Origin of the sequence: Kitasatospora sp. NPDC057692 (assembly GCF_042799475.1) — a bacterium.
Taxonomy (GTDB): Bacteria; Actinomycetota; Actinomycetes; order Streptomycetales; family Streptomycetaceae; genus Kitasatospora.
This window is the reverse complement of record NZ_JBHVIV010000011.1, coordinates 1-44,869: the sequence shown is the minus strand read 5'-3', so window position 1 is coordinate 44,869 and position 44,869 is coordinate 1. Positions and strand designations below refer to the sequence as shown.

General features: G+C 74.5%; 42 protein-coding genes, 1 pseudogene and 1 riboswitch. Of the genes and pseudogenes, 15 read left to right on the top strand and 28 right to left on the bottom strand.

Annotated elements, in window-relative coordinates:
* Window positions 1-91 precede the first annotated feature (91 nt).
* The 4 genes and pseudogenes from ACFVFS_RS09390 to ACFVFS_RS09375 all read right to left on the bottom strand — a co-directional run.
* Window positions 92-334 (bottom strand): annotated as a pseudogene (locus tag ACFVFS_RS09390) (protein kinase family protein); the annotation flags it as partial.
* Between the two features lie 102 nt (window positions 335-436).
* Window positions 437-1,186 (bottom strand): NUDIX hydrolase, encoded by a 750-nt coding sequence (locus ACFVFS_RS09385; protein WP_380621884.1) that lies wholly within the window; start codon window positions 1,184-1,186, stop codon window positions 437-439.
* 33 nt (window positions 1,187-1,219) lie between these two features.
* A complete protein-coding gene (locus ACFVFS_RS09380) occupies window positions 1,220-1,807 on the bottom strand; it encodes a hypothetical protein (protein ID WP_380621882.1) in 588 nt (195 codons plus the stop codon).
* 77 nt (window positions 1,808-1,884) lie between these two features.
* Complete coding sequence (locus tag ACFVFS_RS09375; RefSeq protein WP_380621880.1) at window positions 1,885-2,079, bottom strand: DUF397 domain-containing protein; 195 nt, start codon at window positions 2,077-2,079, stop codon at window positions 1,885-1,887.
* A gap of 91 nt (window positions 2,080-2,170) precedes the next feature.
* Here ACFVFS_RS09375 and ACFVFS_RS09370 point away from each other — a divergent pair, with 91 nt between their 5' ends.
* Window positions 2,171-2,851: a hypothetical protein gene (locus tag ACFVFS_RS09370; protein WP_380621878.1), complete on the top strand. Its 681-nt coding sequence runs from the start codon at window positions 2,171-2,173 to the stop codon at window positions 2,849-2,851.
* Window positions 2,852-3,035: 184 nt separating this feature from the next.
* Here the strand turns inward: ACFVFS_RS09370 and ACFVFS_RS09365 are convergent, their stop codons facing one another.
* The 4 genes from ACFVFS_RS09365 to ACFVFS_RS09350 all read right to left on the bottom strand — a co-directional run bounded on the left by ACFVFS_RS09365 (window position 3,036) and on the right by ACFVFS_RS09350 (window position 8,629).
* Complete coding sequence (locus ACFVFS_RS09365) at window positions 3,036-5,474, bottom strand: FtsX-like permease family protein (protein ID WP_380621876.1); 2,439 nt, start codon at window positions 5,472-5,474, stop codon at window positions 3,036-3,038.
* Window positions 5,475-5,539: 65 nt separating this feature from the next.
* Window positions 5,540-6,238 (bottom strand): ABC transporter ATP-binding protein, encoded by a 699-nt coding sequence (locus tag ACFVFS_RS09360; protein ID WP_380621874.1) that lies wholly within the window; start codon window positions 6,236-6,238, stop codon window positions 5,540-5,542.
* A 78-nt stretch (window positions 6,239-6,316) separates the two neighbouring features.
* Window positions 6,317-6,694 carry a peptidase inhibitor family I36 protein gene (locus ACFVFS_RS09355; protein WP_380621872.1) on the bottom strand — a complete coding sequence of 126 codons (378 nt, stop codon included), beginning with the start codon at window positions 6,692-6,694 and terminating at the stop codon, window positions 6,317-6,319.
* A 927-nt stretch (window positions 6,695-7,621) separates the two neighbouring features.
* Window positions 7,622-8,629: a S41 family peptidase gene (locus ACFVFS_RS09350; RefSeq protein WP_380621870.1), complete on the bottom strand. Its 1,008-nt coding sequence runs from the start codon at window positions 8,627-8,629 to the stop codon at window positions 7,622-7,624.
* Between the two features lie 91 nt (window positions 8,630-8,720).
* Here ACFVFS_RS09350 and ACFVFS_RS09345 point away from each other — a divergent pair, with 91 nt between their 5' ends.
* A complete protein-coding gene (locus tag ACFVFS_RS09345) occupies window positions 8,721-9,239 on the top strand; it encodes an ArsR/SmtB family transcription factor (RefSeq protein ID WP_380621868.1) in 519 nt (172 codons plus the stop codon).
* A 22-nt stretch (window positions 9,240-9,261) separates the two neighbouring features.
* Here the strand turns inward: ACFVFS_RS09345 and ACFVFS_RS09340 are convergent, their stop codons facing one another.
* Together ACFVFS_RS09340 and sigJ are read right to left on the bottom strand one after the other, a co-directional pair.
* The gene (locus ACFVFS_RS09340; protein WP_380621866.1) at window positions 9,262-10,401 is read right to left on the bottom strand and encodes a serine hydrolase domain-containing protein; all 1,140 of its coding nucleotides are present in this window, start codon (window positions 10,399-10,401) and stop codon (window positions 9,262-9,264) included.
* A gap of 88 nt (window positions 10,402-10,489) precedes the next feature.
* Window positions 10,490-11,458: an RNA polymerase sigma factor SigJ gene (sigJ, locus tag ACFVFS_RS09335; protein WP_380621864.1), complete on the bottom strand. Its 969-nt coding sequence runs from the start codon at window positions 11,456-11,458 to the stop codon at window positions 10,490-10,492.
* Between the two features lie 111 nt (window positions 11,459-11,569).
* Here sigJ and ACFVFS_RS09330 point away from each other — a divergent pair, with 111 nt between their 5' ends.
* Window positions 11,570-11,962, top strand: a complete 393-nt coding sequence (locus ACFVFS_RS09330; protein WP_380621862.1) for a hypothetical protein — start codon at window positions 11,570-11,572, stop codon at window positions 11,960-11,962.
* A gap of 56 nt (window positions 11,963-12,018) precedes the next feature.
* Here the strand turns inward: ACFVFS_RS09330 and ACFVFS_RS09325 are convergent, their stop codons facing one another.
* A complete protein-coding gene (locus ACFVFS_RS09325; RefSeq protein WP_380621860.1) occupies window positions 12,019-12,846 on the bottom strand; it encodes an SDR family oxidoreductase in 828 nt (275 codons plus the stop codon).
* Between the two features lie 142 nt (window positions 12,847-12,988).
* Between ACFVFS_RS09325 and ACFVFS_RS09320 the strand changes: the two genes are divergently transcribed.
* Both ACFVFS_RS09320 and ACFVFS_RS09315 read left to right on the top strand, forming a co-directional pair.
* A complete protein-coding gene (locus ACFVFS_RS09320) occupies window positions 12,989-13,672 on the top strand; it encodes a TetR/AcrR family transcriptional regulator (protein ID WP_380621858.1) in 684 nt (227 codons plus the stop codon).
* Window positions 13,673-13,751: 79 nt separating this feature from the next.
* Window positions 13,752-15,338, top strand: a complete 1,587-nt coding sequence (locus ACFVFS_RS09315) for a serine protease (protein WP_380621856.1) — start codon at window positions 13,752-13,754, stop codon at window positions 15,336-15,338.
* An 18-nt stretch (window positions 15,339-15,356) separates the two neighbouring features.
* On the opposite strand, the gene ACFVFS_RS09310 is transcribed toward ACFVFS_RS09315, so the two are convergent.
* Together ACFVFS_RS09310 and ACFVFS_RS09305 are read right to left on the bottom strand one after the other, a co-directional pair.
* Window positions 15,357-16,169 (bottom strand): arylamine N-acetyltransferase, encoded by an 813-nt coding sequence (locus ACFVFS_RS09310; RefSeq protein WP_380621855.1) that lies wholly within the window; start codon window positions 16,167-16,169, stop codon window positions 15,357-15,359.
* A 70-nt stretch (window positions 16,170-16,239) separates the two neighbouring features.
* Window positions 16,240-16,884: a TetR/AcrR family transcriptional regulator gene (locus tag ACFVFS_RS09305; protein WP_380621853.1), complete on the bottom strand. Its 645-nt coding sequence runs from the start codon at window positions 16,882-16,884 to the stop codon at window positions 16,240-16,242.
* Window positions 16,885-16,969: 85 nt separating this feature from the next.
* On the opposite strand from ACFVFS_RS09305, the gene ACFVFS_RS09300 reads away from it, so the two are divergent.
* The 6 genes from ACFVFS_RS09300 (at window position 16,970) to ACFVFS_RS09275 (ending at window position 21,989) form a co-directional block, all read left to right on the top strand.
* Window positions 16,970-17,512 carry a DUF1453 domain-containing protein gene (locus tag ACFVFS_RS09300; RefSeq protein WP_380621851.1) on the top strand — a complete coding sequence of 181 codons (543 nt, stop codon included), beginning with the start codon at window positions 16,970-16,972 and terminating at the stop codon, window positions 17,510-17,512.
* Between the two features lie 182 nt (window positions 17,513-17,694).
* A complete protein-coding gene (locus ACFVFS_RS09295) occupies window positions 17,695-18,189 on the top strand; it encodes a hypothetical protein (RefSeq protein WP_380621849.1) in 495 nt (164 codons plus the stop codon).
* A complete protein-coding gene (locus ACFVFS_RS09290) occupies window positions 18,176-18,937 on the top strand; it encodes a class F sortase (protein ID WP_380621847.1) in 762 nt (253 codons plus the stop codon). Before ACFVFS_RS09295 ends, ACFVFS_RS09290 begins: the two co-directional genes overlap by 14 nt.
* A gap of 153 nt (window positions 18,938-19,090) precedes the next feature.
* The gene (locus tag ACFVFS_RS09285; protein WP_380621845.1) at window positions 19,091-19,951 is read left to right on the top strand and encodes a hypothetical protein; all 861 of its coding nucleotides are present in this window, start codon (window positions 19,091-19,093) and stop codon (window positions 19,949-19,951) included.
* Window positions 19,948-20,736 (top strand): response regulator, encoded by a 789-nt coding sequence (locus ACFVFS_RS09280; RefSeq protein ID WP_380621843.1) that lies wholly within the window; start codon window positions 19,948-19,950, stop codon window positions 20,734-20,736. Before ACFVFS_RS09285 ends, ACFVFS_RS09280 begins: the two co-directional genes overlap by 4 nt.
* Window positions 20,733-21,989, top strand: a complete 1,257-nt coding sequence (locus ACFVFS_RS09275; RefSeq protein WP_380621841.1) for a sensor histidine kinase — start codon at window positions 20,733-20,735, stop codon at window positions 21,987-21,989. Before ACFVFS_RS09280 ends, ACFVFS_RS09275 begins: the two co-directional genes overlap by 4 nt.
* 25 nt (window positions 21,990-22,014) lie before the next feature.
* Here ACFVFS_RS09275 and ACFVFS_RS09270 read toward each other — a convergent pair whose 3' ends face one another.
* The gene (locus ACFVFS_RS09270; protein ID WP_380621839.1) at window positions 22,015-23,226 is read right to left on the bottom strand and encodes an FAD-dependent oxidoreductase; all 1,212 of its coding nucleotides are present in this window, start codon (window positions 23,224-23,226) and stop codon (window positions 22,015-22,017) included.
* 116 nt (window positions 23,227-23,342) lie between these two features.
* On the opposite strand from ACFVFS_RS09270, the gene ACFVFS_RS09265 reads away from it, so the two are divergent.
* Window positions 23,343-23,942, top strand: coding sequence for a TetR/AcrR family transcriptional regulator (locus ACFVFS_RS09265; protein ID WP_380621837.1), 600 nt, complete (start codon window positions 23,343-23,345; stop codon window positions 23,940-23,942).
* A 10-nt stretch (window positions 23,943-23,952) separates the two neighbouring features.
* On the opposite strand, the gene ACFVFS_RS09260 is transcribed toward ACFVFS_RS09265, so the two are convergent.
* Window positions 23,953-24,597 carry a TetR family transcriptional regulator gene (locus tag ACFVFS_RS09260; protein WP_380621835.1) on the bottom strand — a complete coding sequence of 215 codons (645 nt, stop codon included), beginning with the start codon at window positions 24,595-24,597 and terminating at the stop codon, window positions 23,953-23,955.
* 47 nt (window positions 24,598-24,644) lie between these two features.
* Between ACFVFS_RS09260 and ACFVFS_RS09255 the strand changes: the two genes are divergently transcribed.
* On the top strand, window positions 24,645-25,583 hold the full coding sequence (locus ACFVFS_RS09255; protein ID WP_380621834.1) for an oxidoreductase: 939 nt from the start codon (window positions 24,645-24,647) through the stop codon (window positions 25,581-25,583).
* Window positions 25,584-25,903: 320 nt separating this feature from the next.
* Here the strand turns inward: ACFVFS_RS09255 and ACFVFS_RS09250 are convergent, their stop codons facing one another.
* From ACFVFS_RS09250 to ACFVFS_RS09225, 6 genes are all read right to left on the bottom strand, one after another.
* Window positions 25,904-27,379: a M6 family metalloprotease domain-containing protein gene (locus tag ACFVFS_RS09250; protein WP_380621832.1), complete on the bottom strand. Its 1,476-nt coding sequence runs from the start codon at window positions 27,377-27,379 to the stop codon at window positions 25,904-25,906.
* Window positions 27,380-27,615: 236 nt separating this feature from the next.
* Window positions 27,616-29,031, bottom strand: coding sequence for a cobyrinate a,c-diamide synthase (locus ACFVFS_RS09245; protein ID WP_380621830.1), 1,416 nt, complete (start codon window positions 29,029-29,031; stop codon window positions 27,616-27,618).
* 27 nt (window positions 29,032-29,058) lie between these two features.
* Window positions 29,059-29,664, bottom strand: a complete 606-nt coding sequence (cobO, locus tag ACFVFS_RS09240) for a cob(I)yrinic acid a,c-diamide adenosyltransferase (RefSeq protein WP_380621828.1) — start codon at window positions 29,662-29,664, stop codon at window positions 29,059-29,061.
* A gap of 6 nt (window positions 29,665-29,670) precedes the next feature.
* Window positions 29,671-31,881 carry a putative cobaltochelatase gene (locus tag ACFVFS_RS09235; RefSeq protein ID WP_380621826.1) on the bottom strand — a complete coding sequence of 737 codons (2,211 nt, stop codon included), beginning with the start codon at window positions 31,879-31,881 and terminating at the stop codon, window positions 29,671-29,673.
* Window positions 31,878-33,392, bottom strand: coding sequence for a cobyric acid synthase (locus tag ACFVFS_RS09230; RefSeq protein ID WP_380621824.1), 1,515 nt, complete (start codon window positions 33,390-33,392; stop codon window positions 31,878-31,880). Before ACFVFS_RS09230 ends, ACFVFS_RS09235 begins: the two co-directional genes overlap by 4 nt.
* Window positions 33,389-34,375: a cobalamin biosynthesis protein gene (locus tag ACFVFS_RS09225; protein ID WP_380621822.1), complete on the bottom strand. Its 987-nt coding sequence runs from the start codon at window positions 34,373-34,375 to the stop codon at window positions 33,389-33,391. Before ACFVFS_RS09225 ends, ACFVFS_RS09230 begins: the two co-directional genes overlap by 4 nt.
* Window positions 34,376-34,427: 52 nt before the next feature.
* Window positions 34,428-34,588, bottom strand: a riboswitch (cobalamin riboswitch).
* 219 nt (window positions 34,589-34,807) lie between these two features.
* On the opposite strand from ACFVFS_RS09225, the gene ACFVFS_RS09220 reads away from it, so the two are divergent.
* Complete coding sequence (locus ACFVFS_RS09220; protein ID WP_380621820.1) at window positions 34,808-35,923, top strand: alpha/beta hydrolase family protein; 1,116 nt, start codon at window positions 34,808-34,810, stop codon at window positions 35,921-35,923.
* A 368-nt stretch (window positions 35,924-36,291) separates the two neighbouring features.
* On the top strand, window positions 36,292-37,617 hold the full coding sequence (locus ACFVFS_RS09215; RefSeq protein ID WP_380621818.1) for a hypothetical protein: 1,326 nt from the start codon (window positions 36,292-36,294) through the stop codon (window positions 37,615-37,617).
* 76 nt (window positions 37,618-37,693) lie between these two features.
* Here the strand turns inward: ACFVFS_RS09215 and ACFVFS_RS09210 are convergent, their stop codons facing one another.
* The 7 genes from ACFVFS_RS09210 to ACFVFS_RS09180 form a co-directional block, all read right to left on the bottom strand.
* Entirely contained in the window at window positions 37,694-38,572 is an 879-nt protein-coding gene (locus ACFVFS_RS09210) for a CDP-alcohol phosphatidyltransferase family protein (RefSeq protein WP_380621816.1), read from the bottom strand.
* Entirely contained in the window at window positions 38,559-39,251 is a 693-nt protein-coding gene (locus ACFVFS_RS09205; RefSeq protein ID WP_030398303.1) for a phosphatidylserine decarboxylase, read from the bottom strand. The genes ACFVFS_RS09210 and ACFVFS_RS09205 overlap by 14 nt, the downstream gene beginning before the upstream one ends.
* 458 nt (window positions 39,252-39,709) lie before the next feature.
* Window positions 39,710-40,912: an acyl-CoA dehydrogenase family protein gene (locus ACFVFS_RS09200; protein ID WP_380621814.1), complete on the bottom strand. Its 1,203-nt coding sequence runs from the start codon at window positions 40,910-40,912 to the stop codon at window positions 39,710-39,712.
* A gap of 153 nt (window positions 40,913-41,065) precedes the next feature.
* Entirely contained in the window at window positions 41,066-41,569 is a 504-nt protein-coding gene (locus tag ACFVFS_RS09195; RefSeq protein ID WP_380621812.1) for a MaoC family dehydratase, read from the bottom strand.
* A 3-nt stretch (window positions 41,570-41,572) separates the two neighbouring features.
* Window positions 41,573-42,553, bottom strand: a complete 981-nt coding sequence (locus ACFVFS_RS09190) for an HpcH/HpaI aldolase/citrate lyase family protein (protein WP_380621810.1) — start codon at window positions 42,551-42,553, stop codon at window positions 41,573-41,575.
* Between the two features lie 17 nt (window positions 42,554-42,570).
* Window positions 42,571-44,595, bottom strand: a complete 2,025-nt coding sequence (locus ACFVFS_RS09185; protein WP_380621808.1) for a protein meaA — start codon at window positions 44,593-44,595, stop codon at window positions 42,571-42,573.
* A 10-nt stretch (window positions 44,596-44,605) separates the two neighbouring features.
* Window positions 44,606-44,869, bottom strand: a 264-nt coding sequence (locus ACFVFS_RS09180) for a zinc-binding dehydrogenase (protein WP_380621806.1), incomplete at its 5' end; no start/stop codon positions are given.

Below are 44,869 nucleotides of genomic sequence, written 5' to 3'. Positions count from 1 at the left end.
GCGTTGGGGGTGGTGGTTCGGGTCACCCCCCCCCCCATTAACCCCACACCGACACCTCCGTCTACTCCACGTCCGCCGTGCCCGCCGCCACCAGGTTCGCCGTGCGGCGGACGTTCTCCGGCCGGGTCTCCGGCTCGGTCAGCGGCACCCGCTTGACGAACACCCGCGTCCCGCCGACCTCCAGGGCCGCCGACCTGCCCCCGGTCCCGGACCCGAGCGGAGCGGCGGACGCCACGACCTCCCCGAGCCGCCGGTCGCTCAGCGGCGACAGCCGGGCCGCCACCGCCCGGTGGGCGGCGAGCCGCGCCGGGTCCGGCCCTTCGCTACGACGCATGGACGAATCCTCCCCCGCTGGTCCCTTGACCCCCTGGCCTCCCACGGTAGGCGGCGCCACCCACCCGGAGGGCGGCCGGGGCCCACGGGATCGGTAGCCGCCTCAGCCCTGCGGCCGTCCCTGCTGCCGGGTGAAGCGGTGGAGGACGGGGGCGAGGTAGTCGGCGTGCGGGCCGGGCAGGCCCGGCAGGTCGGTGGGGGAGCGGACGAAGGCCAGCTCGACGAGTTCCCGCTCGGGCGGCGCGACGGCGCCGAAGCGCTCGCGCAGCACCGGCTCGGGCAGCGGCGGGGCGAGGAAGAGCACGCCGATGCTGCCGTACCGGCCGCGGGTGACCGCCCAGAGCGCCAACTCGCCCGGGCCGGCGCTCACTCCGGTCTCCTCGGACAGCTCCCGGACGGCGTTGCGGCGCAGGGCGGCGAGGTCCAGGCGGTCGCCGTCGGGCGGGGGTTCGACGGAGCCGCCGGGGGGCTGCCAGCGTCCGGGGGCGGCCGTGGCGGGGGACATCCGGCCGATGAGCAGGCGCCCGTCGTCGGTCGGTTGCAGGACGCTGACGGCGAGCGAGGCGGTGGGGGCGGTGGACGACATCACCTGGCGGAGCGCGTAGTGCCGGTAGGTGACGCGCGACCAGAAGACGTGGAGTTCACCGGGTCTGGGCCACGAGGTGCCCGCGCACGCCACCACCGGGCCGTCGAAGAGGGTGGGATTGGCGAGGACCATGGTCGCCCAGGTGCGGTCCCGCTCCCGCCGCTCCTCGGCGGTGAGGCGGGGCGCGGGCACTTCGACGAGCCGGATGCGGCGGACGCCGAGGACCTCGGCGGGCGGCGGGAGGAGCGGCGAGGGTGTCTCGGGCATCCGCCCATGGAAGCAGGAAACAGGCCCCGAGGGTCAGTTCGGCGCGACGGGAGGCGTCGGGAAGCCGTAGGTCCGGTCGGACGCGGTCACCACCCAGAGCGGGAACTGGTCGAGCGGGATCGGCGGGGAGGCGGCGACGTCGGGGCGCAGCGCGGCCGCGGGGAAGAAGGCGACCCGGCAGCGGCGGCAGAGCCAGGCGGACTGCCAGACGAAGTGGTGGCGCTGCCACAGTGCTTGCTGCGCGGGGAGCGTCTCGGCGAGGCGGCGGTGTTGGCCCTTGCGCGAGACGGCGTGCAGGACCACCGCGATCAGGAGGAACAGGAGGGGGAAGAGGAACGGGCCGATGAGGTAGCCGGCCACGTAGGCGGGTTCGGCGCCGTCGAGGTCGGCGTCGTGGTTGCCGAACAGGGAGAGGACCGCGAGCAGGGTGAGGACGCCGGTGAGCGCGTAGAAGGTGATCGTGCCGCCGTTCAGCCGGAGCCGGCCCGGCTGCGGCGCGGGCGGCGGGACGAGCTGGGCACGGGCCGCCTCGTCCAGCGGTGGCTGGGCGGTGGGCGCGAGGGCGTGCGGGACGGCGACGGACTGGTCCGGGGCGGAGCACTGCGGACAGGTGGCGCTCATCGGGCGGTCGGGCTCCTGGGACGCGGGCGAACGGTGTGTGCGAAGTACAGCACAGGAGCCGTGCGGACCGCTCGCGATCAGAGCAGGTCGAACTCGTCGGCCTTGACGGCGGTGATGAAGGCGCGCCAGGCGTGCGCGGGGAAGACCAGGGCGGGGCCGGCGGGGTCCTTGGAGTCGCGGACGGGGACGACGCCGGGGTGGCCGTCGGCGACTTCGAGGCACGCGCCGCCGTTGTTGCTGTAGCTGCTCCTGCGCCAGTGGGTGCCGGACATCGTCGGGGACTCCTTCCGTGGGCTCCGCATCCACGGTAGGCGGTCGGAAACGCGGGGGACAGGGTGCGTACGGATGGGATACGACTGTCCGGTGAAGTTGAGCACGACGGTCCACCGGGTCCGGCACGGCGGCGAGGAGTACCGGGTGGTGAAGGCGGGGCCCCGGTCGGGGCGCGCCGTGCTGTACGACCACGGCTGGTCGCTGGACATGTACGTGGACCGGACGGCGGCGGCGAGCCTGACGGCGGCGGTGGGACTGGCCGCGCGGTCGCGGCGGTCGCTGGTGTACCTGCCGCTGAAGGCGGGACGCGAGGGGCCGAAGGGGATCGGCGAGTGGCGGCGGTCGACGGTGGTGTTGGACCTGGTGCTGGTGCAGCACAGTCTGGGGTTCCCGCCGTCGCGGTGGAAGGCGCTGCGAGGGCGGTTGGGGGCGGGGAGGCCGCACACCGCGGAGATCCCGGAGACCGATTTTCGGAAGTACGAGGAACTCGACCACGAGCCGAGCCACCACGCGGGCCGGCACGACGAGCTGCGGTTCGGATTCGCGGCGGACACGCTCTTCCTGACCGGCAGCGCTCCGGCGTTCCGGACCACCGGCTCGCTGGTCCACTCCCTGGTGACGGACGGCCCGGTCCGCGCCCTGGAGTACCCGGGCTCGCACGACTGCGTGACGCTGGAGGACGACGGCCTCAGGATCGGACGGCCGCAGCGGAGGCGGATCGGTCCGGGCACGCTGCACATCGCGTACGCCCACGGCTGGAAGGCAGAGTGAGGGCCCTGACCGGCACGGCGGTCAGGGCCCCGCAGCTCGGGCTCGACTCGGCCCACGTTGCGCCGGCCTGTTGCGGAGGATGAGTCGTGATCGGAGTTCCTCCGAACAGCGCAGATCCTTTCGAGCGAGGCCACATCCGAACCGGCGCCCACCTGAAGCCGACCGAGGAACCGCCGGACTTCGATCAGCTCGCCTCACGCAGAGTCTTCGCCCTCGGAGCCAGGAGTGCTCCCAGGAACGCGCTGAGCACGACGATGGCCGCGATCGCACCGAAAAGGGTGGCCCAGTTCACGGTGAGCTCGGCATCGAATGCCCATACCCGCGCGGCCGCGAGGACCAGGCCGGCGGCAGCACCGGCAGTGGTGGCAAGTCCGGCAACGACAACGGACTGGTAAGCCAGGATGCGGCGTTGGATACCGCGGTGGAATCCCATGTCGTGCAGGCGCCGCAGATCGGGGCGGAGCTCCTGGGCGGAGGCGGACAGTGCCAAGGCCATCGACGCGACCACTGCCACTCCGGCCATGGAGAGCAGGATGTACCAGAGCACCGGCTTGGGCGCTGACGGCCCGCGCTCGATGCGGACATCGGTGATCGGGATGTCGAGTGGTTCCAGAGCACGGGCAAGCTGCGTCTCGACCGCCTCGGACGGGGCTTCGCCGTCCGAGGCGGTGGCTACCAGCGTCTGCGTCTGGACCGTAGCGCCGAGTTGCCGAGCAGCACTGCTGGTGAGGACCGCTCCCGCGCGAATGAGGGTGGTCTCGTCCACCGGGTCCGCGACGGTGACAGCGGGAATCTTGACGGGCTTGGGTTCACCGGACACCGGGTCGGGTTCCAGTAGCAGGCCCGTCCCGCGGTCGGAGAACACGGCCGACATCACCAGCAGCTGACCGCCCTCCAGGGCCTGCCACTCCCGGGTGGTGGCCGCGCGTCCCGTGAGCGCTCGGAACTCCGCCTGGGAATCGACGACCTGGACAGCCTTCCGAAGGGTGTTGGGCGCTCGATCGGCCGCGACCGGGGCCACGTAGAACTGGGGAGCCGAGAGCCGGGCCGAGCGGCCGGCCCCGGTTGGTGCCGGCAGGACCACCGCCTTGTTCAAGGTGATCTCGGAGCCTTCCAGGGTCCTGCCGATCGCGTCGGTGATCTGCGGGGTGGCGTCGGTGTGCCGGAGCACGACTTCGACCTGCCCGAGGTGGCGGGATCCGACGTAGGTGGACCGCTCGTTGGCGGCTGCGCTGTTGAGCATGGCGAGCGCTGCGGTGGCCACGCTGACCGCGAAGAACCCGATCGAGACGGCGGCCACCGGCCGCCGCGGCTCGCGGGCCATGCTGCGCAGCGCTACGCGGGCGGCTACTGAGGCGTCCCTGGTGACGCGGGCAAGCAGGCGGAGCATGCCCGGAAGAAGGAGGAGCACCGCGATGCACAGCCCTGCACAGCCGATCAGGCCGCTCATGGAGGCAGCGGACCGGGAGGAGACGACCATGGCTGCGGACACGCCGGCAGCGCCGACCGCGGTGAAGGCGATGCGTGCCCGTGCCATTCGCGCCGCGCGCCGCTCAGGTGTGGCGCCCAGGCGGCGGCTGACCGGTGTGTTGAGGGCCGTACGGGCCGGCCACCACACCGACAGAGTGCCGGCCGCCATGGTCAACAGGATCAGAACCGGGCCACTCAGCCAGGGCACGGCCAGTGGGGAGAGGTCGTGCTGGACCGCTTCGCGCAGCCACGGCCGTACCAGAACGCTCAGCAGGGTGCCCACGGAAAGGCCGATGATCGCGCCGCAGGCGGATGCGAGGGATCCGGCGAGGCGGCAGGTCCGCAGGATCCACCGTGCGTCCAGGCCGACCGCCGACAGCAGCGAGAACTCCCGCCGCAGTTGTCGGACACGCACTCCGAAAGCGGCGGCAGCTCCGACACAGACGAGGAGCAGCCCGGGGAAGAGGACGAGACCGGGCTCCTTCTCGATGAGGGACACGCCGTCGAGCACGTCCTCGCGGCTCTTGGCGGTGAACCCGGCTCCGGACACGGCTTCCTTGGCCCGGGCCACGGCCATGGGCGGGGCTTTCAGGAGCCGGCTCCGCGTGGCATGGGTCTCGCCGTCGTGCACGCCGTCGAGCCAACGGCCGAGTTGCCCCGAAGGGGCCAGAACGAGTCCGCTGCGGTAGGCGGCCGGGTCCTCGAAGATTCCGGTGATGACGGACGGGTCCTTGGCCCAGCGGTATCCCAGGGAGTCACCGACACGGAGATCGAACTGCTTGGCGATCTCCGTGCTGACCGCGATCTCGCCGACGGCCGCCGGAAGCCTGCCGGCCCGGGGGCGGACCCAGCCGCGGGTGGCGTCGGCGGACCAGTCGGTCTCCCGGTAGGACACCGAAGTGGTCACTCCTCCGAGCAGCACCGGGAAGTCGAGGGAGTACTCGACGTCCACGAGTGTCGCCCCGGGGGCGGCGGACTCCAGCAACTGGTTCAGTCGCTCGGAATCGGGGGACGAACCCGTCTGCGTGATCAGCAAGTCGGCCGCGGCCATCTGGCTGACGCCTCGCTGGTCCGCGGAGAGGGCTACCGCCCGGATGATGCCGGCGGCGGAGGCCGCAAGCAGAACGGGTGTGACGAAGAGCGCGAGCAGCATGGCCCGGCGCCGCCCTCGCCCCAGGACCACCCTCCAGGCCACGAGGAGTTGGGTCCGCCATCCATTCAGCATGCGGCACCGTCAGGGGCCGTGGCGGGCGAGAGGCGGCGGCCGTCCCGCAGTTCGATGACCTGGTCGCCGAACTCCATGTTCGCCGGATTGTGCGTGCTGAGCACGATGGTCACACCGTCCCGCTGGAGCCCGCTGAGGAGTTCCATGATCTCCCTGCCGGTGGCGGAATCGAGGGCACCGGTGGGTTCGTCCGCGAGAATCAGTTCTCGTTCCCCGACCACTGCCCGCGCGATGGCTGCGCGCTGCTGCTGCCCGCCGGACACCTCTACGGGAAATCGGTCGTCCAGCCCTTTCAGACCCACTCGGGCCAGCGCTGACCTGGCCGTTTCGCGGGCCTTTTTGCGTGGGACACCCGCACCCTCCAAAGGCAAGGACACATTCTCGGCGAGGGTGAGATCCTTGACCAGGTTGAAGTCCTGGAATACGAATCCCACCCGGGTCAGGCGCATACGTGCCAAGGCAGCCTCGGAAGCTTTCCTCATATCGGTGTCCAGGACCGTGAGGGAGCCGCCGTCCACACGTTCCAGGCCGCCGATCAGATTGAGCAGAGTGCTCTTGCCCGAACCGCTGGCCCCGACCAGGACCACCAGCTCGCCGGAACCGATCTCCAGGGAGACGTTGTCGACGGCGCGGACCGTCTCACTGCCGATGGAGAACTTCTTGCCGACTCGATCGGCGCGGACGATGACCACGTGGCTCCTTGGAACGGTGAAAGAGCTCCGGGGGAGACTCCCCCGGAGCTCCACTTCACCTGGTGAGGTGATGTACCGTCAGCAGGCGTACTGATAGGTGTAGATGGCGAGCGAGCTGGCCTCATCATAGTCAGCGATGCTCAGGCTGTGGTTGCTCGAGTTGTTGTTCATGCAGCGCGAGGTGCCCTTGAGGTTGGCGTCGTAGAACCACTTCGCGTCGACCGAGGAGTTGTTGTACCAGGAGTTGGTCTGGTCGTTGAAGCCCTGGTCGCTGAGGTTCCACGAACCGCCCTGCTGGTTCTGGAAGTAGCCGCCACCCTTGTAGTCGTCGTCGCGGTACAGGCAGACCCAGCCGCCGTTGCAGCCTGCCGGGGCGGCGATCGCCGCGACCGGCGCGCCGACCGAGCCGAAGATGACGCCCGCCGCCGCGCCGACAAAGAGACGCTTACCCAACATGATCGAATCCTCCTTCGGGCACGCCAAGGGCGCCGCAGTGAGTGAATTCGGGGGGCAAGCAGCGATACGGAGGCCGATGCCAGCTCCGGACCCACCGATGTGTTGGTGCGCGGATGAACCTACGCAACGAAGATCGGCCGCCGCAAGGGAAGTTTTACGCACACGAACAGTGAAGCGCGCCAGTGGCGGGCGGTGTTTCACCCGTGCCGGTCAGTTCTAGGCGAAAACTTTCCATCGCTTTTGCCGTGGGCTCGCATGCGATAGATCGTCGACAGTCGTGACCGATAGGGGTGGGTTTGTCGGGGCTTTACTGCCGGACTGCGCGCCGATGGAACCTGCAGTCACGTTTCATCCGGTCCTCGACCGCCGCTTCTCGGTCGTGCGCGGAGGGGTGCCGGCGCTTCCTGCTCCAACTCGGCCAGTCCGCGCCCAGGTGCGTCCCGCCGCCACTCCAAGGGGCGGCACTCTGTGCTTCGGCGGTTCGGGCCGGCGGTCGGCAGGGCTGAACCCGGTGCGGTTCGAGATGGCCCTGAGGGGGTGAACACAGGGCCGACCGTGTGATGTCCGACGGCCCGGGGCCCGGAACCGAGCGGTTCCGGGCCCCGGGGGCGTGCTGCGGGCGTCAGTTGGTCTGGTAGCGCGCGGCGGTGAAGTCGAAGCCCGGGGTGAGGTCGGGCTTGGTCACGGTGGCGGCGCCGCCGGTGACCAGGCGGTTGCTGGAGTCGAGGGCGACGCCGCGGGCCGAGGCGCCGCCGAGGCCGAACGAGGTGGTGACGACGCCCGAGGTGCCCCAGCTGGTGTCCAGGAGACCGTGGAGGTGTAGCGCAGCACGGTCTGCAGGCCGGTGTTGGGGTCCAGCGGGAACGGGGAGATCTCGCCGCTCTCACCGGCGGCGTCACCGGATCTACGCTGAAACGGCGGCGCGCCTCAGAGCCGGGCGTCCGCCCCCGTCGGGCCGTCCTCCGCCGTGCCGCGCAGCACCCGGCGGGCCTCCTCGGCGGAGGCGGACGGGGTGTCGCCGGCGCGGCGGGCGACCTCGGCGAGGGCCGCGCGGTGGGCCGCCTCGTGGGCGTCGGCCGGGTCCGTCGCGGTGTCCGGGATCACGCCGGTGCCCTCCCAGTTGGCGCCCGACACCGGGTTGATCGAGCGGGCGGTCGGGATGGTCGCCTCCAGGTGCGGGTGCAGGGTGAAGCCCCGGCGCGGGTTGGCGCCGCCGCCGGACGCTTCGCCGACCACCACGGCGCGGCCGTGTTGCTGGAGGTCGTAGGCGAGCGCCTCGCCGCCGGAGAAGGTGGCCTTGCTGATCAGCACGTAGAGCGGCTTGCTGCCGCCGAACCGCGGGCCGGGCGCCATCGCGGGGCTCCAGAACTGCTGCTCGGCGTCCGTCTCGCGGTCGTAGAGGGAGCTGAGGTGCGTCGGCTCGTCGAAGAGGTGGCCGCAGATGTGGGCGGTCGTGTACGGGTGGCCGCCGACGCACTCGCGCAGGTCCAGGATCAGCGCCTCGGCGGGCGCGACCAGGGTGAGCGCGGCGTTCAGCGAGTCGCCGGTCATGTCGAGCGGGAAGAGGATCGGCGCGAGCTTCAGCAGGGCGACGCCGCCCGCCAGGCGCTCGATCCGGGGGACGCCGCCGAGCGAGAGGTCGGCGGACCGGGTCAGCTCGGCGAGGAGGGCGCCGTCCTCCTGCTCCGCCGGGATCGCGGTCGGGTGGAACTTCAGCCGCAGGTGGCGGTCGCCGTTGACGGACTGGAGGTCCTCGGTGACCAGCCGGCCGAGCGTCTCGGCGTCCCCGGCCCGTGCGTAGCGGCCCTCGGCGAGCGCCTCGGCGAGGCGGGCGGCGATCCGTGCGCCGATCTCGGGGAAGACGTAGAGCTCGGCCGCGAGCCGGCCGGCCTCGGCGACGATCCCGGTGATCTCGGCCGACTGGAGCTGCGTCATGTGCCGTCCCCTGCTGCTGGTGATCGATCAGGTAGGGCATCAGTGGAGCACGCGGCTTGCGAAAGCGTCAAGAAAGTTGGACGCTTTACCCATGGAGGACAGGACCCGGGACCAGGCCGAGGAACTCACCGTCGAGAGCCCGCAGCAGTTCAAGGCGCTCTCCCACCCGCTGCGCCAGCGGCTGCTGCTGGCGCTCGGCGGGCGGCCCGCCACCGTCGGCGAACTCGCGGCGGCGCTGGACAGCCGCAAGAGCACGGTGGCCCACCACCTCAAGGTGCTGCAGGAGGCCGGTGTGGTGCGCATCGTGGAGACCCGGAAGGTGCGCGGCGGCAGTGAGCACCTCTACCGGCGCACCGCCCGGCGGATCACCGTGGCCGGGCGCGACGCCGGCCCGACCACCGCCCTGCTCGGGGCGGTGGCCGAGGCGTGCGTCAAGGCTCCGCAGGACCCCCTGCTGGTGCTGCGGCACCTCCGGCTGACCGCCGACCAGGCCGCCCGCCTCGGCGCCGCCCTCCAGGCCCTGGTGGACGAGGCCGCCGAGGCCCCGGAGGGCGAGCCGGTGCACGGGGTACTGGTGGCGCTCTACGAGCAGGCGGCCGGCCAGGACTGAGCACCCGGGTGGACGGACCGGCTCAGCGGCAGAACTCGGCCTCCGCGAGCCCGCGTTCGCCCTCGACCCAGTCGGCGTTGGTGTTGAACGCGGCCGCGTGCCGCCCGTCGCGGGTGGTCAGCGCCACCGTCGACGACCCGTGGATGGTGCCCGTGTGGCCCCAGAGGGTGACCCCGCAGGAGAGCTTCACGCTCCCGATGCCCAGCCCGGGGCCGCCGCCGGCCGGGAGCATCTCGTCCAACTCGGCCTGCGGCAGCAGTCGTCCGCGCACCAGGGCGGAGTAGAAGCGGGTCAGGTCGTCGGTCGTGGAGATCATCTCCCCGGCCGCACCGCCCCACGAGGGGTTGAGCTCGGTGGTCTCCAGCGGCGTCGGCGAGCCGCCGAACAGCGTGGAGTAGCCGAGCGCGTGCGGCCGGGGCAGCCCGGCGGCGGTGCCGGGCAGGGTGGTGGCGGAGAGGCCCAGCGGCCGGATGATCCGCCGCTCGATCTCCTCGCCGTACGGGCGGCCGGTCGCCTTGCCGATGATCATCCCGGCCAGCACGAAGTTGGTGTTGGAGTACGAGCGGGACGCCCCCGGTGCGAACAGCGGCGGATGGGAGACCGCCGTGCGGACCAGGTCCTCGGGCCGGTACGTGTCGTAGCGGTGGAGCAGGAAGTCCGGGCCGGCCAGCCGCTGGATCATCGCCGGGTCCTCGTCGTAGGAGAACAGCCCGCTGGTGTGGCCCAGCAGGTGGCGGATCGTGATCGCCGACCCGTCGTTCCCGTTCCCCCGCACCACGCCGGGCAGCCACCTCTCCACCGGGTCGTCCAGGGAGAGCCCTCCCTCGGCCCGGAGTTGGAGCACCACCGTCGCGGTGAAGGTCTTCGTCAGGCTCCCGATCCGGAACCGCTCCCGGGGCGACCGGGGCTGCCCGGTCGCGGTGTCGGCCGCCCCGACGGCCGCCGACCAGCCTCCGCCGCCCTCCCGGACGCCGGCGATCGTGCCGGGCAGGCCCTCCGCCCGGACGAGCTCCGCCATCGCCGCCCTGGTCGCGCCGTGGACGCCGTCGCCGTGCCGCCCCCGGTCGTCGGCCGCCACCGCCGACGTCACCGTGCCCGCCGTCACCGCGGCGGCCACCGCCACCGCACCGAAACCGCGCCGAAGCGCCCCCTGCCGAGCCATACCGACCTCCGAGGTCCGAATCGCCCGCCCCCCGCTGATCGGACCAACGGCCGGTCCGCGCGGGGTGGTTCCCCGCGCGGCCGGGACGTCAGGCCGGGCCGCCGCCCGCCGTCCAGCGGGTCAGCTTCTCGGGGTTGCGGACGGCCCAGATGCGGATGATCCGGCCCTCGCCGGAGAGGTCGAGGGCGGCCACCGTCGCGGTGGCGCCGTCGCGTTGGGCGACCAGGCCGGGGCGGCCGTTGACGGTGCGCTCCAGGAGGACGAGCCCCGGGGCCTTCTCGGCCATGAGCACGAGGTACCGGGCGATGCGCGCGCCGCCCTCGACCGGGCGGGTCGCGGCGCCGACCAGGCCGCCGCCGTCGGCGACCATCGTGGCGGCGGGGTCGAGCAGGCCGACCAGCGCCTCGATGTCCACGGCCTCCCACGCCCGTCTGAACCGCCGTACCACCTCGGCCTGTTCGGCCGCCGCGGCCTGCCGGTCCCGCCCGGCCGCGGGGAGCCGGTCGGCGCCGACCCGGGCGCCGTCGACCCGGCGCCGGCCGGAGGAGGCCAGTTGGCGGCAGGCGGCGGGGGTCCGGCCGACGATCGCGGCGATCTCGGGGAACGGGTACCGGAAGACGTCGTGCAGGACGAACACCACGCGCTCGGCGGGCGTCATCGACTCCAGGACGACGAGGAAGGCCATGCTGACCGACTCGTCCAGGGTGATCCGGTCGGCGGGGTCGGCCGGCCCGCCGCCGGTGCCGCCGAGCCACTCGGCGGCGTCGGGCAGCGGTTCGGGCAGCCACTCGCCGACGTAGCGCTCGCGCCGGACCCGCGCCGAGCCGAGCACGTCCAGGCAGATCCGGCTGACCACCGTCGTCAGCCAGGCGCCGGGCGCCTCGACCGCCCGCCGCCGGGCCGGCGCCATCGTGTACCAGCGGGTGTACGCCTCCTGCACGGCGTCCTCGGCCTCGGCCGGTGAACCGAGCATCCGGTAGGCGAGGTTGATCAGATGGCGCCGCTCGCCGACGGCCTCGTCCGCGGGCCGTTCGGAACGCCCGTCCTCGGTCCCCATGCCGGCCGCCCCCTGTTCGTGCCCACCCGCCTCACACTCCACGGGCCTGCGTCGTCGAATCAGCGGGACACTACCGATCCACCGCCGCGAGGCAGGAAGAGGGACCGCACCATGGCCATCCCGAGCAACGCCGTCGAGCGCCGCAGCCTCACGTTCCCGCAGGTCGCGCTCGCCCTGCAGACGCTGGCGATCTTCTTCCAGGCGACCACCGCGGGCCTGCTGCTCTCCACCGACTACGGCGGGACGCTGCACGGCGTCGGCGCCCGGGTGATGTACGGGGCCTCGATGCTCTACCTGCTGGCAGCGATCCTGGCCTGGCGGCCCGGCGGCGGTCCGGCCCGGCCGGTCCTGTACGCCACCGGCTTCCTGGCGCTCGCCTCGGTGCAGGTGGTGCTGGGCGTCGCCCACGAGCCGGCACTGCACGTGCCGCTGGGCGTGCTGATGTTCGGCCTGAGCCTGCTCGACCTCGGCCGGGGCCTGGGCCTGGGCCGCGCCGTCCGGTAGTGCCGCGCCCGGCCGGGCCGGGAGCGCTCCCGGCCCGGCGCGGGCCCGCCGTCCGCTCAGAAGGTCAGCGCGGTGGGCTGGGCGTCCGCGCGCATCGCGGCGTCGGTGCCGCCGTCGACGAACAGGGTGGCCCCGGTGGTGAAACGGGCCTCCGGGCGCAGGAACTGGTGCACCCAGAAGGCGATGTCCTCGGGCCGGCCGAAGACCCCCAGCGGCATGGGGGTGGGGAAGGAGTCGGCGTCCGGCTCCTCGCCCACGCCGGTGGACCCGAGCATCAGCGGGGTGACCACCGCGCCGGGGGCGATGACGTTGAGCAGCACGCCCTCGCGGGCCCACTCCGGCGTGACCGCCGTCCGGCGCACCCAGCGGGCCAGGGCGAACTTGGAGCTCGCGTAGGCGGAGATGCTCGGCGCGGTCCGCGCCACCTCGGCGGGGATCCCCGCCTGGGCCGCCCGGGCGTGCTCGCGCGCGGCCTCCTCGTCACCCGCGAGGAGCAGGCCGACCAGCGTGTCGTCGATCATCGGGACGGTGGTCGAGGAGTTGGAGCCGATCACGACGGCGCGGCCCGCGGAGGAACGGGCGAGCGCCGGGCGCAGCCCCTCCAGCAGGGCGACCGGGCCGAAGTAGTTGATGGAGGCGACCGCGGCGGCGTCCTTCATCGCGGGGCCCACGCCGGCCACCGCGGCCACGCCGTCCAGGAGCCCGCCGGAGGCGTCCAGGATCCCCTGGACGGCCGCCCGGCGGCCCTCGGCGGTGCCCAGGTCGGCGGTGATGTCGGCGTCGTGGAGGTCGATGCCGATGACGGTGTGCCCGGCCTCCCGGAGGACGGCGGCGCTGGCGGCGCCCATGCCCGAAGCGGAGCCGGTGACGGCGTAGGTACCCATGGTGTGAGCCTCTCGATCACGTGCGCGCCGGCGCACGGGACTGGCGGGACGCCCGGTCCGGACAGCCCGGTCCGAGCATCTGCCAATCGCGATTCAATCACTGATTGGATGGTAACCCGGGTTCCTGTGGTGCAATGGCGACATGCCGGATGGAACCGCCCAGAACCCCGCCCCGCCGCAGCGCCCCACCCCGTCCCCTTCCGCGTCTCCGTCCCCGGATCCCGCCCCGACCCGGGAGCGGCTGCTCGCGGCCGCCGAGCGGCTCTTCCTCCAGCGCGGCGTGGGCCAGGTCTCGGTGCGGGCGATCAACGCGGAGGCCGGCCTCAACCCCGGCGCGGTGCACTACCACTTCGGCTCCCGGGAGGGCCTGGTCGCGGCGCTGCTCGGGCGTGAGCTGCTCCCGCTCTGGCAGGACCGGCTGGAGACGGCCACCCTCCACCCGACGGCCACCGGTCCGGCGCAGGTGCGGGCGCTGGTCGCGGCCGTCGCCTCGCCCTTCGACGAACTGGTGCGCACCGAGCGCGGCCGGATGCTCTGCCGCCTGCTCGCCCAGACCATGCTCACCGCCGACCGGCCGCTCAGCGGCTCCCCCTGGGCGGGCACCGCCCCGTTCGAGGTCGTCCTCGGCCGGGCGCTGCCCGAGCTGACCGTCCACGAGATCACCGACCGCTGGCGGCTGGCGTTCACCACACTGCTGGAGGCCTACGGCCGACCGCTCGCCGCCGACGCGGACTCCGCCGTCGATCCGTCGTTCCCGGAGCTGGCCACCGTGGTCGCGTTCCTCACCGCCGGGCTGACCGCTCCCCGGGCGGACGCCGCCGCGTAGCGGGCCGTCCGCGCCGCCCGGACGCCCGGACGTGGTCCGGATCACAGGAACTCCGGCGTCCGAACGGGCAGGTCAGGGCATGACCGCTACTTCCGTACCCCGCCGGAACGTCCTCCGGGCCCTCGCCGTCGCCGTCGCCCTGGTGGGCGCGTCGACCCCCGCCTGGGGCGGCGCGGCCGCCGCCGCCGAGCCGGAGACGTACACCCTCACCATCCGGCACCTGGACCGCTCCGGCCAGGCCCCGGCGAAGTACCGGACCTCCGTCGTCGGGATCTCCGGCCCCGGCGCCGACCGGTCGGAGTCCGCGTACGACCCCTCCGGCGTCATCACCCTGCGGCTGCCCAAGGGCCGGTACCTGCTGGAGAGCGACCTCTACACGGAGCGGGCGTCGGACGGCGACGACTGGATCGTCCAGCCCCGCCTGGACCTCGACCGCGACACCACCGTCACCGTCGACGCGCGGACCACCGCCCCGGTCGACCTCCGCCCCGCGGACGGCTCCGCGCGCTACCTGAACGCCGGGATGTTCCTGGAGGTCACGCACGGGGGCGTCACCCGGATGGCCAGCATCGTCAAGGCGACACCGACCCTGCGGGTGGCCCACCTCGGGCCCGACGCCGAACCCGGGTCGGTGCGGCAGTGGTACGACGCGTACTGGGCGACCGACACCGGCGGCTACGCGCTCGGCCGCACCTTCTCCGGCACCCGCGCGCTGACCGGGCTCACCCACCACTACACCGTGCAGGAGCTGGCCGCCCTGCGGATCCGCGGCGGCGCCCGGCCGGGCGCCGGAGGGGTGGGGGTCCTCGACCTCGGACCGACCCCCGGCCAGGCCGCCGGACCGACCGTCGGCGCCCCGCAGCCGATGACGGTCCCCGGCACCGCCACCTACTACGTCACCCCCGAGCGCGGCACCTGGGACGTCACCCTCGCGGCCCCCGCCGCCGCCGGCGCGCGGATCAACCGCTACTCCGCCAACGGCATCGCCGTCCGCGCCGGGACCACGACCACCCTCACCTTCGACAACCCGGTCTTCGGCCCCGCGCTCACCGCCGGCGCCGGCGTCGAGCGCGACGGCGACACGATCACCGCGAACCTGCCGCTGCTCGCCGACGGCGACGGCCACGCACCGTCGGCGCCGTCCTTCGACACGGCCTACACCGCGCTCTACCGCGACGGTGCGCTGGTCGGCACCCGCTCCGGCGCGGACAGCGCGGCCGGCCGTGCGGCGTTCACCGTGCCTGCGGCGAAGGCCTCGTACCGGCTGGCCGCCACGGTCACCCGCAGGTCCGCGACCGGGGCGACCACCCGGGTGAACGCGTCCTGGACCTTCGCCTCGGCCGCGGCGGACGGGCCCGCGGCGGTGCCGGTGAGCGTCGTGCGGTTCTCGCCCGAGCTGAGCCCGGCGGGCACGGCGGTGGCCGGGAGCGCGCTCCGGGTGCCGGTCACCGTGCAGGGCGCCGCCGCGGACGGCCGGGTCCGCACGCTGACGGTCTCGGCGTCCACCGACGGCGGTGGCTCGTGGACCGCGCTCCCGGTCGACGCCGGCGCCGTCACCGTCCCGAACCCGCCGGCGGGCACCGGCGTCTCGCTGCGCGCGGAGCTGACCGACACCGACGGCAACACGCTCGACCAGACCGTCGTCGACGCCTACCGCACCGAGTGAGTGCCGCGCGGACGGACCCTAGCGCTGCGGCCGGACGCCGGGCGGCGGGGTGATGCCGAACTCCGCCTCCAGGACCTCCCGGAGGCGGAGTTCGCCGTCGAGCTCCTCCACCGTCAGGGTGCCGTCCGCCGCGGTGCGGGTGAGCGTGCCGCCGTCCAGGGACAGGTGGCCGTGGGCGAGGGTCCGCTGCACGAAGAGGCGGCGGAACGGCGAGCGCGGGTGGGTGGCCACGTACCAGTTGGCGATGTTGATGTCGGGCGCCGGCGCCGGGTCCAGGGTGAACGACAGCAGCTCCCGCCACGCGTCGTCCGCCCGGATCTGGAGCACCCACACCGGCACCGGGCCGTCCGCCTCCTCCAGGACCAGCCGGTGCCGGCGGCCCCGGCCCTCGCGGACCAGACCGGGGATCAGCGGCAGCGGCTCCAGCAGTGCGTCGCGCGAGCCGAACCCGACGTCGGCGAGGTGGCGCGCCCCCTCCGCCCCGGGAACCCGGACGGCCAGCACCAGGTGGGTGCGCGGCCGGACCTCCCCGGGGCGGGCGCCCGCCCGCACCCGGCCGGTGTGGCGGGCGACCTCGAAGCCCAACTGCTCCAGGACGGCGGCGAACAGCGTGTTGTGCTCGAAGCAGTAGCCGCCGCGCGAGCCGCTGACGATCTTGGCCTCCAGATCGGCGAGGTCCAGCGACGGCACGGCGCCGACCACGACGTCGATGTTCTCGAACGGGACGGCCAGCACGTGCGCGTGCTGCAGTGACCGGAGCGTGGCCAGGGTGGGCGCCCGCTCGCCGTCCCACCCGATCCGTGCGAAGTACTTGTCCAGGTCGACGCTCATACCGCCACCGTACGGACCAAGCGGCGGCCGGGCCTCCGGCTGCGGTTCGGCCGCCGGTGGACCCTGCGACCTAGGTCCCGTCTTCAAACTCCCGCCGCTCCGCCAGGTCGCGCAGGTGGCGGCGGAGGATCAGCAGGGCGGCCCGCGGGTCGACGCCGTCCGGGTGGAGGACCATGCCGAGGGCGAGACCGTCCAGCAGGGCGGCCAGCCGCTCCGTCTCCAGTCCGAGGTCCAGGTCGCCGGGGACCCCGCCGGCGCGCCGGGCCTCCTCCAGCACCCGGGCGATCAGCCGGCGGGTCGACTCGTGCAACAGTGCCGTGCCGGGCCGCAGTTCGGGGCGGGTACGGGCGGCCGTGGTGAACGCCAGCCACAGCACCGCCTCCTCCCGCCGGGCGGCGTCCAGCGGGAGCAGCTCCGCCAGCAGGGCCTCGACGGCGGCGCGCCGGTCGAGCGGGGTGCCCGGGGCGGTCGGGTTCAGCAGGCGTTCGGCGTGGCCGGTGATCCGTTCGCCGATCCGCCCGCACAGCTCCTCCATCGCGAAGATCACGACCTCGGTCTGGCTGTCGAAGTAGTGGCGCACCGAGCCGATCGCCAGGCCCGCCTCGTCGGCGATGTTGCGCAGCGAGGCGTGTTCGAGCCCGTCCCTGCCGACGATGCGCAGGACCGCCCGCGCCACGTCCTGGCGGCGGGTTTCGGGGATGACGACCTTAGGCATGGTGTTGTTATAGCACGGTTGAGCTAAATTGGGCCGCCGGACATCCGGGCGGCAGGCGGCCCGGGGCAACAAGGGGGTGAGGGCCGTGCGCGCATGGCTGCTCGTGACGGTCATCGCGGTGGCCGCGGTGGCCGTCGTCGTCAAACGGCTGATCGGCGAGCCGGTCAACCTCCGCGACCTCTTCGGCCCGCCGGTGGTGCTCACCGCCCTCGGCGTCTGGTCGGTGCTGGAGGCCGGGGAGCCGGACGGCGCCGACGTCGGCTGGGTGGTCGGCGGCTGCCTGATCGGCCTCGGGCTCGGCGCGCTGCGCGGCGCCACGGTCGCGCTGTCCCGCCGCGACGGCGTGCTGTACCAGCGGTACACCGGGCGGACCTTCCTGGTCGTCGTCCTCGCCCTCCTGGCCTCGGCGCTCTACGGCCTGCTGGCCGGGCGGCTCGGCATGCACGAGGCCGCCCGGCCGGTGAACCTCTCCATCGGTGTCGGCTTCCTCGGCGAGGCGCTCGTCATCGGCGGGCGCGGGCTGCGCGGCGGGACGCCCTTCGCGCCGGAGCGGCCGAGCCCGCTGGACGGGTACGCCGACCGGGTCGACCGGCTCACCGACCGGATCGACCGGCTCCTCCGGCGCTGAGCGTGCGGGGCCGGGTGAGCCGGAACGGGCCGTGTACCGGAGGCCGGGAGGTCGTTACGCAGCCGATGAGCCGCTGTGACACGACCGGCCGGGGACCGCGACACGGACTTTCTACCGTCACTCTCGACGCGCCGGCCACATCCGGCCGGGGACCGCGTCGCCGAGATGAATGGAGAGTTCGTATGGCTACGCGTACGACCAGGAACCGCGCCGTCGTGCGGCTGACCGCCGTCTGCGCCCTGACCGGCGCCGCGCTGCTGACCGCCGTCACCGGCGGGCAGGCCTGGGCCGACGGCGGCTCCGGCGCCGCCGCCCCGGCTCCGGTGGCCACGGCCACGGCGACCCCGGCGCCCAAGGCCCCGGAGGCCGCGCCGGCCGCGCCGGCCGCGCCGACCGCCACCCCGGCGGCCAAGGGGGCGGCCCCGGCGCCCGTCGTGAGCCCGGTCCCCAAGCAGGCGGAGAACGGCCGGCCCGCGAGCCCGGCGCCGGCCCCGAAGGAGGCGGGCAACCAGCCGCAGGTCCGCGAGGTGCCCAAGGGCGCCGCGCAGGCCGGTGACGGCTCCACCGCGGGCGACTCCTCCGGCCTGAAGCTCGTCGGCGGCGGCGCCGTCGCGGCGATCGGTGCCGCGGGGCTCGGCTTCGCCGTGCTGCGCCGCCGCTCCGGTGCGCGCGGCTGACGACGGCCACCGGGGCGGGCGTCGCCGCGGGGGGCGCGCCCGGCACGGGGGGCCGCGGCCGGGCGGGCTGAACCGGAGCGTCTTCGGGGCGGCCGGGCTGCTCTGTCTGGCGCTCGGCGCGACCGTCGCGCTCTCGGACCAGGGGGAGCCCCCGGTGGTGCGGGTGGAGACCTCCTCCCGGCAGGCCGCCGGAGGCGCGGCGGACAGCGCGTCGGCCGCGGCGGCGGGGGCCCCCGCCGCCACCGGCACCGGCACGGCGGCCGCCGCACCGCGCCCGTTCGCGGCCTCGAAGCCGACCCGGCTGCTCGTCCCGGCGGCCGGCGTCGACGCCCCGGTGACCGGCCTAGGCCTGAACGCCGACGGCACCGTCGAGGTGCCGACCGCCGAACGGGCCGGTGAGGCCGGCTGGTACCGCAACGGCCCGACCCCCGGGGAGACCGGGCCCGCCGTCCTGATCGGGCACTACGACACCGCGCGCGGCCCGGCGGTCTTCCGGGGACTGCCGAAGCTGCGGCCGGGTGACCGCATCCAGGTGCGGCGGGAGGACGGCAGCACGGTGGACTTCCGGGTCCGCGAGCTGCTCCAGGCCGCCAAGGAAGCGTTCCCCACCGCCACGGTGTACGGCGACACGGCGGCGCCCGAGCTGCGCCTGATCACCTGCGGCGGCCGGATCGGGGCCGACGGCCACTGGACGGACAACATCATCGTCCTGGCGGACCTGGCCGCTCCGGCCGGCTCCGCCGGCTGATCGGGCTCCGGCTACGCTGCCGGACGGCACCCGTCGGGGAACCGGCGGGTGCCGTCCGGACGACCTACCCAGCAGACCTGGGCCGGAGCACGAGCCGGACCCGAACCGGACCCGAACCGGCACATCACCGCAGACCAGGAGGGCCACCGGAGGATGAGCACCACCGTCCGTCGCCTGCCCGCCCTCCTGCTGAGCCTCCTCGCCGCCGCACCGCTCGCCCTCGCCGTCGGCTGCGGCTCCCCGGGCGAGCTGCGCGACCACGGCACGGCCGCGCCCGTCGCGCCGCCGCTCGCCAGCGTCCCGCTCTGGCCGGGCCAGGCGACCGCCCCGCCGCCGGAGCCCGCGGCGGGCCGCACCCAGGAGCCGGCGCCGCAGGCGGTCCCGGACCTGAGCGTCCCCGGGCAGGACGTCACCGCGGTCGACATCCGAGCCCTGCTGGCCAAGGACCCCGGGGTGGGCCAGGACGAGCGGCGCGCCCTCGACCCCTGCACGGGCTGCGAGATCCGCCCCGCCGAGTACCGCGACCTCACCGGTGACGGCCGGCCCGAACTGCTGGTCGTCGTCGGCCTCGCCGACACCGACGTGCTGCACGTCTACGCCGCGTCCGGCGACCGGCTGCTGCCCGTGCTGAGGGTGCGGCTGCTGAAACGATTCGGCGCCGTGACGATCGGCACCGACCTGGTGCTGTACGAGTCCACCACCACCTGGTCCCAGACCATCCGCCGCTACAGCTGGGACGGCTCGCGGCTCGCCCTGGCCGAGCAGAAGGTCGAGGGCATCGGGCCGATCCAGGAGCCCGGGCCGACGGCGACCGCCACCCCCGTGGCGAAGCCGAACCAGGGCGGCGGCGTGGCTCCCGCCCCGATGCCGACCGCCCCCGCCGTCCGGCCCTCGGACGGCTCGGGCTCCGGGGCGGGCGCACCCGTTCCCAGGGTCCCGCAACCCGGCCAGATCCGCCCGGCCCTGCCCACGGCCGCACCCAGCGCGCCCGCCCGCCCGGAGACCACGCCATGAACCCCACGGCACCCAGCCACCCCCGCATCCTCATCGTCGAGGACGACGAGGTGATCCGGGAGGCCACCCGGATGGCCCTGGAGCGCTACGGCTTCCCGGTGTCCACGGCCGCCGACGGCCTGGAGGGGCTGGAGATGTTCCACGCCGTGCGGCCCGACCTGGTGCTGCTCGACGTGATGCTGCCGCTGCTCGACGGGGTCGGCCTCTGCCGGCGGATCCGCGAGGAGAGCCAGCTGCCGATCCTGATGATGTCGGCGCGCACCGACCCGGTCGACGTGGTGTCCGGCCTGGAGGCGGGCGCGGACGACTACGTCGTCAAGCCGTTCGAGAGCGCGGTGCTGGTCGCCCGGATCCGCACCGTGCTGCGCCGCATCCGGATCGTCCCGGCCGCCCCGGCCCCCGCACCCGGGCCCGCACCGGCCGCCGGGCCCGCACCCGAGCCCGCCGCCCTCGAACCGGCGGCCCCCGGACCCGCCGTCCCCGAACCCCGTACGTCCGTGCGCAGCTTCGACGGCCTGGAGGTGGACACCGACTCCATGGAGGTCCGCGTGCACGGCCGGCTCGTCCCGCTCACCCCGACCGAACTGCGCCTGCTCCTGGAGTTCACCGCCGCGCCGGGCATCGTGCTGGAGCGCGCCGTACTGCTGGAGCGGGTCTGGGACTACGAGTGGGGCGCCGACACCCGCGTGGTCGACGTCCATGTGCAGCGGCTGCGCGCCAAGATCGGCGGCGGGCGGATCGAGACCGTCCGCGGCTTCGGCTACAAGCTCCGGCGGGGCGAATGACGCTGCGCCGCCAGATCGCCACCGCCGTCGCCGCCATCTCCGTCCTGGTCGCGGTGGCGGTCGGCCTGCTCGTCCACCAGGCGATGGTCCGCCAGCACGTCGACCAGGCGCGCGGCTCCGCGCTCACCACGCTGGACGCGGCGCTCGGCGCCTACCAGCGCGGCGAGGACCTCACCGGAGGAGGCCGCCGGCACGCCGCGCTGGACGACCCGGCGCTGCCCGGACGGCTGCGCACCCTCGCGGCGCAGGAGCGGCGCGGCTCGCTGCTCGCGCAGGGGCCGGAGGGCGAGTCGATGTGGGCGGCGGGCGCCGTGCGCGGCGGGGTGCTCTCCGTCCGGCTCGACTTCGCCCAGGACCGCCGGGCGATCGCCGACCTGGACCGGATCATCCTGATCACCGTCACCGCCTCGGTCTTCACCACCGTGCTGGTCGGGGTGCTGGTCGCGGACCGGATCAGCCGCCGGCTGCGGAGGGCGGCGACGGCGGCCCGGGGCATCGCCGCCGGCCGCACCGACACCCGGATCGGCGAACTCGTCGACGGCCGGGACGAGGTCGCCGACCTCGCGGCCGCGGTCGACCTCATGTCCCGGGAGCTGCACCGGCGGCTGGAGGACGAGCAGCGGTTCACCGCCGACGTCGCCCACGAGCTGCGCACCCCGCTGACCGGGCTGGTCACGGCCGCCGAACTGCTGCCCCCGGGGCGGCCCACCCAGCTGGTGCAGAACCGGGTGCAGGCGCTGCGCGGACTGGTCGAGGACCTCCTGGAGGTCTCCCGGCTGGACGCCGACGCCGAACTGCCCGACCTCTCGGCGGTGCCGCTGGAACGCGCCGTGCGCCGCACGGTCGCGCTCACCGGCCTGGACGTCGCGGTCGAGGTGGCGGCCGACGCGTCGGTCCGCACCGACCTGCGCCGGCTCGACCGGATCCTCGGCAACCTGCTCCTGAACGCCGACCGCCACGGCGGCGGCACCATCGAACTGCGCGTCGACGGCCACCGGATCACCGTCCGCGACCACGGCCCCGGCTTCCCCGACGAACTCCTGCGCGACGGCCCCCAGCGCTTCCGCACCAGCGTCCGCGAACGCGGCAGGGGCCACGGCCTCGGCCTCACCATCGCCCAGGGCCACACCCGCGTCATCGGCGCCACCCTCACCTTCACCAACCACCCCACCGCCGGCGCCCTCGCCACCCTCACCCTCCCCCCGGCCCCGGACCAGGCCGAGACTTCCCTGGAACACCCCGGAACTGCTTGACCCTGGCCGGGCGACTGCTCCGCGCTCAGGCCGTCCCGGAGGCGTCGAGCCGCGGCGGGTGCCAGTCGTAGGTGGCGGCGGCGCGGGCGAGGAGGGTGCGGTCGGGGAGGAGGCCGGCGGCGGTGAGGGCGAGGTCGCGGGCGAGGACGGTGAGCGGGGAGCGGCGGGCGACCAGGGCGCCGATGGCGCGGGAGCCGTCGACGATCGCGGTGGCGCGGGGGAGGCGGGCGGCGGTGTAGGCGGGGAGACCGGTGGCCGGGTCCTCGCCGGGGCGGACGCCGGCGGCCAGCACCACCGCGTCCTCGACGGCCTGGCAGGCGCCCTGGCCCTGGAAGGGGCACATGGCGTGGGCGGCGTCGCCGAGCAGGGCCACCCGGCCGCGGTGGTAGGCGGGGAGCGGGTCGGCCAGTTCCCAGACGTCGTGGCGCAGCACCGCGGCCGGGTCGGCGGAGGCGAACAGCTCGGGGACGGGTGCGCACCAGCCGCCGTAGCGGCGCAGCAGTTCGGCGCGTTCGTCGCCGTCGGCGGCGCGGGCGCCGGCCGGGGCGAGGGCGGCGCCGTAGACGTACACCCGGCCGCCGGCGAGCGGGACGACGCCGGCGAGCCGGCCGCGGCCCCAGACCTCGCCGGCCGCGAACGGCGGGCGCGGCGGGCGGGCGATCAGGGAGCGCCAGGTGGTGAAGCCGGAGTAGCGCGGGCCCGGGTGGTGCGGGAAGAGCAGGCCGCGGGTGGCGGAGCGGATGCCGTCGGCGCCGACGACCAGGTCGGCGGACTGCTCGCCGTCGGGGGTGCGGACGACGGCGGGGGTGCGGGCGTCGCCGGGTTCGAGGAGTTCGGCCCGCGAGCCGGTGCGGACGGCGCCGTCGGGCAGCGCGTCGACGAGGGCGTCGATGACGTCGGCGCGGGCGACGGCGATCAGCCGGTCGCCGAAGACGGCCTCGACGGTGTCGGTGCCGGTGCGGACGAGCCAGCGGCCGGAGGGCCGGCGGACGCCGACGGCGGGGTGCGGGGAGGCGAGGGCGCGCAGGCGCTCGCCGACGCCGAGCCGGTCGAGGGCGCGCAGGGCGTTGGGGGCGAGGGCGAGGCCGGCGCCGACGGGTTCGAGCGAGGCGGCGCGTTCGTGGACGGTGACCGGGACGCCCCGGCGGTGCAGGGCGAGCGCGGCGGCGAGGCCGCCGATCCCGCCGCCGATGACGACGGCGCGCGGGGACGGCTCCTGGGGGTCGTGGTGGTCCATGGGGGCTCCTCTCGGACGTCGGAACTACATCTGTAGTTTCGATCGCACGGGCCGACCGTACTACAGGTGTAGTGAGGATTGGGCGGGGGCCCCGGGGAGCGGCGATGATCGGACCCATGACCAGCAGCGCCGCGCCCGCCGGCCCCCAGCGCCAGACCCTGATCGCCGACACCGCGGTCGCGCTGATCGCCGAGCGCGGACTGCGCGGGCTCACCCACCGCGCCGTCGACGAGGCGGCCGGCCTGCCCGCCGGCTCCACCTCGAACCTCGCCCGCACCAGGGCGGCGCTGCTGGAGCTGGCGATCACCCGGATCGCCGACCTGGAGGCCCCGGCGTACGCGGCGGTCGTGCGCACGCCCACGGTGGAGCACGCCCGGGAGCTGCTCGCGCAGGTCGCCGCCGATGCCGTCCATCAGGCGCTGACCGCCGGCCGCACGCTCACCCTGGCCCGCTTCGAGCTGGCGCTCGAAGCCACCCGGCGCCCCGAACTGCGCGCCGTCTACGACCGGCTGGGCGCGGGCTTCCTCAGTCTCGCGGCCACCCTGCTGACCCAGTGCGGCTCCCGCGCGCCCGAGGCGGACGCCCGCCGGCTGGTCCGCTGGGCGGAGGGCGTGCTCTTCAACGCCACCGCCGGCAGCGGCGCCGGCCGCGTTCCCGAGCCGGCCGAACTCGGCGCCGAGGCCGCCCGCTACCTCGCCGCACTCCTGGACGGCTGAGCGGCCCCGCTCAGTGGGCGGGCGCGTCCAGGGCCGGGGCGAGGAGGGCGAAGGCGCGGGCGGTCAGGGCGGCCGGGTCGGCGGCGCCGTCGCTGTCGCTCCACCGCTCCAGCACGGCGCCGAAGGCGGTGAGCGCCATTCCGGCGGCGAGCCGGGGGTAGAGGTCGGCGGCGGGGTCGAGTCCGAGGCGGCGGGCCAGTTCGGCCGACAGCTGCGCGCGCCACTCGGACTGCCGCTCCAGGAAGCGGGCGTGCAGGGCCGGGGTGCGCAGGATCAGCTGGACGGCGCGCAGTGCCCGGTCGCCGTGCTCGCCGCAGGCGGCCAGCGGCACCGAGACGGCGTGCCGCAGGGCGGCCGAGGGCGGCTCCGCGGCGGGACGGGCGGCCAGTTCGGCGCTGATGCCGGCGCCCAGGTCGGTCAGGAACCGGACGATCACGTCCTCCTTGGACGCGAAGTAGCGGAAGAACGTCCGCTTGGACACCCCGGCGTCGGCCGCGATCTCGTCCACCGTGACGGTGTCGAACCCCTGGGCGGTGAGCAGCCGGAAGGCGGCTTCGGTCAGCTCGTCCACGACGAGTTGGCGCTTGCGCTGGGCGAGGCTGACGGCGGGTCGGGAGGTCACCCGACGATGGTAACGCAATGCCGGTGGCGTCATTCGGTAGCGTCTTGACACCGAGTGACACGAGCGGCAGCATCTGCCACATGAAGCCTTTGGAGCCAACGGGCGGTCCTGCGGACCAGCGCGGGCGGGTGTTCGTCGTCACCGGAGCGAGCAGCGGGCTGGGCCTGGCCACCGCCCGGGCGCTGGCCGGGCGGGGTGGGCGGGTGATCCTCGCGGTCCGCGACGAGGAGCGGGGGCGTGCGGCCGCCGCCCGGATCGCCGCCGCCCTGCCGGACCCCGGTGCGGCCGGCCGCCTGGACGTCCGCCGCCTCGACCTGGCCGACCTCGACACCGTCCGGGCTTTCGCCGACCGGCTGGTGGCCGACCACCCCCGGCTGGACGTCCTCGTCAACAACGCGGGGGTGTTCGCCCCGCCGCGCGCGCTCAGCCCGCAGGGCCACGAGCTGCAGTTCGCCGTCAACCACCTCGGCCACTTCGCCCTCACCGGCCTGCTGCTCGACGCCCTCGCCGCCGGCCGCGACCCCCGCGTGGTGACCGTCAGCTCGCTCAACCACCGCAAGGGGCGGATCCGCTTCGACGACCTCACCGGCGCGCGCGACTACTCGCCGATGGGCTTCTACGACCAGTCGAAGCTCGCCAACGCGCTCTTCGGCCGCGAACTCCACCGCCGGCTGACGGCGGCCGGCCGGCCGGTGCGCAGCCTGCTCGCCCACCCCGGCTACACCGCCACCGGTCTGCAGACCAACGGGCCCACCGGCCTCACCCGGCTGCTCTTCGGGCGGCTGCTGCGGCCGCTCGCCCAGCGCCCGGAGGACGGCGCGCTGCCGCAGCTGTACGCGGCGACCGACCCGTCCGTGCGCGGCGGGGAGTTCATCGGCCCGGACGGCCGGGGCGAACTGCGCGGCGCGCCGACCCGGGTCGGCCTCGCGCCCCCGGGGGCCGACGCCGAGGCCGCCCGTCGGCTCTGGGAGCTGTCGGAGGAGCTGACCGGCGTGCGGTTCGGTCTGCCAGGAGCCTAGGGAGCCGCCGACCGGGCCGGGTCCCACCGCCCGAGCGCCGGGCCGCCGCCCCGGACATGCCGGGATCGCCGCCGCTGCCCGGTCCGGCCTCACCATCCGCGCCGGGGCGCGGCTGCGCCGGAGCCACCGCCGGAGCCGCGCAGCGCGGCGGGCAGGGCGGCGATCAGCGTGTCCACTCCGAGGGTCGGCCGGGGATCCGGCAGCACCTCCCGCAACCGGTGGGCGATGCCGGACCTCCCGGAGCCGGAGCCCCGTTGAGGACGATCACCTGACAATCGGTCATCCTGTCTCCCCAGAAGGGTGGTCCAGGGGTGGCAGGGTCAATCGATGGTCACGCTCACCTCCATCCGGTCCGTCCCGGGCGTGCCGGCGACGTCGAGGGTGACGCCGCTCCAGGTGCCGCCGGGCTCGTCCAGCGCGGGCCGGGTGTGCTCGCCGATGCTGGTGTTGCCGAGTGCCGGGTAGAGGTCGGTGTCGTCGCCGCGGTTGCCCTGGCCGAAGATCTTCGCCAGGTCGCGGCGGCCGTCGGCCTGCATCAGCTCGATGGCGAGGTGCTTCTCGTCGTTGACGTTGTCGATGGCCTCGTCCACGACGTACGCGGCGATGCCCTGGTCCGGCAGGAACTTGTCCTGCCCGCTCTGGCGCCGGTACTCCACGATGATGTACTGGGTGGGCTTCATCCGCGGGCTGCGGACGAACAGGATGTCGCCGCCCTCGGAGACGGGGCGCAGGACGATGTCCTTGGTGGTGCTGGTGATGGCCTGCGGGGTGGTCCAGCCCTGGAACATCCGCAGCATGCCGCTCGGGTACACCGGGGTGTCGCCCTGGTTGCCCCAGGAGCCGGCCGCCATCAGGCAGTAGTTGCCGAGGCCGTTGGACTGGGTGAACTCGACGTCGCCGGTGTCGTAGTAGTCGGCGTAGCCGCAGGCCAGGTGGCCCCACTCGTGGCAGCAGACGCCGACCTTGCAGTCCTCGGGGACGGTCAGGAAGGTCTGCACGGCCAGGCCGGGCGCGACCTGGGTGGGGTCGTCGTTGATCCACTTGGCGCTCCACAGGGCGGCCTGGACCTTGGCCGGGTCCTGGACGCCCTCGGCGCCGGTGCCCGCGTGGACGACGAACAGGGCGGTGACGTCGCCCGTGCCGAGGGCGTCGAAGTCCTTGGTGAACGTGACGCCGTTCTGGAGCGCGAGGGCGATCGCGTCGACGGCCATGCCCTGCTCGTTCCGGGGCGCCGTGCCCTGGCCGGACTGGTTGTCGGCGTAGAAGGAGATCGGGTGCGGCAGCCGGAACCAGCCGTGCACCTCGCCCTGGACGTCGATGCCGCCGCCGCTCGGGTCGGTCGGGTCGAAGCCGCTGACCCCCTGGTAGTAGTCGTGCATCGAGCCGGTGGGGAAGGTGCCGGAGCTGAACAGCAGCTTCTCGAAGTGCTCGGGGGTGTTCGCGGGATCGTGCGGCAGGTCGGGGAAGTCCACCAGCAGGACCATGGTGCGGACCACGCCCTTGAGCTGCTTGCTCGGACGGGTGATCAGCTGGGCGTCGGTGCTGCGGCCGGGGCGGCGGGCTCCGTCGTCGAGGCCGATGACGTTCTCGCCGCGCACCCGGGAGCGCCAGACGTAGAAGTACTGGCCGAAGGTGATGAACTTCGGCAGCCGGCGGCTGTCGATCAGCCCTTGGTACTCGTCATGGAGCGCCTGGAGGGCGTCCGGTGAGAGCGGCACCGGGCAGGAGCGCGGGTGGTGGGGGGTGGGGAGGTCGGGGGTGAGGTGGGGACGCAGCGGGGTTAATGTGTAACGCATGGTGACGGCTCCTTCGAGCCTGCTCGCCCCGCCGGGGCGTGTGCGGCGCCGCGAGGGCGTGTTCGGCGCCCCGCCGAGTCAGCGGTCGCCGGCTATCGCCCGGTTCGCCGGGGGTGGTCGGCTGGCGTCGGCGCCGATGGCGAATGGGGCGATATGCGGTTTTCTGTCCCTATTTTGACGCTCCGCACGGCCGCAGCACCAGACCCGAGGGCCTGTCGGTTTCCGTCGAGTGCGCCTCAGCCCGCCCGGAACGCCGCTGCCGCCGCAGTGAAGGAGGCAGCGAGCTGCGGGTATCCCGCCCAGTGCAGGTGCAGATACGAAGCGTGAACATTCTCCGCGCCGGCCGCGCCCGTGAATCCCTCGGTGCGCGGACCGGTCGGCAACCGCCAGCCCCAGGCGGGCCGTTCGCCGGCGCCCGGCTCGCAGACCGTCCGGTGGAACTCGTGCCCGCGCAGCCGGGCCCCGGCCGGGGCCAGCGGCGAGTCGTGCAGGGCGACCGCCTCCCGGTACCCGAGGGTCAGCCGCTCGGTCATCCGGGCCGAGGTGTCGAGCACCCCGCACATCGGCAGGCCGTCCAACTCGCGCCCGAGGTAGAGCAGTCCGGCGCACTCGGCGGAGACCGGGCCGCCCGCCGCCGCGAACGCGGCGATCGCGGACCGCAGTTGATCGTTCGCGCTGAGTTCCCGGACGTACATCTCGGGGAACCCGCCGCCGATCACCAGGCCCGCCGTGCCCTCCGGCAGGGCGTCGGCGTGCAGCGGGTCGAACGGCACCACCTCGGCGCCGGCGGCGGCCAGCAGCTCGGCGTTCTCGGCGTACGAGAAGGAGAACGCCGCGCCCCCGGCCACCGCGATCCGCGGCGCGCCCGGAACCGCCGCGCCTGCCGCGCCTGCCGCGCCCGAGCCCCGGACGCCCACCTCCGCCGTCGCGTCCCACGGCTCGGCGCCGGCCAGCGGCGGCGCCGTCCGGGCCAGCGCCAGCACCGCGTCCAGGTCCACCGAGCCGGCGACCAGCTCTCCCATGTCCGCCACCGCCCGCAGCGCCTCCGCCGAGCGCTCCACGGCCGGGATCAGCCCCAGGTGCCGGGACGGCGTGGCGACCGCCGCCGAGCGCCGCACCGCGCCCAGCACCGGCACCCCCGAGCCCTCCTCCAGGGCCTCCCGCAGCAACTGCTCGTGCCGGTCGGAGGCGACCCGGTTGAGGATCACCCCGGCCAGCCGCACCTCCGGGTCCCAGGAGGCGAAGCCGTGCACCAGCGCGGCCACCGACCGGGACTGCGAGGAGGCGTCCACCACCAGCACCACCGGCGCCCGCAGCAGCTTGGCCACGTGCGCGGTGGACGCCAGCTCGCCGCGCCCGGAGGCGCCGTCGAACAGGCCCATCACGCCCTCGACCACCGCGACGTCCGCCCCGGCCGCGCCGTGCAGGAAGAGCGGGGCGATCCGCTCCGGCCCGCACATGAAGGCGTCCAGATTGCGGCCCGGCCGCCCGGCGGCCAGCCCGTGGTAGCCCGGGTCGATGTAGTCCGGGCCGACCTTGTGCGGCGAGACGGCCAGCCCGCGCGCGGTGAGCGCGGCGATCAGGCCGGTGGCGACGGTGGTCTTCCCGGCGCCCGAGGAGGGCGCCGCGACGACGAGGCGGGGGATGTTCACGTGCTCAGGCTCCGTAGCTCGGGACCGCTACCACTCGATGCCGCGCTGGCCCTTGCGGCCGGCGTCCATCGGGTGCTTGACCTTGGTCATCTCGGTGACCAGGTCGGCGAAGTCGGTCAGCGCCTCCGGCGCGTACCGGCCGGTGATGACGACGTGCTGGCTGCCCGGGCGGTCCTTGAGCACGGCCACCACCTCCGCCGGGTCGATCCAGCCCCAGTGCATCGGGTAGGTGAACTCGTCCAGCACGTAGAAGCGGTAGGTCTCGGCGGCCAGATCGCGCTTGACCTGCTCCCAGCCCTCCTTGGCCGCCGCCTCGCTGTCCAGCTCCATCGCGCTGGAGCGCTGGATCCAGGACCAGCCGGAGCCCATCTTGTGCCAGTCGACGGTGCCGCCCTCGCCGGAGGCGCCGAGCACCCGCAGGGCGTTCTCCTCGCCGACCTTCCACTTGGCGGACTTCACGAACTGGAACACCCCGACCGGCCAGCCCTGGTTCCAGGCGCGCAGCGCCATGCCGAACGCGGCGGTGGACTTTCCCTTGCCGGGGCCGGTGTGGACGGCGGTGATCGGCAGGGTACGGCGCTGACGGGTCGTCAGGCCGTCCTCGGGGACGCTCTCGGGGACACCCTTGGGCATGTCGGCTCAGGCCGCCTTTCGCGATGCGGTGGTGCTCGGACGGTTCGTGCTGCTCGGCTGGTTCGTGCTGCTCTGCCGGCTCGTGGCGCTCGGACGGTTCGTGCCGCCCGGACGGTTGGTCCCGGTCGGACGGCTCTCGCGGACGAGCGAGGCGACGCCGTCGGCGCGCAGCTCGTCCAGGGTCACGGAGGCGGCGCGCAGCCGTGCCGCCAGGGCGCCGGCCAGGCCGAGCCGGACCGGGCCGGACTCGCAGTCCAGCACCACGCTCGCCACGCCCTGCGCGGCCAGCAGCCCGGCCGCCCGGTGCGACTCGGCGACGGCGTTCCGGCCGCCGGTGGCCCGGCCGTCGGTCACCACGACCACCAGCGGCCGGCGGTCCGGGTCGCGCAGCCGCTCGACCCGCAGCACCTCGTGGGCCCGCAGCAGCCCGGCCGCCAGCGGGGTGCGCCCGCCGGTGGGCAGCGACTCCAGCCGGGCCGCGCCGACCTCCACCGAGGAGGTGGGCGGCAGCGCCAGCTCGGCCGAGGCGCCCCGGAAGGTGATCATGCCGATCTTGTCGCGGCGCTGGTAGGCGTCCATCAGCAGCGACAGCACCGCGCCCTTGACGGCGGTCATCCGCTGCCGGGCCGCCATCGAACCGGAGGCGTCCACCACGAACAGCACCAGGTTGGACTCCCGCCCCTGGCGCACCTGCTCGCGGAAGTCGTCCTTGTGCAGCACCAGCGCGCGCGAGGACCGCCCGCGCGCCACCTGGTGCGGAGCGGCGGCGCGCAGGGTGGCGCTCAGGTGCAGCCGGGCGAGCCGGCCGCGCGGGCGGCGGGCCCGGACGGTGTGGCCGCCGTCGGTCTCGGCGGGGGAGCGGCGGCCCTGGGCGCCGCGCCCGGTGCCGTCCACCGCGAACAGCCGGGTGCGGTACGGGTCGCCGGCCGCGACCGGCGCCGACTCCCGCGCGGGGGAGGGGTGCTGGGCCGGGACGGGCTGCGGGGCGGCGTCCTCCCCGGGGCCCTCCCCGGGGGCCGGGTCCGCCGCCTCCACGGGCGGGCCGTCCGGACCGGAGGGCTCCGGCGCGCCGCCGCCCCCGCCGCCGTCGGGGCCGCCGTCCTGCGGACCGCCGCCGTCCGGCCCGTCCGGGTCGTCGTCCGGGTCCGGGCCGTCCTGCGACTCCCCGGCCGCCGAAGGCTCGGGCTCCGGCTCGGGCTCCTGCCGGGCCTGCTCCTCCAGCACCCGGTCCAACTGCTCCTCGTCCAGCCCGGGCGCGTCGAACGGGTTGCGCCGGCGGCGGTGCGGCAGCGCCAGCTGGGCGGCCTTGCGGACGTCCTCCGCCAGCACCTCGGTGCGCCCGGCCCAGGCGGCCAGCGCGACGGCGGTGCGCGCCATCACGATGTCCGCACGCAGCCCGTCCACCTCGAACGCCGCGCAGACGGCGGTGATCTGGCGCAGCGCCGTGTCGGTCAGCTCCACCTGCGGCAGCAGCTCGCGCGCGGCGGTGATCCGGGCCGCCAGCGCCCGCTCGTCCGCGGCGAAGCGGGCGGCGAACGCGGCCGGGTCGGCGTCGTAGCCGAGCCGGCGGCGCACCACCTCGGCGCGCTCCGCGGGCTCCCGGGTCGCGGCGATCTCCACCGTCAGGCCGAACCGGTCGAGCAGCTGCGGCCGCAGCTCGCCCTCCTCCGGGTTCATCGTGCCGACCAGCAGGAAGCGCGCCGCGTGCCGCACCGACACGCCCTCGCGCTCGACGTAGGAGCGGCCCATCGCGGCGGCGTCCAGCAGCAGGTCCACCACGTGGTCCTGGAGCAGGTTGACCTCGTCGATGTAGAGCACGCCGCGGTGCGCCCGGGCGAGCAGGCCCGGCTCGTACGCCTTGACGCCCTCGGCGAGCGCCCGCTCCAGGTCCAGCGAGCCGACGATCCGGTCCTCGGACACGCCGACCGGCAGCTCGACCAGCTCGGCCGGGCGCCGCGAGGCCGTCCCGCCGTCGTGCGCGCCGTCCGGGCACTGCGGGTCCGGCGCCGCCGGGTCGCAGGCGAAGCGGCAGCCGTCGACGGTCGCGATGGACGGCAGCAGCCCGGCCAGCGCGCGCACCATGGTCGACTTGGCGGTGCCCTTCTCGCCGCGCACCAGCACCCCGCCGACCGCGGGCGAGACGGCGTTCAGCAGCAGGCCGAGCCGCAGGTCGGCCATGCCCACGATGGCCGTGAACGGGTATCGGACGTCACTCATGCATGCTCCCCAGGGGCTCCGGGCGCCAGGAACGGCAGCGATCCGGCCGCCGGCACCCCGCCCTCGATCAGCTTCCACAACGCGTCGGTGTCCGCGTGCTCCTCGATCAGCGCGCCCAGCCGGTCCAGCCGGGCCTCCCGCGCGGCGGCGAACGAGGTGTCCGGCGCGGGCACGAACGCCCGCCCGGCGGCCTGCGCGACCTCGCGCAGCAGCGCGCGCCGGAAGCCGTCGTTCTCCAGCGCGCCGTGCCAGGTGGTCCCCCACACCTGGCCCACCCGGCAGCCGTCCAGGAACGGTTCCCCGCCCTCGACGGCCACCACGCCGTGGTGGATCTCGTACCCCTCGACCCGCTCGCCGTAGGCCTCGCCGACCGGCCGGCCGAGCACCTTCGCGGCGCCGAACCGCACCCGGGTCGGCAACAGCCCGAGCCCGTCCACCGCGCCCGCCTTCGACTCGACCTCGTCCACGATCGAGCGGGCCAGCATCTGGTAGCCGCCGCAGACGCCGAGCAGCGGCCGCCCGGCCGCCGCCCGCGCCTTCAGCACCGGTTCCAGGCCGCGCTCGCGCAGCCAGGCGAGGTCCGCGACGGTGGCCCGGGTGCCGGGCAGCACGACGAGGTCGGCGTCGGCCAGCTCCTCCGGCCGGGTGGCCCAGCGGACCAGCACGCCGGGCTCCTGGGCGAGCGCGTCCAGGTCGGTGAAGTTGGACAGCCGGGGGAAGCGCAGCACGGCCACCCGCAGCACGTCCGCGCCGAACGGGCCGCGCGCCGCGGTCCGGTCGACGACGGTGGACAGGTCGAGCGAGTCCTCGGCGTCCAGCCAGAGGTCCGGCAGCATCGGCAGGGTGCCGAGCACCGGGCGGCCGGTCAGCTCGCGCAGCATCTCCAGGCCCGGCGCGAGCAGCCGCGCGTCGCCGCGGAACTTGTTGACGAACCAGCCCGCCACGTGCCGCTGGTCCTCCGCCGACAGCAGCGCCAGCGTCCCGTACATCGCCGCGAACACGCCGCCGCGGTCGATGTCCCCGACCACCACGACCGGCAGTCCGGCGGCGGTGGCCAGGCCCATGTTGGCGATGTCGCGGTCGCGCAGGTTGATCTCGGCGGGCGATCCCGCGCCCTCGCAGACCACCACGTCGAAGCGGCCGCGCAGGTCCGCCAGGCACTCCAGGGCGCGTTCCAGCAGCACCGGCTTGCGCTCGCGGTAGTCCAGCGCGCCGACCTCGGCGACCGGGCGGCCCAGCAGCACCACCTGGCTGCGGCCGTCCGCGCCGGGCTTGAGCAGCACCGGGTTCATCGCCGCCTCCGGCTCCACCCGGGCGGCCTGCGCCTGCATCGCCTGCGCGCGGCCGATCTCGGCGCCGTCGGCGGTGACGAAGGAGTTCAGCGACATGTTCTGCGCCTTGAACGGCGCGACCGCGACACCCTGCCGGGCCAGCCAGCGGCAGATGCCCGCGGTGACCACGCTCTTGCCGGCGTCCGAGGTCGTCCCGGCGACCAGCAGCGCCTTGCTCATGACCCACTCCTCCGCTTCCTCACCAGGGCCGCCCGGAGCAGCAGGTGCCCGGCGACCGTCGTACCCAGGGCCAGCGCGCTCACCCGCCGGGAGAGCACACAGGCCCGCTCGATGTCGTCCACGCGCACCGGTCGCAGCTCCCCGCCCAGCTCGGGCCGGTGCTCCACCCGCTCGCCGTACCGCAGCGTCCCGCCGAGCCGCACGCCCACCGCGCCCGCGAAGGCCGACTCGGCCTGGCCGGCGTTCGGGCTGGGGTGGGCGGAGCCGTCGCGGCGCCAGATCCGCCAGGCGGTGCGCGGCTCGGCGGCGGCGGCCACCGTCAGCAGCGCGGTCAGCCGCGCGCCCGGCCAGCCCGCGACGTCGTCCAGCCGCGCCGAGGCCCAGCCGAACCGGGCGTAGCGGGGCGAGCGGTGACCGACCATCGCGTCCAGGGTGTTCACCGCGCGGAACGCCAGCAGGCCGGGCGTGCCCGCCAGGCCGCCCCAGACCAGGGCGTTGACCACGGCGTCGGCGGTGTTCTCGGCCACCGACTCGACGACGGCGCGGGCCAGCTGCCGCTCGTCCAGCGCGCTCGGGTCGCGTCCGCACAGGTGCGGCAGCCGTTCCCGGGCCGCCGTCAGATCGCCCGCCGCGAGCGAACCGCCGATGGTGCGGGCCTCCCGGGTCAGCGAGGTGCCGCCGAGCACCGTCCAGGTCGCGGCGGCGGCGAGGGCGGCCCGGCCGAGCGGACGGCGGGCCAGCAGCCGGTCGGCGGCCAGCGCGCCGGCCGCGACGGTGCCCACGGCGAGGGCGGTGAAGGCGGCGCCGGCGGCGCGGTGGTCGCGCCACAGCAGGCGCTCCAGCCGGGCGGCGGCGGAGCCGAAGCCGGCCACCGGGTGGCCGCGGCGCGGGTCGCCGAAGCGGGCGTCGGCCAGGTAGCCGGCGACGGCGCCCGCGCCGAAGGCGACGGCCCGGCTCGGCGGGCGCACGGCAGGGCGCAGCATCGCGTGCGTGTCCTCACTCAGGGTCCGCGCCCTGGATCGACGAACGGGGGGCGAGAGTCTCCTGGCTTCCGGGTCGGACGCGCGATCCGGGCCTTCCAGCGGCTTCTGACGGCCCGCCGTGGCGTGTTCCGGTCGTGCTCCCCGGTGACAGTGGCGGGACCGCGCCGGACTCGCACCGGCTTCCTCTGCATGCCTCCGTATGGCTGAAGGATCCCATCACGGGCCCGAACCGGGAGTCAACCGACGCCGTCCGGGGCGTTGGTCACATGCCGCGCCGTCCCGTCCCGCCGGTGTGACCTTCCTCCCGGAACAACCCGTACGGCCGTGTCCTACTGGCTTCCCCCCGTCCGCGCGAGTGGACTGAGGGGTGGGTCCGGAACACCGAGCGGCCAGACCCCGAAGCAGCCAGAGACCGAGCACCGGGGAGCGAGTATGCGTTGGGGAATCGCGGCCACCGTGGCGGCCGCCGCCGTCGGCACCGGGGCCGCCGTCCTGCTGATCGGCCGCAAGGCGTCCGAGCGGATGGTCCGTCCGACCGGGGACGCCCGCGACTGGACCGGCCCGGTCGTCGTCCGCGGCCTCGGCGCGGGGCAGGTCGCCTTCACCCGCACCGCGGTGAGCGAGCGCCCGGGCCGCTGGGCCGTCGAGTGGGGCGAGGACGGCCACGCGGTGGTCGAGGAGGTCCTGCGCCGCGACGACCAGGGCGTCACCCGCCGCCTGGTGCGCGCCGACCGCGGCACCCTCACCCCCGGGACCGAGGTCCGCTTCACCCCCCGGGTGCACCTCGGCGACCCGGCCTCGGCGCTCGGCCTGCCGTTCGCCGAGACGGCCGTCGAGGGCGAGCTGGGCGCGATGCCCGCCTGGCGGCTGGACGGCAAGCGCGGCACCTGGGTGGTCCTGGTGCACGGGCCCGACGCCGACCGCGGGCAGGTCCTGCCGGTCCTTCCCGAGCTGCGGCGCCTCGGCCTGCCCGCGCTCGCCGTCACCTACCGCGGGGACGCCGGCGCGCCCCCGTCCCCGGACGGCCTCGGCCACTTCGGCGAGACGGAGTGGCGGGACGTCGAGGCCGCGGTGCGCACCGCCCTGGAGGGCGGCGCGGGCCGGGTCGTCCTCTACGGGTGGTCGCTCGGCGCCACGATGGCCCTGCACACCGCCGCCCGCTCGGACCTCGCCTCCTCGATCAGCAGTCTGGTCCTGGACTCCCCGGTGCTGGACTGGCCGGCCACCGCCCGCCGGGGCGCCGCCCGGTCCGGCTTCCGGGGCGCGAGCGCCGAACTCGGCGCGCTCGCCGCCCAGGGCCGCACCGGCGTGGATCTGGCCGACTTCGCCCGCCTCGCCGAGGGCACCGACCTGCGGGTGCCCACCCTGGTGCTGCACGGGCCCGACGACCCGGTGGCCCCGTTCGCCGCCGCCCGGCGCCTCGCCGACCGCCGCCCGGACGTCGTCAACCTCCAGGCCTTCCCCGGCGGTGACCACGCGGCCCTGTGGAACACCGCCCCGGACCGCTACGCCGAGACCCTCCGCCGCTGGCTCACTCCGTTCTGCTGATCGCCTTCCAGCCCCCCCTCGCGCGGAATTCCGCGGCACACCGGTTCCGTCTGGCATGGACTCGCCATAGAGATCAAGCCAGTCGGTTTGGCCTCTGTTGCCCGATCTTGTCGAGCCCCCACGCCCCCCTCCCGCCCCGCGCGGACAACCGGATGTGACAGATGGCCGGTACAAGGGGAAGACTGCTCGACGTGACGTCTCGGAATCCGCGCGACCGTGATGCCCCGCTCCCGCCGACGATCGGTACCGGTGCGACGGTGACCCGTCTCCCCGGAACGGCCCACCGCCCCGCCGGCGCGAGGCCGGGGGCCCCGGGCGTACCCCGCCGACGAGGCCCCGCCCCCGCACCCGGACGTGGCCGGGTCCCCGTGCCGGAGGGCTTCCCCGCTCCTGCCGAGCTCGCCCCGCTGGCCCGCCGCATGCTGGTCGACGCCGTCCGGATCGCCCGTTGGGCCGGCGAGCTCGACGAGGTCGACAAGCGCGGCGAGCTGCTCCCCGACGACGCCCGCGCCGCCGGCCTCGCGCTCGCCATGACGGTGGGCGCCGCCGCCAAGGCGTGGGGCCAGGCCCTGCTGGTCGGCCTGGTCGAGGCCAGGGACGGCGGCGCCGGCCCCGGCTGGCGCCTGCACGCCTGGGAGCACGACGACGAGGCGGTGGTCCGCGGCTGGTCGGCGCTGTTCGACGCCTGGACGCTGCTCGCCCCGGTCCCGCCCGCCGCTCTGCGGGGCGTCTTCGCGGTGCTCGCCGGGCAGGCCGTCGACCAGGCGCCGCAGCTGCTCTCCTTCCTCCACCTGGTGGACGGCCCGGTGGCCGACGTCGAGCTGCTGGAGCTGCTCCGGCGCGGCCTGGACGAGCGCCGGGTCGGCGGCGGCGAGGGCGCCTTCGGCCTCTCGCCCGTCCCGCACGCGGCCTCCGCGGTCTCCGCGGTCCGCGGCACCTGCCGCGAGCCGCAGATCGACACCCCGGCCTCGCCGGCCGACGTCGCCGCCGTCCTGGACTGGATGCTGGACGGCCTGGCCGCCGTCGGCGCGCTGGCGCGCCGGGACAACGCGGCCGAGCTCTCCCCGCTCGGGAACTGGGCGGTGCGGGCCAAGCTGGAGGAGATCTGCACCGTCGCGCAGACCGCCGCCGGCCACATCGAGCAGAGCGCGCTGGAGCTGCTGAGCGCCTGCGCCGACTACTCGCCCGGCCCGGCCCGCGCCGAGTACCGGGCCTGGCTGGCCGCCCGCCCGGCCGACCGGGCGGTGGCCGAGCTGCTGGAGGCCGCGCAGGGCGAGGACGCCCTGGTGCGCGGCCTGGCCTTCGAGGCGCTGCGGGTGGCCGGCGTGACCGCCGAGCAGGCCGTCCGGGCCGCCGTCGACGAGCCGGTGCTGCGCCCCTACGCGCTGCTCTGGCTGGCCGAGCGCTCGGACGAGGGGGTCTCCCCGGCCGATGTGCTGGGCGCGGAGGACGCCGCCTGGCTCTGGGTGGACACCGCCGCGGCCGTGCTCGACCACGGGGAAACGGAACTGCTGGTCGGCCACGTCGAGGGCGCCTCGGCCGGCGACCCGGTGCGGCTGTTCGCCCGGGCCCGGCAGTCCGGGCACCCGCGTGCGGCCTCGGTGCTGACCGCCGTCTCCGGCGTGCACCCGGACCCGGGCGTGGCCCGGGCGGCCCGCCGCTCGGCCTTCAGCGTCCACCGCGGCGGCGCGTAGCCGGGCCGGAGCGCACATGCGGAAGGGCCCGGCCCCCCGAGGGGAGCCGGGCCCTTCCGCATGCCCGGGAGGGGCGTCAGCCGATCCGCGACTCCGCGCGGCGGGCCCGGACGTCGCCGACCTTCTGGCCCACCTTGCGGCGGATGACCAGCAGCGGCGCCATCGCGGCGAGCGCGATCTGCGCGAACGCGCCGATGTGCAGCAGGTTGTCGCCGCCCGGCAGGCCGGTCGCCCAGGCCGCCAGGCAGCCGATCGAGACGACGATCCAGCAGAGCGTCGCGGTGGCCAGCAGGCCCTGCGGCTTGGGGTACTCGATCCGGCTGACCATCAGGTACGCCGCGCCGAAGATGGCGAGCAGACCGGGCAGGAACGGCGGGTCGAGCAGCACGATGGCGATCACCGTCATGGCGCCCATCGGGCAGGGCATGCCCTGGAAGACCCCGGGCCGCATCTTCACGGCGGAGAAGCGGGCGAGCCGCAGGACCACCGCGAGCAGCACGGTCAGCGCGATCAGGGCCGAAAGGCGGCTGTTGGAGCCGGGCGAGACCATGCCCCAGACCGCGACGAAGTAGGCCGGCGCGATGCCGAAGCTGATCAGGTCGGCCAGGTTGTCGAGCTCGGCCCCGAGCGCGGAGGAGCGCAGCTTGCGTGCCACCAGTCCGTCGAACAGGTCGCACATCGAGCCGATCAGCAGCAGCGTCACCGCGGTGGCGGCGCTGTGCTTGTCCGGCGCGGCGTCCGGGTTGGTGATGTGCGGGACGAGCACCCCGGTGGTGATCGAGTAGATCGCCAGGAAGCCGCAGACGGCGTTCCCCAGGGTCAGGAAGTCGGCGGTGGACAGGTGCTGCGGCGAACGCGGCGCGCGCAGCTCGCGGTCGCGGGCCCAGCGGCGGCGGCGCAGGGCCGTCTCCTCGTCCTCCAGGCCGACGATCGTCTCAGGATCAGTCACGGTCAAGGCGCGTCACCCCGGCGGTGGTCTTCTGGCCGACCTCGACGCCGACCTCGACGCCGGCCGGCAGGTAGGTGTCGACCCGGGACCCGAACCGGATCAGACCGATCCGCTCGCCCTGCTCGACCTTGGTACCGGCGTCCACGTACGGCACGATGCGGCGCGCCACGGCGCCCGCGATCTGCACCATCTCGATGTCGCCGAGCTCGGTGTCGAAGTGCCAGACGACCCGCTCGTTCTGGTCGCTGTCCTTGTTGAACGCCGGCACGAAGCCACCGGGCACGTGCTCGACGGAGGTCACGGTGCCGGGCAGCGGGGCCCGGTTCACGTGGACGTTGAGCGGACTCATGAAGATCGCCACACGGGTCCGGCCGTCCGGCCACGCGTCGATGCTCTGGACCACGCCGTCGGCGGGGGAGATCACTCTGCCCGTGCCGATCTCACGCTCGGGGTCGCGGAAGAACCACAGCATGCCGGCGCCGAGCGCACAGGCGGGTACCGCAGCCAGGGCCCACTTGCCACTGCGCCGGGTGAGGGCGGTGGTCACGGCGGCCGTGGCGAGGGTGGGGACGAACCAGGGGGTGGCTCCGCGCGCGATGGTCACGCGGGGTCGCCGACCGGCCGTCGTGGCTGCGAGGGCATCGCGGTCCGTGACGGAGGTGTGAGGGGACGGGCTGATGGGCATCGAAGACCTTTGTCGCGGGGGATCATGGCCGCTGGACGGGGGCCACCGCGGGATCGGGTAAGAGGGGACGTCTGCTGTCCCGGTGGATGCTATCGGGAGCAGACGGTGGGTGGGCAACCCGCCTGCTCGTCCTGTGACCTGCCGGAGGCGCGGTCGCGCCCCCTTCTCTACGACCGTAGCTCGCCCCGCTCCGGTTCCCAAGGGACCGGGCGAAGCTGGTGACTCATGTCTCAACAGTGCCCGTACGGCCGTCCGGGGCGGTCCGCCGAGGGCAGGTCAAGGGCCGGTCGAGGGGATGCCGAAGCGGCCGCAGGGCGCGTGACAGCAGCTGCACGCCCTACGGCCGCTTCGGTGGGCCGTGCCGGACCCGGGGCGGACCAGGCCGGCGGGTCGGGGCACGGCACGGTGCCGGGACGGGCCCGCACGCCCGTCGACCGGCGGCTTCCGGGGCCGGCGGATCACTCCGCGATGCGGTACTCCTCCAGCAGGCGGCGCCCGACGATCATCTTCTGGATCTCCGCAGTACCTTCACCGATCAGCAGCATCGGGGCCTCCCGGTAGAGCCGCTCGATCTCGTACTCCTTGGAGAAGCCGTAGCCGCCGTGGATCCGGAAGGAGTCCTCGACGACCTCCTTGCAGTACTCGGAGGCGAGGTACTTGGCCATGCCCGCCTCCAGGTCGTTGCGCTCGCCGCCGTCCTTCTTCCGGGCGGCCATGACCATCATCTGGTGGGCGGCCTCGACCTTGGTGGCCATCTCGGCGAGCTTGAACTGGATCGCCTGGTGCTCCGCGATCCTCTTGCCGAAGGTGGTGCGCTGCTGGGCGTAGGCGATGCCCAGCTCGAAGGCCCGGCGGGCGACGCCGCAGCCGCGCGCGGCCACGTTGACGCGGCCGACCTCGACGCCGTCCATCATCTGGTAGAAGCCGCGGCCGGGGACCCCGCCGAGGACCCGGTCGGCCGGGACGCGGACGTCCTGGAGGACCAGCTCGGTGGTGTCGACGCCCTTGTAGCCCATCTTCTCGATCTTGCCGGGCACGGTGAGGCCGGGGACGGTCGGGTTCGGTCCGAAGCCCGGCGTCTTCTCGATCAGGAAGGTGGTCATGTTCTTGTAGGGGGTGGAGCCGCCCTCGTCGGTCTTGCACAGCACCGCGACCAGGGTGGAGGTGCCGCCGTTGGTCAGCCACATCTTCTGGCCGTTGAGGACGTAGGAGTCGCCGTCCTTGACGCCCTTGGTGCTGATCGCGGCGACGTCGGAGCCCAGGCCCGGCTCGGACATCGAGAAGGCGCCGCGGATCTCGCCGGCCGCCATCCTCGGCAGGAAGTGCTCCTTCTGCTCCTGGGTGCCGTGCGCGTTGATCATGTGCGCGACGATGAAGTGGGTGTTGACGATGCCCGAGACGGACATCCAGCCGCGGGCGATCTCCTCCACCACCAGGGCGTAGGTGAGCAGCGACTCGCCGAGGCCGCCGTACTCCTCGGGGATGGTCAGGCCGAAGAGGCCGAGCTGCTTCATGCCCTCGACGATCGCGGCCGGGTACTCGTCCCGGTGCTCCAGCTCGGTCGCGACCGGGATGATCTCCTTGTCGACGAACTCGCGCACGGTGGCGAGGATGTCCCGCTGGATCTCGGTGAGGCCGTCGGTCTGTGCGAGGCGTCCCATCGTGCGGCTCCTGTCATGCCTGGGGGAAAGAGGAAGGGGGGACGGGGGCTCCGCGGGCGTGGCTTCCGCGGAGCCCCCGTGAACCGGGTCGGGCTGCGGCCGATGACGGCGGCCGGCCCGTCCGGGGCTCGATGGGCGAGGGGGGCCGAGGACTCAGCCGAGGGGGGTGGGGCGGCCGGGCTGCTCCCCGCCGCGCGCCTCGGTGTACGTCGCGGTCGGCACCATCACCTTGCGGCGGAAGACGCAGACGACCGTGCCGTCCTGCTTGTAGCCCTTGGTCTCGACGTACACGATGCCGCGGTCGTCCTTGGACTTGGACGGCCACTTGTCGAGCACGGTGGTCTCGCCGTAGATCGTGTCGCCGTGGAAGGTCGGCGCGACGTGCCGCAGCGACTCGATCTCCAGGTTGGCGATCGCCTTGCCGGAGACGTCCGGGACGGACATTCCGAGCAGCAGCGAGTAGACGTAGTTGCCCACCACGACGTTCCGGCCGAAGTCGGTGGTCCGCTCGGCGTAGTTGCCGTCCAGGTGGAGCGGGTGGTGGTTCATGGTGAGGAGGCAGAAGAGGTGGTCGTCGTACTCGGTGACCGTCTTGCCGGGCCAGTGCTTGTACACCGCGCCGACCTCGAACTCCTCGTAGGTGCGTCCGAACTGCATGGCTCAGCTCTCCGGGATCTCGAACTTGGTGGTGCGCTGGAGGCCGGCCGCCCGGCCCTTGCCGGAGACGACCAGCGCCATCTTGCGGCTGGCCTCGTCGATCATCTCGTCGCCGAGCATCGCCGAGCCCTTGAAGCCGCCGGCCTCGGAGGTGCACCAGTCGTAGGCGTCGAGGATCAGCTCGGCGTGGTCGTAGTCCTCCTGGGAGGGCGAGAAGATCTCGTTGGCGGCGGCGACCTGGTCCGGGTGCAGCACCCACTTGCCGTCGAAGCCCAGCGCGGCGGCGCGGCCGGCCACCTCGCGGTAGCCCTCCTGGTTGCGGATCTGGAGGTAGGGGCCGTCGATCGCCTGGAGGTCGTGGGCGCGGGCGGCCATCAGGATGCGCATCAGGATGTAGTGGTAGGCGTCGGCCGGGTAGCCGGGCGGCTGCTCGCCGACGACCAGGGACTTCATGTTGATCGAGGCCATGAAGTCGGCCGGGCCGAAGATGATGGTCTCCAGCCGGGGCGAGGCCTGGGCGATGGCGTCGACGTTGATGAGCCCCTTGGCGTTCTCGATCTGCGCCTCGATGCCGATCCGGCCGACCTCGAAGCCCATGGTCTTCTCGATCTGGGTGAGCAGCAGGTCGAGCGCCTTCACTTGCTCAGCGTCCTGGACCTTGGGCAGCATGATGCAGTCGAGGTTCGGGCCGGCGCCCTCGACGACGGTGATCACGTCGCGGTAGGTCCAGTGGGTGGTCCAGTCGTTGACCCGCACGACGCGGGTCTTGCCGCTCCAGTCGCCGTTGTTCAGGGCGTCGACGACGGAGTGCCGGGCGCTCTCCTTGACCAGCGGGGCGCAGGCGTCCTCCAGGTCGAGGAAGACCTGGTCGGCGGGCAGGCCCTGGGCCTTCTCCAGGAAGCGGGGGTTGCTGCCGGGGACGGCGAGGCAGGAGCGGCGCGGGCGCAGGCGGTTCGGGGCGGCGGGAGACGGGTGGGTCGTCACGGTGGTTCCTTCCGGGGTCAGCTGGTCGTGGCCGGGGCGGGCGTCCAGGGCTGGAGCCTGTTGGCCAGCCGGATCTCGTCCACGATCCGGCCGATGATGGTCGTGATGCCGAAGTCCTTCGGGGTGAACACGGCGGCGACGCCGGCGGCCCTGAGGGCCTCGCCGTCCGCTGCCGGGATGATGCCACCCACGATCACCGGGACATCCTCCACCCCGGCCCGGCGCAGCCGGTGCAGCACGTCGGGGACCAGCTCGGAGTGGGCGCCGGAGAGGATCGACAGGCCCACGCAGTGGACGTCCTCGGCGACGGAGGCCGCGACGATCTGCTCGGGGGTGAGCCGGATGCCCTGGTAGACCACCTCGAACCCGGCGTCGCGGGCCCGGACGGCGATCTGCTCGGCCCCGTTGGAGTGCCCGTCCAGACCGGGCTTGCCGACCAGCAGGCGCAGCTTGCCGGCGCCCAGCTCGGCGGCGGTCGCGGCGACGGCCTCACGCACCGCGGCCAGCTCGCCGCCGGGCTCGGCCGCGACCGCGACCGGGGCGCCGCCGACGCCGGTGGGCGCGCGGTACTCGCCGAACACCTCGCGCAGGGCGAAGGCCCACTCGCCGGTGGTGACCCCGGCGCGGGCACAGGCCAGGGTGGCCGGCACGAGGTTGTCGGCGGTGGCGGCGACGGCCTTGAGCTCCTCCAGGGCGCGCAGTGCGGCGGCCTCGTCGCGCTGCCCGCGCCAGGCCTCCAGGGCGGTCAGCACCGACTGCTCGGAGGCCGGGTCGACGACCATGATCGCGGTGTCGAGGTCGGCCGTGAGCGGGCTCTCCTCGGTGGTGTCGAAGCAGTTCACCCCGACGATCCGGTCCTCGCCGGACTCGATCCGGGCCCGCCGGGCCGCGTGCGAGGCGACCAGGTTGGACTTCAGGTAGCCGGACTCGACGGCCGGGATGACCCCGCCCATCTCCAGCACCTTGGCGATCTCGGCCTCGGCGCCGGCCAGCAGCGCGGCGGTCTTGGCCTCGACCACCTCGGAGCCGTTGAAGAGGTCCCCGTACTCCAGCAGGTCGGACTCGTAGGCGAGCACCTGCTGGATCCGCAGCGACCACTGCTGGTCCCACGGGCGGGGCAGGCCGAGCGCCTCGTTCCAGGCGGGCAGCTGGACGGCGCGGGCGCGGGCGTCCTTGGAGAGGGTGACGGCGAGCATCTCCAGCACGATCCGCTGGACGTTGTTCTCCGGCTGCGCCTCGGTCAGGCCGAGCGAGTTGACCTGGACGCCGTAGCGGAACCGGCGCTGCTTGGGGTCCTCGATGCCGTACCGCTCGCGGGTGACCTTCTCCCAGAGCCGGCCGAAGGCCCGCATCTTGCACATCTCCTCGACGAATCGCACGCCGGCGTTGACGAAGAAGGAGATCCGGGCGACCACCTCGCCCATCCGCTCGGCCGGCACCTGGCCGGAGTCGCGGACGGCGTCCAGCACCTCGATCGCCGTGCACATCGCGTAGGCGATCTCCTGGACCGGGGTGGCCCCGGCCTCCTGGAGGTGGTAGCTGCAGATGTTGATCGGGTTCCACTTCGGGATGTTCCCGACCGTGTAGGCGATCATGTCGGTGATCAGGCGCACCGAGGGGCCGGGCGGGAAGACGTGCGTCCCGCGCGACAGGTACTCCTTGACGATGTCGTTCTGGGTGGTGCCGGTGAGCTTGGCGATGTCGGCGCCCTGCTCCTCGGCGACCACCTGGTAGAGCGCCAGCAGCCACATCGCGGTGGCGTTGATGGTCATGGAGGTGTTGGTCTGTTCGAGCGGGATGCCGTCGAACAGGGTCCGCATGTCGCCGACGTGGCCGACCGGCACGCCGACCCGGCCGACCTCGCCGCGGGCGAGGACGTGGTCGGAGTCGTAGCCGGTCTGGGTCGGCAGGTCGAACGCCACCGAGAGGCCGGTCTGGCCCTTGGCCAGGTTCCGCCGGTACAGCGCGTTGGAGTCCTGGGCCGTGGAGTGCCCGGCGTAGGTGCGCATCAGCCAGGGGCGGTCGCGCTTCTGATCACTCATCGGGCGGCCCTCAGACGTCGCGGCTGGATCGGACGGTCCGCTCGTCGAGCTCGCGGAACAGGTTGATGGCCGGCAGGTGCCGGGCGCGCAGCTCGTGGTCGCGCACGCCCAGGCCCTCCTCGGGGGCCAGGCAGAGCACGCCGACCTTGCCCTGGTGCTTGTTGTGGTGCACGTCCAGCGCGGCCTGGCCGGTCTGCTCCAGCGGGTACACCTTGGAGACGGTGGGGTGGATCTTCCCCTTGGCCACCAGGCGGTTGGCCTCCCAGGCCTCGCG

What these genes read in the sequence shown, in the direction of transcription:
- ACFVFS_RS09205 (WP_030398303.1), bottom strand. Translation starts at nt 39,251, where the DNA reads ATGCCCATCAGCCCGTCCCCTCACACCTCCGTCACGGACCGCGATGCC.
- ACFVFS_RS09225 (WP_380621822.1), bottom strand. Translation starts at nt 34,375, where the DNA reads ATGCTGCGCCCTGCCGTGCGCCCGCCGAGCCGGGCCGTCGCCTTCGGC.
- ACFVFS_RS09220 (WP_380621820.1), top strand. Translation starts at nt 34,808, where the DNA reads ATGCGTTGGGGAATCGCGGCCACCGTGGCGGCCGCCGCCGTCGGCACC.
- ACFVFS_RS09230 (WP_380621824.1), bottom strand. Translation starts at nt 33,392, where the DNA reads ATGAGCAAGGCGCTGCTGGTCGCCGGGACGACCTCGGACGCCGGCAAG.
- ACFVFS_RS09265 (WP_380621837.1), top strand. Translation starts at nt 23,343, where the DNA reads ATGACCAGCAGCGCCGCGCCCGCCGGCCCCCAGCGCCAGACCCTGATC.
- ACFVFS_RS09340 (WP_380621866.1), bottom strand. Translation starts at nt 10,401, where the DNA reads ATGGCTCGGCAGGGGGCGCTTCGGCGCGGTTTCGGTGCGGTGGCGGTG.
- ACFVFS_RS09255 (WP_380621834.1), top strand. Translation starts at nt 24,645, where the DNA reads ATGAAGCCTTTGGAGCCAACGGGCGGTCCTGCGGACCAGCGCGGGCGG.
- ACFVFS_RS09365 (WP_380621876.1), bottom strand. Translation starts at nt 5,474, where the DNA reads ATGCTGCTCGCGCTCTTCGTCACACCCGTTCTGCTTGCGGCCTCCGCC.
- ACFVFS_RS09260 (WP_380621835.1), bottom strand. Translation starts at nt 24,597, where the DNA reads ATGACGCCACCGGCATTGCGTTACCATCGTCGGGTGACCTCCCGACCC.
- ACFVFS_RS09385 (WP_380621884.1), bottom strand. Translation starts at nt 1,186, where the DNA reads ATGCCCGAGACACCCTCGCCGCTCCTCCCGCCGCCCGCCGAGGTCCTC.
- ACFVFS_RS09295 (WP_380621849.1), top strand. Translation starts at nt 17,695, where the DNA reads ATGGCTACGCGTACGACCAGGAACCGCGCCGTCGTGCGGCTGACCGCC.
- ACFVFS_RS09250 (WP_380621832.1), bottom strand. Translation starts at nt 27,379, where the DNA reads ATGCGTTACACATTAACCCCGCTGCGTCCCCACCTCACCCCCGACCTC.
- ACFVFS_RS09380 (WP_380621882.1), bottom strand. Translation starts at nt 1,807, where the DNA reads ATGAGCGCCACCTGTCCGCAGTGCTCCGCCCCGGACCAGTCCGTCGCC.
- ACFVFS_RS09310 (WP_380621855.1), bottom strand. Translation starts at nt 16,169, where the DNA reads ATGAGCGTCGACCTGGACAAGTACTTCGCACGGATCGGGTGGGACGGC.
- sigJ (WP_380621864.1), bottom strand. Translation starts at nt 11,458, where the DNA reads ATGGGGACCGAGGACGGGCGTTCCGAACGGCCCGCGGACGAGGCCGTC.
- ACFVFS_RS09330 (WP_380621862.1), top strand. Translation starts at nt 11,570, where the DNA reads ATGGCCATCCCGAGCAACGCCGTCGAGCGCCGCAGCCTCACGTTCCCG.
- ACFVFS_RS09270 (WP_380621839.1), bottom strand. Translation starts at nt 23,226, where the DNA reads ATGGACCACCACGACCCCCAGGAGCCGTCCCCGCGCGCCGTCGTCATC.
- ACFVFS_RS09285 (WP_380621845.1), top strand. Translation starts at nt 19,091, where the DNA reads ATGAGCACCACCGTCCGTCGCCTGCCCGCCCTCCTGCTGAGCCTCCTC.
- ACFVFS_RS09280 (WP_380621843.1), top strand. Translation starts at nt 19,948, where the DNA reads ATGAACCCCACGGCACCCAGCCACCCCCGCATCCTCATCGTCGAGGAC.
- ACFVFS_RS09375 (WP_380621880.1), bottom strand. Translation starts at nt 2,079, where the DNA reads ATGTCCGGCACCCACTGGCGCAGGAGCAGCTACAGCAACAACGGCGGC.
- ACFVFS_RS09235 (WP_380621826.1), bottom strand. Translation starts at nt 31,881, where the DNA reads ATGAGTGACGTCCGATACCCGTTCACGGCCATCGTGGGCATGGCCGAC.
- ACFVFS_RS09185 (WP_380621808.1), bottom strand. Translation starts at nt 44,595, where the DNA reads ATGAGTGATCAGAAGCGCGACCGCCCCTGGCTGATGCGCACCTACGCC.
- ACFVFS_RS09275 (WP_380621841.1), top strand. Translation starts at nt 20,733, where the DNA reads ATGACGCTGCGCCGCCAGATCGCCACCGCCGTCGCCGCCATCTCCGTC.
- ACFVFS_RS09350 (WP_380621870.1), bottom strand. Translation starts at nt 8,629, where the DNA reads ATGACGCAGCTCCAGTCGGCCGAGATCACCGGGATCGTCGCCGAGGCC.
- ACFVFS_RS09200 (WP_380621814.1), bottom strand. Translation starts at nt 40,912, where the DNA reads ATGGGACGCCTCGCACAGACCGACGGCCTCACCGAGATCCAGCGGGAC.
- ACFVFS_RS09320 (WP_380621858.1), top strand. Translation starts at nt 12,989, where the DNA reads ATGCCGGATGGAACCGCCCAGAACCCCGCCCCGCCGCAGCGCCCCACC.
- ACFVFS_RS09315 (WP_380621856.1), top strand. Translation starts at nt 13,752, where the DNA reads ATGACCGCTACTTCCGTACCCCGCCGGAACGTCCTCCGGGCCCTCGCC.
- ACFVFS_RS09355 (WP_380621872.1), bottom strand. Translation starts at nt 6,694, where the DNA reads ATGTTGGGTAAGCGTCTCTTTGTCGGCGCGGCGGCGGGCGTCATCTTC.
- ACFVFS_RS09195 (WP_380621812.1), bottom strand. Translation starts at nt 41,569, where the DNA reads ATGCAGTTCGGACGCACCTACGAGGAGTTCGAGGTCGGCGCGGTGTAC.
- ACFVFS_RS09345 (WP_380621868.1), top strand. Translation starts at nt 8,721, where the DNA reads ATGGAGGACAGGACCCGGGACCAGGCCGAGGAACTCACCGTCGAGAGC.
- cobO (WP_380621828.1), bottom strand. Translation starts at nt 29,664, where the DNA reads ATGCCCAAGGGTGTCCCCGAGAGCGTCCCCGAGGACGGCCTGACGACC.
- ACFVFS_RS09305 (WP_380621853.1), bottom strand. Translation starts at nt 16,884, where the DNA reads ATGCCTAAGGTCGTCATCCCCGAAACCCGCCGCCAGGACGTGGCGCGG.
- ACFVFS_RS09325 (WP_380621860.1), bottom strand. Translation starts at nt 12,846, where the DNA reads ATGGGTACCTACGCCGTCACCGGCTCCGCTTCGGGCATGGGCGCCGCC.